The 57,150-nt window shown below is 58.1% G+C and carries 51 protein-coding genes and 4 pseudogenes (1 of these 55 only partly in view); 27 read left to right on the forward strand and 28 right to left on the reverse strand.

The window, feature by feature from the left end; all coding sequences use genetic code 11:
* The 9 genes from ASC96_RS15180 to ccoS form a co-directional block, all read left to right on the forward strand.
* On the forward strand, positions 1–524 hold a 524-nt coding region (locus ASC96_RS15180), incomplete at its 5' end, for a hypothetical protein (RefSeq protein WP_210171867.1).
* 163 nt (positions 525–687) lie between these two features.
* The gene (ccoN, locus tag ASC96_RS15185) at positions 688–2,340 is read left to right on the forward strand and encodes a cytochrome-c oxidase, cbb3-type subunit I (protein ID WP_060503932.1); all 1,653 of its coding nucleotides are present in this window, start codon (positions 688–690) and stop codon (positions 2,338–2,340) included.
* Positions 2,341–2,343: 3 nt separating this feature from the next.
* Positions 2,344–3,096, forward strand: a complete 753-nt coding sequence (gene ccoO, locus ASC96_RS15190; RefSeq protein WP_060503933.1) for a cytochrome-c oxidase, cbb3-type subunit II — start codon at positions 2,344–2,346, stop codon at positions 3,094–3,096.
* A gap of 17 nt (positions 3,097–3,113) precedes the next feature.
* Complete coding sequence (locus ASC96_RS15195) at positions 3,114–3,284, forward strand: CcoQ/FixQ family Cbb3-type cytochrome c oxidase assembly chaperone (RefSeq protein WP_060503935.1); 171 nt, start codon at positions 3,114–3,116, stop codon at positions 3,282–3,284.
* Positions 3,275–4,162 (forward strand): cytochrome-c oxidase, cbb3-type subunit III, encoded by an 888-nt coding sequence (ccoP, locus tag ASC96_RS15200; RefSeq protein ID WP_060503937.1) that lies wholly within the window; start codon positions 3,275–3,277, stop codon positions 4,160–4,162. The genes ASC96_RS15195 and ccoP overlap by 10 nt, the downstream gene beginning before the upstream one ends.
* On the forward strand, positions 4,159–4,350 hold the full coding sequence (locus ASC96_RS15205) for a hypothetical protein (RefSeq protein ID WP_060503938.1): 192 nt from the start codon (positions 4,159–4,161) through the stop codon (positions 4,348–4,350). The genes ccoP and ASC96_RS15205 overlap by 4 nt, the downstream gene beginning before the upstream one ends.
* 18 nt (positions 4,351–4,368) lie before the next feature.
* On the forward strand, positions 4,369–5,175 hold the full coding sequence (locus ASC96_RS15210; RefSeq protein WP_060503940.1) for a DUF2189 domain-containing protein: 807 nt from the start codon (positions 4,369–4,371) through the stop codon (positions 5,173–5,175).
* A 6-nt stretch (positions 5,176–5,181) separates the two neighbouring features.
* Positions 5,182–7,455 (forward strand): heavy metal translocating P-type ATPase, encoded by a 2,274-nt coding sequence (locus ASC96_RS15215; protein ID WP_060503942.1) that lies wholly within the window; start codon positions 5,182–5,184, stop codon positions 7,453–7,455.
* Entirely contained in the window at positions 7,452–7,610 is a 159-nt protein-coding gene (gene ccoS, locus ASC96_RS15220; RefSeq protein ID WP_060503943.1) for a cbb3-type cytochrome oxidase assembly protein CcoS, read from the forward strand. The genes ASC96_RS15215 and ccoS overlap by 4 nt, the downstream gene beginning before the upstream one ends.
* Before the next feature lie 826 nt (positions 7,611–8,436).
* Here ccoS and ASC96_RS33530 read toward each other — a convergent pair.
* Entirely contained in the window at positions 8,437–9,417 is a 981-nt protein-coding gene (locus ASC96_RS33530; RefSeq protein ID WP_210171868.1) for a hypothetical protein, read from the reverse strand.
* Positions 9,418–11,152: 1,735 nt separating this feature from the next.
* The gene (locus tag ASC96_RS15235) at positions 11,153–11,521 is read right to left on the reverse strand and encodes a hypothetical protein (protein ID WP_156397497.1); all 369 of its coding nucleotides are present in this window, start codon (positions 11,519–11,521) and stop codon (positions 11,153–11,155) included.
* 481 nt (positions 11,522–12,002) lie between these two features.
* Between ASC96_RS15235 and ASC96_RS15240 the strand changes: the two genes are divergently transcribed.
* Together ASC96_RS15240 and ASC96_RS15245 are read left to right on the forward strand one after the other, a co-directional pair.
* The gene (locus ASC96_RS15240) at positions 12,003–12,686 is read left to right on the forward strand and encodes a ParA family protein (protein WP_060503950.1); all 684 of its coding nucleotides are present in this window, start codon (positions 12,003–12,005) and stop codon (positions 12,684–12,686) included.
* Positions 12,683–13,063 (forward strand): hypothetical protein, encoded by a 381-nt coding sequence (locus ASC96_RS15245; protein WP_060503952.1) that lies wholly within the window; start codon positions 12,683–12,685, stop codon positions 13,061–13,063. The genes ASC96_RS15240 and ASC96_RS15245 overlap by 4 nt, the downstream gene beginning before the upstream one ends.
* 20 nt (positions 13,064–13,083) lie before the next feature.
* Here the strand turns inward: ASC96_RS15245 and repC are convergent, their stop codons facing one another.
* The 5 genes from repC to ASC96_RS15270 form a co-directional block, all read right to left on the reverse strand.
* Positions 13,084–14,298, reverse strand: coding sequence for a plasmid replication protein RepC (gene repC / locus ASC96_RS15250; RefSeq protein WP_060503954.1), 1,215 nt, complete (start codon positions 14,296–14,298; stop codon positions 13,084–13,086).
* Between the two features lie 199 nt (positions 14,299–14,497).
* Positions 14,498–15,502 (reverse strand): plasmid partitioning protein RepB, encoded by a 1,005-nt coding sequence (gene repB, locus ASC96_RS15255; RefSeq protein WP_060503956.1) that lies wholly within the window; start codon positions 15,500–15,502, stop codon positions 14,498–14,500.
* Positions 15,499–16,713, reverse strand: a complete 1,215-nt coding sequence (gene repA / locus ASC96_RS15260; protein ID WP_056319937.1) for a plasmid partitioning protein RepA — start codon at positions 16,711–16,713, stop codon at positions 15,499–15,501. Before repA ends, repB begins: the two co-directional genes overlap by 4 nt.
* A 295-nt stretch (positions 16,714–17,008) precedes the next feature.
* Entirely contained in the window at positions 17,009–17,326 is a 318-nt protein-coding gene (locus ASC96_RS15265; RefSeq protein ID WP_060503958.1) for a DUF736 family protein, read from the reverse strand.
* Between the two features lie 889 nt (positions 17,327–18,215).
* Entirely contained in the window at positions 18,216–20,135 is a 1,920-nt protein-coding gene (locus tag ASC96_RS15270) for a ParB/RepB/Spo0J family partition protein (protein WP_060503960.1), read from the reverse strand.
* 528 nt (positions 20,136–20,663) lie between these two features.
* Here ASC96_RS15270 and vapB point away from each other — a divergent pair.
* On the forward strand, positions 20,664–20,951 hold the full coding sequence (vapB, locus tag ASC96_RS15275; protein WP_244482066.1) for a type II toxin-antitoxin system VapB family antitoxin: 288 nt from the start codon (positions 20,664–20,666) through the stop codon (positions 20,949–20,951).
* Positions 20,951–21,352 carry a type II toxin-antitoxin system VapC family toxin gene (locus ASC96_RS15280; RefSeq protein ID WP_060503963.1) on the forward strand — a complete coding sequence of 134 codons (402 nt, stop codon included), beginning with the start codon at positions 20,951–20,953 and terminating at the stop codon, positions 21,350–21,352. Before vapB ends, ASC96_RS15280 begins: the two co-directional genes overlap by 1 nt.
* Before the next feature lie 911 nt (positions 21,353–22,263).
* Here ASC96_RS15280 and ASC96_RS15285 read toward each other — a convergent pair.
* The 5 genes from ASC96_RS15285 to ASC96_RS31715 form a co-directional block, all read right to left on the reverse strand.
* Positions 22,264–22,842 (reverse strand): PIN domain-containing protein, encoded by a 579-nt coding sequence (locus ASC96_RS15285; protein ID WP_060503964.1) that lies wholly within the window; start codon positions 22,840–22,842, stop codon positions 22,264–22,266.
* Positions 22,832–23,278, reverse strand: a complete 447-nt coding sequence (locus ASC96_RS15290) for a hypothetical protein (RefSeq protein ID WP_060503966.1) — start codon at positions 23,276–23,278, stop codon at positions 22,832–22,834. Before ASC96_RS15290 ends, ASC96_RS15285 begins: the two co-directional genes overlap by 11 nt.
* A gap of 256 nt (positions 23,279–23,534) precedes the next feature.
* Positions 23,535–24,383, reverse strand: a complete 849-nt coding sequence (locus ASC96_RS15295) for a DUF932 domain-containing protein (RefSeq protein ID WP_060503968.1) — start codon at positions 24,381–24,383, stop codon at positions 23,535–23,537.
* Positions 24,384–24,813: 430 nt separating this feature from the next.
* Positions 24,814–25,131 (reverse strand): single-stranded DNA-binding protein, encoded by a 318-nt coding sequence (locus ASC96_RS15300; RefSeq protein ID WP_056319921.1) that lies wholly within the window; start codon positions 25,129–25,131, stop codon positions 24,814–24,816.
* 33 nt (positions 25,132–25,164) lie between these two features.
* Positions 25,165–25,638 (reverse strand): hypothetical protein, encoded by a 474-nt coding sequence (locus tag ASC96_RS31715; protein WP_082512093.1) that lies wholly within the window; start codon positions 25,636–25,638, stop codon positions 25,165–25,167.
* Between the two features lie 47 nt (positions 25,639–25,685).
* On the opposite strand from ASC96_RS31715, the gene ASC96_RS15310 reads away from it, so the two are divergent.
* Positions 25,686–25,958, forward strand: a complete 273-nt coding sequence (locus ASC96_RS15310; protein ID WP_060503971.1) for a helix-turn-helix transcriptional regulator — start codon at positions 25,686–25,688, stop codon at positions 25,956–25,958.
* Positions 25,959–26,921: 963 nt separating this feature from the next.
* Here ASC96_RS15310 and ASC96_RS15320 read toward each other — a convergent pair.
* A complete protein-coding gene (locus tag ASC96_RS15320) occupies positions 26,922–27,254 on the reverse strand; it encodes a hypothetical protein (RefSeq protein WP_060503975.1) in 333 nt (110 codons plus the stop codon).
* 102 nt (positions 27,255–27,356) lie between these two features.
* On the opposite strand from ASC96_RS15320, the gene ASC96_RS15325 reads away from it, so the two are divergent.
* A complete protein-coding gene (locus tag ASC96_RS15325; protein WP_060503977.1) occupies positions 27,357–27,635 on the forward strand; it encodes a hypothetical protein in 279 nt (92 codons plus the stop codon).
* 228 nt (positions 27,636–27,863) lie between these two features.
* Here ASC96_RS15325 and ASC96_RS15330 read toward each other — a convergent pair whose 3' ends face one another.
* Positions 27,864–28,709, reverse strand: coding sequence for a hypothetical protein (locus ASC96_RS15330; protein ID WP_156397499.1), 846 nt, complete (start codon positions 28,707–28,709; stop codon positions 27,864–27,866).
* A gap of 213 nt (positions 28,710–28,922) precedes the next feature.
* Here ASC96_RS15330 and ASC96_RS15335 point away from each other — a divergent pair, with 213 nt between their 5' ends.
* Both ASC96_RS15335 and ASC96_RS15340 read left to right on the forward strand, forming a co-directional pair.
* A complete protein-coding gene (locus tag ASC96_RS15335) occupies positions 28,923–29,246 on the forward strand; it encodes a hypothetical protein (protein ID WP_060503981.1) in 324 nt (107 codons plus the stop codon).
* Between the two features lie 146 nt (positions 29,247–29,392).
* The gene (locus tag ASC96_RS15340) at positions 29,393–29,761 is read left to right on the forward strand and encodes a transposase (RefSeq protein WP_060503983.1); all 369 of its coding nucleotides are present in this window, start codon (positions 29,393–29,395) and stop codon (positions 29,759–29,761) included.
* 333 nt (positions 29,762–30,094) lie between these two features.
* Here the strand turns inward: ASC96_RS15340 and ASC96_RS15345 are convergent, their stop codons facing one another.
* The gene (locus tag ASC96_RS15345; protein ID WP_162246360.1) at positions 30,095–30,982 is read right to left on the reverse strand and encodes a LysR family transcriptional regulator; all 888 of its coding nucleotides are present in this window, start codon (positions 30,980–30,982) and stop codon (positions 30,095–30,097) included.
* 75 nt (positions 30,983–31,057) lie between these two features.
* Here ASC96_RS15345 and ASC96_RS15350 point away from each other — a divergent pair, with 75 nt between their 5' ends.
* On the forward strand, positions 31,058–31,948 hold the full coding sequence (locus ASC96_RS15350; RefSeq protein WP_060503987.1) for a DMT family transporter: 891 nt from the start codon (positions 31,058–31,060) through the stop codon (positions 31,946–31,948).
* Between the two features lie 127 nt (positions 31,949–32,075).
* Here the strand turns inward: ASC96_RS15350 and ASC96_RS15355 are convergent, their stop codons facing one another.
* Entirely contained in the window at positions 32,076–32,999 is a 924-nt protein-coding gene (locus ASC96_RS15355) for a LysR family transcriptional regulator (RefSeq protein WP_060503989.1), read from the reverse strand.
* 223 nt (positions 33,000–33,222) lie between these two features.
* Between ASC96_RS15355 and ASC96_RS15360 the strand changes: the two genes are divergently transcribed.
* The 8 genes and pseudogenes from ASC96_RS15360 to ASC96_RS15395 all read left to right on the forward strand — a co-directional run.
* Positions 33,223–35,646 carry a penicillin-binding protein 1A gene (locus ASC96_RS15360; RefSeq protein ID WP_060503990.1) on the forward strand — a complete coding sequence of 808 codons (2,424 nt, stop codon included), beginning with the start codon at positions 33,223–33,225 and terminating at the stop codon, positions 35,644–35,646.
* Between the two features lie 70 nt (positions 35,647–35,716).
* Entirely contained in the window at positions 35,717–37,306 is a 1,590-nt protein-coding gene (locus ASC96_RS15365) for a penicillin-binding protein 2 (protein ID WP_244482068.1), read from the forward strand.
* A gap of 60 nt (positions 37,307–37,366) precedes the next feature.
* On the forward strand, positions 37,367–37,765 hold the full coding sequence (locus ASC96_RS32670; protein ID WP_156393839.1) for a hypothetical protein: 399 nt from the start codon (positions 37,367–37,369) through the stop codon (positions 37,763–37,765).
* Positions 37,766–38,834: 1,069 nt separating this feature from the next.
* Complete coding sequence (blh, locus tag ASC96_RS15375) at positions 38,835–40,130, forward strand: bifunctional sulfur transferase/dioxygenase Blh (protein WP_060503996.1); 1,296 nt, start codon at positions 38,835–38,837, stop codon at positions 40,128–40,130.
* Positions 40,130–40,471: a sulfite-sensing transcriptional repressor BigR gene (gene bigR / locus ASC96_RS15380; RefSeq protein WP_060504061.1), complete on the forward strand. Its 342-nt coding sequence runs from the start codon at positions 40,130–40,132 to the stop codon at positions 40,469–40,471. The genes blh and bigR overlap by 1 nt, the downstream gene beginning before the upstream one ends.
* Positions 40,468–40,878 (forward strand): YeeE/YedE family protein, encoded by a 411-nt coding sequence (locus ASC96_RS15385; protein ID WP_060503997.1) that lies wholly within the window; start codon positions 40,468–40,470, stop codon positions 40,876–40,878. Before bigR ends, ASC96_RS15385 begins: the two co-directional genes overlap by 4 nt.
* Positions 40,875–41,306, forward strand: coding sequence for a YeeE/YedE family protein (locus tag ASC96_RS15390; protein ID WP_060503999.1), 432 nt, complete (start codon positions 40,875–40,877; stop codon positions 41,304–41,306). The genes ASC96_RS15385 and ASC96_RS15390 overlap by 4 nt, the downstream gene beginning before the upstream one ends.
* Positions 41,288–41,560 (forward strand): annotated as a pseudogene (locus tag ASC96_RS15395) (TSUP family transporter); the annotation flags it as partial. The gene ASC96_RS15390 and the pseudogene ASC96_RS15395, both read left to right, overlap by 19 nt.
* A 55-nt stretch (positions 41,561–41,615) precedes the next feature.
* On the opposite strand, the pseudogene ASC96_RS33195 reads toward ASC96_RS15395, so the two are convergent.
* A pseudogene (locus ASC96_RS33195) lies at positions 41,616–41,816 on the reverse strand (IS6 family transposase); the annotation flags it as partial.
* A gap of 12 nt (positions 41,817–41,828) precedes the next feature.
* Positions 41,829–42,653 carry a universal stress protein gene (locus ASC96_RS15405; protein WP_060504001.1) on the reverse strand — a complete coding sequence of 275 codons (825 nt, stop codon included), beginning with the start codon at positions 42,651–42,653 and terminating at the stop codon, positions 41,829–41,831.
* Between the two features lie 931 nt (positions 42,654–43,584).
* Between ASC96_RS15405 and ASC96_RS15415 the strand changes: the two genes are divergently transcribed.
* Positions 43,585–44,742, forward strand: coding sequence for a CHAD domain-containing protein (locus ASC96_RS15415; protein WP_060504004.1), 1,158 nt, complete (start codon positions 43,585–43,587; stop codon positions 44,740–44,742).
* A 226-nt stretch (positions 44,743–44,968) separates the two neighbouring features.
* Here the strand turns inward: ASC96_RS15415 and ASC96_RS15420 are convergent, their stop codons facing one another.
* The 10 genes and pseudogenes from ASC96_RS15420 to arcC all read right to left on the reverse strand — a co-directional run.
* Complete coding sequence (locus tag ASC96_RS15420; RefSeq protein WP_060504007.1) at positions 44,969–46,216, reverse strand: MgtC/SapB family protein; 1,248 nt, start codon at positions 46,214–46,216, stop codon at positions 44,969–44,971.
* Between the two features lie 231 nt (positions 46,217–46,447).
* The gene (locus ASC96_RS15425; protein WP_060504009.1) at positions 46,448–47,116 is read right to left on the reverse strand and encodes a CBS domain-containing protein; all 669 of its coding nucleotides are present in this window, start codon (positions 47,114–47,116) and stop codon (positions 46,448–46,450) included.
* A gap of 90 nt (positions 47,117–47,206) precedes the next feature.
* Positions 47,207–47,581 (reverse strand): annotated as a pseudogene (locus ASC96_RS15430) (cation transporting ATPase C-terminal domain-containing protein); the annotation flags it as partial.
* Between the two features lie 185 nt (positions 47,582–47,766).
* Complete coding sequence (locus ASC96_RS15435; RefSeq protein WP_060504013.1) at positions 47,767–50,157, reverse strand: phosphoketolase family protein; 2,391 nt, start codon at positions 50,155–50,157, stop codon at positions 47,767–47,769.
* 62 nt (positions 50,158–50,219) lie between these two features.
* A complete protein-coding gene (locus tag ASC96_RS15440; protein WP_060504014.1) occupies positions 50,220–51,422 on the reverse strand; it encodes an acetate/propionate family kinase in 1,203 nt (400 codons plus the stop codon).
* Positions 51,419–52,354, reverse strand: a pseudogene (locus ASC96_RS15445) (bifunctional enoyl-CoA hydratase/phosphate acetyltransferase); the annotation flags it as partial. The pseudogene ASC96_RS15445 and the gene ASC96_RS15440, both read right to left, overlap by 4 nt.
* A gap of 94 nt (positions 52,355–52,448) precedes the next feature.
* Positions 52,449–53,015: a GNAT family N-acetyltransferase gene (locus ASC96_RS15450; protein WP_060504018.1), complete on the reverse strand. Its 567-nt coding sequence runs from the start codon at positions 53,013–53,015 to the stop codon at positions 52,449–52,451.
* 261 nt (positions 53,016–53,276) lie between these two features.
* Positions 53,277–54,227 (reverse strand): ABC transporter ATP-binding protein, encoded by a 951-nt coding sequence (locus ASC96_RS15455; RefSeq protein ID WP_060504020.1) that lies wholly within the window; start codon positions 54,225–54,227, stop codon positions 53,277–53,279.
* A 98-nt stretch (positions 54,228–54,325) separates the two neighbouring features.
* Entirely contained in the window at positions 54,326–55,942 is a 1,617-nt protein-coding gene (locus ASC96_RS15460) for an MBL fold metallo-hydrolase (protein ID WP_060504022.1), read from the reverse strand.
* Positions 55,943–56,245: 303 nt separating this feature from the next.
* Positions 56,246–57,150, reverse strand: the 3' portion of a protein-coding gene (gene arcC / locus ASC96_RS15470) for a carbamate kinase (RefSeq protein WP_060504026.1). The gene runs 19 nt beyond the window's last position; only the last 905 of its 924 coding nucleotides appear in the window; the start codon falls outside the window, past its right edge; its stop codon occupies positions 56,246–56,248.

The raw sequence follows: 57,150 nt of genomic DNA on the forward strand, positions 1-57,150 counted from the left end.
AATCTGAAATCCCCATAACCATCGCCATAGCCTGTGGCCCGCGGGTTCCTTCCTCGGGGACTTTCGTACGCCTGCCGGCGCCCGAAACTCTTCACGTCTGCGGACCGGCAGCTCTTCGCAGAAGGGACGCGAAACCAGACCTTGAGATTGGAGTGGATCTGGACGACGCACTGCACACGAGCGCCAACCTGCAGCAAAAGCAGATCAAATACGGCCTGACCGATCCCTCAGCGATTGCGTGTCACGAGGCCGGGTTCGGGGATCGGCATGTCGCGAGTATTCTCAATCTCGTTTGGGGAAATGTCGTCGACCGGGTCGGCGTCCGCGCAGCTTGCCAGCAAGAGAAGATCGTACGCGCGGTGCTCGTGCACATTCCAAGCTATTCGCCGGGGTCGCTGCTGAACTTGGAGGATGGGCTTGGCGCGCGGCATGACCAGATACGTCGATCGGAACGCGAGTTATTTGTTTGCGACCGCGCCAGATGCACACTTGTCGCTGACGCATCTCAACAACGGCTCTTTTAGCATCATCATGGCCGACATCCAGTGACCGACGTTTCCACATTGTGGATCGTGCGTGCTCGTCAATGGCAAGTTGGATGCAAGACGTAAGTTACTAGAATAGGTTGCCTTTTCGAAACGTGTGCTGCACGATGCCCGCAGCGCTATCGGGAGGGGTAGAGAACGCATGGGTCAGCTTACGACAGGTGAACGCGAGTTCGCTTCCGCCATACTTCTCGTCCTGATGATCCTCGGCATCGCCATGGCGGCCGCCGGACGCTTTGATCCGATGGGCGTCCACGGGGGCATGGTCTTCCTATATTCGGGGGCGTTGTTCTGGTGGATATTGACCTCCTTCTTCGGCAAGGAGCCAGATGCCGCGCGGTTCTCCAGCTACTACGACGATCCGATCAAGGTCGGCGTCGCCCTCACGATGCTGTGGGCTATCTTCGGCATGTTCATCGGCGTCTGGGCGGCGGCCCAGCTCGCATGGCCCAGCCTCAATTTCGACATGGCCTGGTCGAGCTTCGGTCGCATACGCCCGGCCCACACGACAGGGGTGATCTTCGGCTTCGGTGGCAACGCGCTGATCGCGACATCCTTCCATGTGGTGCAACGGACATCGCGTGCCAGACTGGCCGATCAGTTGTCGCCCTGGTTCGTCATCTTCGGATACAATCTTTTCTGTCTGATCGCGGTGAGCGGCTATTTCATGGGGGTCACCCAGTCGAAGGAATACGCCGAAGCGGAATGGTATGCCGACATCTGGCTCGTGGTCGTGTGGGTCGCCTATTTCGTGCTTTTCGTGCGCACGTTGGCACGCCGCAAGGAACCGCACATCTACGTCGCCAACTGGTACTACCTCGCCTTTATCATCGTCGTGGCGATCCTCCACATCGTCAATAACCTCGCGGTGCCCGTCTCGTTCGGCCACGCGAAGAGCTATACGGTGTGGTCAGGCGTCCAGGATGCGATGGTACAGTGGTGGTACGGGCACAACGCGGTGGCGTTCTTCCTGACCGCAGGCTTCCTTGGAATGCTCTACTACTACCTGCCGATCCGCGCCCAGCGGCCGATCTTTTCCTACCGGCTGTCCATCATCAGCTTCTGGGGCATTACATTCTTCTATATGTGGGCAGGTTCCCACCATCTCCATTATACAGCGCTGCCTCTCTGGGTGCAGAACCTCGGGATGACCTTCTCGGTGATGCTGCTTGTTCCGTCCTGGGCGTCGGCCGGAAACGCATTGCTGACTTTGAACGGGGCATGGCACCGGGTCCGCGATGACGCCACGCTCCGCTTCATCATGATTGCAGCGTTCTTCTACGGATTGTCGACATTCGAAGGCTCCTTCATGGCGATCAGAGCGGTGAACTCGCTGTCCCATTATACCGACTGGACAGTGGGACACGTTCACGCCGGTGCCCTAGGCTGGGTCGCAATGATTATCTTCGGATCGTTCTACACGCTCGTTCCATCGATCTGGAAACGCGAACGGATGTATTCTTCCACCCTGGTGGAGGTTCACTTCTGGTTGGCGCTGATCGGCACGCTGATCTACGTCTTCGCCATGTGGAACTCAGGGATTATCCAAGGCCTGATGTGGCGCACGTATTCGCCCGACAACACCCTTGTCTACTCCTTCGTCGATAGCCTGCTGGCGATGTATCCCTACTACATCGCCCGCGCCTTTGGAGGGCTGCTGTTTCTCCTCGGCGCAATCGTGGCAAGCTTCAACATCTGGATGACGGTACGGACGGTTCCGGCCACCGTACCTGTAACTTCCGACGCACCGTTGCCCTCGGGCATCTACGGTGCGTCACCTTCTCCGGCGGAGTGAGACATGAGCGAGCGCCTGCACGGAAAACTGGAACGCACGGCTGTCGGTTTCATGCTTGCCATCGTTGTTGCCGGAAGCGTTGGCGGTATCGTCGAGATCGCCCCACTCTTCACCATCCACGAGACGGTTGAAGACGCGCCCGACATGAGGCTCTACACACCCCTCGAAACGGCGGGTCGCGACATCTACGTCCGGGAAGGCTGCTATGCCTGTCATAGCCAGATGATCAGGACGCTGCGCGACGAGGTGGAGCGATACGGACCATATTCGCTTGCCGTCGAATCCAAGTACGACCACCCGATGTTGTGGGGGTCGAAGCGAACGGGACCCGATCTGGCCCGTATCGGCGGCAAGTACTCCGACCTCTGGCACGTGGCCCATCTGATCAATCCGCGTGACGTTGTTCCCGAATCCAACATGCCGTCCTATCGCTGGCTGGCAACGACCCAGCTCGAGCTGTCCGATCTAGGGGGCCATCTCGCGGCACTGAGGACCGTCGGGGTTCCGTACACGGACGAGATGATCGCCAGTGCCGCCGGGGACGCATACGGCCAGTCCAATCCGGACAGCGACCAGTCCTCCGGCGTCACGGAACGCTATGGCGAGAAGACGCAGGTATCGGCGTTCGACGGCGTCAAGAATACCGTCACCGAAATGGACGCCCTGGTCGCGTATCTCCAGGTCGTAGGCCGCCTGACCAATGCGGCCTACGAGAACACCGCGGCACCCGAGCAGATGCCAGACCCCAACAACTGAGCGCGAAGGGGATTGAAATGGACTTTACCCACGAGACCATGTTGGAGCTCTCCAAGGTGTGGGGGCTGTTGTATCTCATCCTGTTTTCGATCGGCGTGGTCGTCTACGCGTTCTGGCCCTCCAACCGCACACGTTTCAAGCGGGCGGAAACGGAGATATTTGACAAGGACGACACCCCATGGCGATAGAGGAAACCGAAACCGACCAGATCACCGGACGCCGGACGACGGGACACATCTGGAACGGCATCAAGGAATTGGATACCCCGATCCCGCGCGGTGTCCTCATATTCCTTATCGTCACCCACCTGTTCGCCGCGCTCTGGTGGGTGCTTCATCCCGCCTGGCCGCTCGGAACGACCTATACCAAAGGCTTGATCGGCGGCGACCAGAAGCAGACAGTGGAGCGCAAGATCGTCGAAGCTGCGGCCTCGCGCGTACCGTGGACCGAACGGATCGAGAAAGACTCCTTTGATCAGATCAGGGCGGATGGGGAGCTGATGGCGAAGGTCGATTCAAGCGGCCATCAACTGTTCGGAGACAACTGTGCCGCCTGTCACGGCCGGGATGGAAAAGGCGGACAGAACTATCCTGATCTGACCGACGACGACTGGCTCTGGGGCGGCGAACCGGAACGGATCGTCGAGACGATGACGGTCGGCGTCAATTCGCGGCACTCGAACAGCCGTGTGTCGCAGATGCCTGCATTTGGGGCGGACGAAATGCTCGACCGCAAACAGGTGACCGATGTCGGTGCCTATGTCTATTCCCTGAGCAGCAAGGAGACTTCGGATGCTGAAGTCCTCGGTGACATCGAGGCCGGCCATCAGGTGTTCTTGGCAAGCTGTGTTTCCTGCCACGGGGAGGATGCCAAGGGCAAGGCGGACCTCGGCGCACCCAACTTGACGGATGGCCGCTGGATTTACGATGGAACCCTGAGCGGGATCATCGAGACTGTGCATGGCGGACGGCAGGGACATATGCCGACCTGGGACGAACGCCTGACACCCGCCGAAATCAAAATTCTCGCGCTTTATGTCAGCGGACTGGGCGGGAAACAGCCATGATCTCGGCGAGCAGGCCTTCGGCGAGAACCGTCATATGGCTTTTGGTCGGCCTAGTCTTCGCGACGTTCGTCGGGGCCAATGCGCATCTCGTCTACGTCGCGATCGCAAGCCAGCCCGCCTGCGTCGAGCATATCAAGGAAAAGGGCCAGCAGCCCACGGAATTCAGGGCCGCTGCGGCGGCTTGCTGAACGAAGGAGAAGGATCAGATGGCTCAGGACGACAACTCCGCCCGATATCTGAGCGAGGTATCCGGAATCGAAGAGACGATGAACCCGAAACGGCAGCGGCATCTACCCGTCACTGCTCCGTTCGACTGGCTCCGTCTAGGCTGGCGTGACCTGCTCACACAACCGTTTCCAAGTCTGTTCTATGGTTTCGTCGTCTTCGTTCTCTCGTCGGCCGCTGTCGTGACCCTGTTCCGATCCGGCCTCGACTATCTGATCTTTCCCGTGATGGCAGGACTGCTGATCGTCGCGCCGCTTTTTGCCTCCGGTCTCTATGTCAAGAGCCGGACCCTGGCGGCGGGCGGACGCATTACGCTACGAGGCATGTTAGGCGTGCGCCCGCTCGCCGGAAAGCAGGTCTTCTTTACGGGGATGGTGCTCTGCATGCTGATGCTCGTTTGGATGCGGGCCGCGGTGATCATCTACGCGCTGTTTTTCGGGGTGAACCCGTTTCCAGGTCTCGACGGCATAGTCAGCCTATTGCTGACCTCACCCGAGGGCTGGGGTATGCTCTTGGTTGGCTTTGCCGTGGGTGCGCTGTTTGCCGGGTTTGCCTTCGCCATCGGTGTCTTCTCGATACCGATGCTCCTCGATCAACGGGTGGACGCGTTCACGGCCATGGGAGTTAGCACCGCGATGGTCTGGAACAATCTGCCCCCGATGTTCGTCTGGGGAGCGATCGTCATGGTCCTATTCGCCGCCAGCGTGTTGACGGGTTTTATCGGCCTGATCGTCGTCTTTCCGCTGCTCGGGCACGCCACCTGGCATGCCTACACGGCGGTCAGGTAGCCGCCGATGACCTGCTGCGCCCCCACTGACCTGGCGCATGGCCACGACCCCGGACAGCGGACGCCGGGGATCGAGGAGGTCATGCTCGCCAGCCGGGACCTCGGCGATGGTCTTCGGCAGGTCGCCCTGTCGGTTCCCGACATGCGGTGCGGCGCGTGCATGGTTCAGTTGGAGATGACCCTCGCCAGATTACCCGACGTTCGCTCGGTGCGCGCCAACCTGACGACCAAGCGGGTGACCATCAACTGGCAGGCGGACAACGGCAATTCGCCGGACTTCGCCGGGTCGATCGGAGCGATCGGCTACACGGCCGTCCTGCCGACGGACGCTGTCGACCAATCCGGCGAGGAGATGTCTGGGCTGTTACGGGCTCTGGCGGTCGCTGGCTTCTGCTCGATGAACATCATGATCCTGTCTGTCTCTGTCTGGTCGGGCGCTGACCCGTCGACGCGGCAGGCACTTCATATGATGTCGGCCGCGCTCGCCCTTCCTGCCGTGATTTACTCGGGCGCGACATTCTACCGCTCCGCATGGCGGGCGCTCGTACACGGCCGGGTCAACATGGATGTGCCGATCAGCATCGGCGTGCTGCTTTCGTTCGGTCTGAGCCTGTACGATACGTTCGTCGAGGGGCGGCATGCCTATTTCGAGGCCAGCACGTCGCTCCTGTTCGTACTGCTTGTCGGCCGCACGCTCGATCACATGATGCGCAAGCGGGCGCGATCGGCGGCGGCGGCCTTGGCCGACATGATGCCAAAGGGCGCGAATGTCGTACGCGCGGACGGTCGGATCGACTATGTCCCGCTGAATGAGATCGGCCCCGGCACCCGCACTCTGATTGCCGCCGGCGACCGAATTCCGGCCGACGGCACCATTCTTTCCGGCATCTCCGAACTGGACCGCTCCATGCTCACCGGAGAGAGCCGCTGGGAAAGTGTCGCGCCAGGCGCACAGGTCCGCGCCGGCGATTTGAACGTCGGCCATCCACTGACAGTCGAAGCCACGGCTGCACCCGAGAATTCAACACTCGCCGAACTGCACAGGATGCTGGAGGCCGTCGAGGACGGCCGGTCCGCGTACCGGACGTTGATCGACAGGGCTGCGCGTCTCTACGCCCCCGTTGTCCACGGACTGTCGGTGTTCGCGTTCGTCATATGGTTCGTGTTCACACGAGACATTCACCTCTCCCTGACAATTGCGATCTCCGTACTGATCATCGCCTGCCCATGCGCGCTTGGGCTGGCTGTTCCCATGGTGCAGGTCGTTGCCGCCCGCCGGCTGTTCAAGCAGGGCATCGTCGCACGGGACGGATCGGCATTGGAACGTCTGGCGGAAATCGACACCGTCGTCTTCGACAAGACCGGGACGCTCACACAGTACGATCCGATGCTGGCGGCAGGGACCTGGAAAGGGCCTCTGGAGTTTTCCCTGGCGCTGTCGCTGGCAAAGTTCTCAAGCCATCCAATGTCAAAGGCCGTCGCCGACTACGCCTCGCGCGGCAACGCGGAGACCCTGTCGTTAGAGGATGTCCGGGAGACACCCGGAAATGGACTCGAGGCGACTTTCCGCGGTGAGCGCTACCGACTTGGCCGAAGCGGGTGGGAGACGGGCGGAGACGTGTTTGATCCTAATGCGCCCTCCACCGTTGTGCTGACGCGCCGAGGGGGTGAGGTGCTGGCTTCCTTCCAGTTCGGAGAACGGGTCCGGGCGGGTTCGGCAGAGGCGGTGCAATTCCTGGAGGATCGCGGCATCGCCGTCCGGATGCTGACAGGCGATGTCCCGCAGGCGGCCAACGCCGTGGCGCGTGAGCTCGGGATCGACGAGGTGAACGCAGCGGCGCTTCCCAAGGACAAGGCCGAGATCGTCGAAGCACTTCAACATCGTGGGCGCAAGGTGCTGATGATCGGTGACGGAATAAACGATGCCCTGGCACTGAAGACCGCACGTGTTTCCATGGCCCCGGCGTCGGGAAGCGACATCGGCCGCAGCGCCGCCGATTTCATCCTGCTCAATGGAGACATGGATGGAATCAGGATCGCGATGACGACGGCTGGGCGTGCTGCCGCGCTAATTCGTCAGAACTTCGCTCTCGCCATCGTCTACAACGTGGTCAGCATACCGCTTGCGCTCTCAGGCTACGCCAGTCCGCTCATCGCAGCGGTGGCGATGTCGACGTCGTCCATTTTGGTGGTCGCCAATGCGGTCAGGCTCGATATGGACGCCGATGTGCTATCCTGGCGGCGAAGCCCGACAGCCAAGCTCGCGGGAGCGGCCCAATGAGCACATTGTCGTTTTTGATACCCATCGCTGTATTGATGGGGATCGCGGGACTAGGGGCCTGCCTCTGGTCTCTTCGCAACGGCCAGTATGACGACCTGGACGGCGCGGCGGAACGCATACTCTACGAAAACGACGACAAGCCGCTGGGCGGCTGACACGCACTGATGGAGGTCCGAATGGAAAACAGAGAGCGACAGTCTGCAATGACAGAACATGACGCCAGCCCGTCCTCGCAGAAACGTACCCTCGATCCCTCGGAGTCTGTGACGGGAGTCGGGATCGTCTTTGGCATTCTCGGCGCTGTGGTCGGTCTCGTTGCCACACTGTTCGTCGCAGATGCGTCGGGTGTCGCGGAGTGGGTTGCGTGCTGCATTGTCGGAGCTTTCGCGGGAGGTTCCGCGGGCGTCGTCATCGGCGGGATGATCGGAGCTATCTTCGGAGTATTCAGAGGGGTGAAGGTGCCCACAACTCGTAACCTTCGTCGGTAGAAACGCAATGAGTTCGGGCGGCACATGGACTTAACCGCTTCCGGCATCCAGCCCGCACATATCTGATTTGACGACCCATGGCATCATCCTAGGATGCCGGTTGAAAATGCTATGGGTCATGCGATTTCGCTCCGCAGTCCGAGAGCCTCCTGTTTAGTGCTAGCGGATTTTTGGAGCAACAGGCAAAGGGGCATCGCGAATATCACATCGACACGCCAGCCAACTACGCAAACCTTCAACGGCACTCTGGTGCTTTCTGGATGTTATTATCCGAATTGCAGACTGACTGCTTCCAGGAGCTTGAGCGAGTCTTGCAAACGACCGAAATGAAGGCGCAAAGCTGCCGCATCTCATGCCGACCGCAGACGACGAAACTCCCTCGTCTCACCTCTGAGATGCGCAAAATGCGGGTGAACTCGCCCCCTCGACCGATTAGAGGTAGCTTGTGTGAGTGACGCAGATACCGCTGCGTGCTCTCACGTGTAGCATTTGCTTAACGCTCGGACTCATCGCGTCCATTGTCGCGGTGACGCTCTTGCTCGGCCTGGCGAATGCGCTCACGACGCTGTTCGTCCTGCACGCCTTTCGCGCCACCCGCCTGATCGCGTGCTGCCCGGGCCGCTCGACCCGCAGCAATAGCGTTTTGCTGGACCGCGATGGCAGGATCCACACTTGCCGGCGGCTTACGGTTTTGATCGTGGCCGTCGCCCGCTCGAGCAGCTGCAGACGTTCCCCCTCCCCCGGAAGCTCGCATGGCCGACGGTATCTGCTGCAACTCGATGTCACGGCGCTGCTCGGCAAAGAGTGCCGAAATTTCGCGCCGCATTTCCTCGACCGCCTGGCGCTCGCCACTACTGTCGACCATCGTTTCCAGGCGGTCCATGGATTTGTTGGCGCGTGCGACGCGCTCATCGAACTGTTCCAGCGAGAGTGGCATCATGTTTTCCTTTCGATGTTTGATGTCTGAAACCAAAGTCATGAGTTTCGCCAGTGGCGTGGCTGGATCCGAAGCCGTTCTCTGTGCCGATTTTGCAAAGCGGCTCTGCAGCCATGGCGTTGGCGCGCCATTCTGCGCAGCGCCGGCCGCCTTGATCGAAACGGCGGCACTGAGCCCCTGTTCGGACAACTGGCGCTCGATATTCTTGACCACCGCAAGGGTCTCCGCGCCTCGTCCAACCTCTTTCTGCTTCTTCAGCTCCCGCTCGAGCTTGCTGACGCTCGCATCGGTCGGCGCAAGAAGCAGTACAGTTCCACCTTTCATCGAGAAGAGTCGAGCATCACTGTTCAGCGCACGCTGAACAGTCTTCGGCACGGAGCCGCTGTCATGGGCACCGTGGATCTTGAGTTGCACAAGCACAAAGCCTCTCATCGCGCGTGGCGAAAGCTTCGGCACTTTTGCCGAAGCCGCAGCGGCAAACCGATCGGCAGCATCAATCACTGTGGATTTCGCCCCTACCTTTTTCAGCGCGTCCACGGTCGCCCGCCATTGTGGGGCCAGTGCAAGACTGCTGTTTGCGAGTGAGGAGCGGTCGGCGACACCGGACCGCTTTCGCTCGACGCGATTGTTAAGATCGCGGTTCTTGAGATAACGCGGATCGGAGAGACCACGTTGGTACGCGCCGGCCTGTGCCTGGCTGTACGGCCGCGTTGCGGCGACGTCGGCCCGGCGGGTCGCCACCATTGCGATCCCATGCTCACGCGCCTTTGCCGCGAACCGCTCTCGCCATTGATGAAGTTCGGGCTTGGTCAACCGCAGCGCTTTGCCAACATCATCGCGGGCGGAAATCATCGCATGGACGTGCNGAACGGGTTTTTCTTCAGGGCCGCATCGCCGACCGGGCGGAAAGCCGTCGAATGAACCGGAACCCCTTGCCGCGAACCGCTCTCGCCATTGATGAAGTTCGGGCTTGGTCAACCGCAGCGCTTTGCCAACATCATCGCGGGCGGAAATCATCGCATGGACGTGCACATGCCCGGTTTCCGGATGATGCGCCGTGACCCACCGGTGCCCTGCGACTTGCTCGCTCAGAAAATCGCGCACGGCGCGGTTCATCGCCTCGGAATCGGTCCCTGCGCGGGCTGAGAAAATAACGTGGAAAGCATTGCGTGGTTCAACGGTGCGAATATGCCCGGACCACTCCTGCCAAATTCCGTCTGCTGCTTTCTGAATTGAAGCGCCGCGTTCTACCCCGTCGCCGGCGCTAGTGATAATCCGCTTTTCATCACGAAGAAATTTTTCGAGGAAATAGCGGCTCGACTTTTCCGAAGTGGCAGCCCCAAGAACGCGAACCTCCGCCCGTCTGCCGGCATCCGCCAACCAAGCTGCAAGATCAGCTTCGGCAGATTCTGCCACGCGTACAGAGCCTTTGCCCGTCTCGCGGGATTTCAGAGCGCCGGCCAGTTTTCCCGCCGGCAGGTCCGTGACCGCATATACAGAAATCTCGCCGTTCGGGAGACGGGAACAAAGGAACGGCTTAGAGCCGAAGGCAGCGTTCAATGCCTCATGAAGATCGTCGTCTCCCACAGGTTCGGCGAACTTAATCGAGATGCTCGCCACCGCGTTTACGGAATAGGGCTCCCGGAACTCAGCGGTCCAGTCGGAGAGAACGGCCGCGCGCGCCTCCTTGCTTGCGATCGTGATCCCGTCTTGATCAATGACAGGAATGTCGACCTTTACCTTTCTGCCATTTTCGTTTTCGACCTCGCGCGTTCCAAGATAGGTGAGCAGGCCCGCGGCCGAAGTTCGGATGGAAACCGTTGATGTGACTTTGATCACAACCGGCTGGGCACCGGCAGCAAGCGCTGCCCGGCTGGCAACCTCTGACGACGCCTTGTCTTTCAACGAACGCCGCGTGGCGGTCGGCGGGTTGGCTTGACGTGCGGCGCTACCGCCGCCTCCCCCGCCCCTGCGCAATTCGTCGTCCTCTTCCGGTCCCATGCGTGAAGCTAACGCACCGACGAGCGCGATGACGTCCTGCTGAGAGGAGCGCGCTGGCTGCAGGATGGAGGCGATAGTCTGTTCCCCCGACGGGACGGAGATTGTCGCGGCCCTGGCTGCAATCCCTGTTGGCAGATACCGCTTCTCAGCACGATCACTGGTCACGGCGGGACCACTCGCCCGTCCGCGGCGCCGCTCCTCATCATCATCAAGGAGAGAAGCCGCCCGCCGCGCGGAGTAGCTATCGACTTCGCCGAGCAGACTTGCCCACTCATAGGCCATGGCCGCCCCCTCTCCGTTCACGCCGGCTGATCCGAAGCATCAAATCGACGTCGGCCCTCAGCCGAAACACAGCGTCGAGAAGCTTCCGCAGTGCTGCATCAAGATGCGGTTCATAGCCGACGCGGCCTTCATTCATGGCGCGTACAGCCTGGTTGAGGTTAATGCCGACGCGGCGTAATTCCTCGTTCGTGCCCCGCAGATGGTCTGCCTCGACCGGCCCGACGGGCAGCGGAAGACCGGCCTGATCGCGGAACAGCAGCCGAATGACGTCGCTTGCTGTGCGGTGTTCTCCGCACAGCGCGGCAAGCGCCTCGCGCTCCTCCAGCTTCATACGAACCCTGACCACCTCGCTTCGCATCGCTTCCTCTCCATTGCCATGGGTGCCGGAGGCGCTACAGAGCGCCATATGGCGCGAACCTCAGCCCTGCCGGAGGCGGGCGTCGTCGAGTTTGTACCACAAACTTGACTATCCTGCCACAGAGAATTAATTATAGTTTTCCATTCGCACTGTCAACTCACACTCGCAGGTGAGACGCACATGCCGTCTATGGACGGCGACCGACAAATGGGTAATTGAAACGCTGGCAATTGCCCATTGTTAATTGAAACAGTGCCCGTTAGTGCACGGGTAATGCTCAGATAACCGTTATTAATCATCAAGTAACGCGTCATTAACTGCTCAATGGCAATCACCAATGGGTCGTTCCCCGTTGATGATGAACAGCTGGCAATTGTCGATCATCAATCATCAGCGGCCAATCAGCAACGGGCAATTGAAGCGTTGCCAGAAGAGACGGAGACGGTTAATTATAGTTTCTTTCGGAACGAAAGGAGCTTCCATGATCGTCACCATCGCAAACCCAAAAGGCGGGACCGGAAAAACCACGCTCGTGCGGGCGCTGTCGGGAACAGCCGCCCATGCCGGAAACGACGTGTTTCTCATCGACGCCGACAGCCGTGCCAACACAATGCGATGGGTGACGATGTCGAAGCAGATGGAGGTCTGGCCCGACAGACTTGAGGCGGAAAGCTGCCTGGATCCGGATCGCATTTACAGAATGGCGTTGGATCGACAGCGCGAGGGTAAGATCGTCTTTGTCGACATTGAGGGGACGACGAATGAAAATCTCTTTGCGGGTCTTTATTGCGCCGATATCGTCCTCATTCCCCTCCAGACCACCCAGGACGATGTGGTCGCCGGCATGCAACTGGCGCTCAATCATATTCCCGTCGTCGAAGACGACCAAAAACGTAAACTACCCTCTCTGATCGTCATCACCCAGCACGATCTGGTCACCGGACGCGCCAAGGCGCATGCGCCGCTTCGCGAAATCTTGCGGGAAAGCGGCGTTGCGCTTGCCTCGCAGCCGATCGCCCGGCGCGCTTGCTATCAATCGATCGGCGCCGCCGGCACGCTCCAGACAGTTGCAACTCCCGACCCGAAAGCCATTGCCGAGATGGAAACGCTGCTCGGCGAAATTCTCGCCCTTTACAGATCGACCGCCGAGGGAGTTCAAGCATGAGCGACGGACCAGACAGCAAGAACCTTGTTCTCGGGCTGATTTCGACCAACCGGCAAAAGCCGTCCGTGCGGGAAAAGCAGATCGCCTCCCCTCCTCCGCAAACCGAGGGCGTCCATCAAGCCTCGACTAACAAGCCGCCGATTGGCCGTCAACAGCTTCGCGACATGGTCGCCAAAGGCGAGAGCCGCGATCCGATCGCCGGCAAGCGCTTCCGCGACACAGAAAAAGTGACCACCGGTATTCATATCCGCGCCGACGTTCACAAGACGCTGAAGATCCTTGCCGCAATAGAGCGCCGCAAGTTCAACGCCTATATCGAAGAGGCGATCGACGACTATCTCGAAAAGATCGCAGATCGTATCCCCGACATTTCCTGACCAGGTGGACGCGGGGCTCATCATGCGCTCCGCTTCTCATCTCCGGCGTTCGCCCTGATCGCCGCCATCAGCATCGGCCCGAGACCGAACTCGCCGCGCGCCGCCTTTCGGGTCAAGTCACGCAAGTAGCCGCCGGCCGAGGTGATATGCCCTGCCCGCTCAAGGATGCAGGCAATCGCAACCGCGGCATTCTCGGCCCCCATAATTTCGCAGGCCTCTTGGTAGGCCGAAGGACTGACGCCGAGCATCGACCGGACCACAATGGCAGCCGACATCAACTCACGCCAATGGTCAATTCGGCCGCCCGGCGCGTAATCCGCCATCTGCGGGCACGCCCTCAACACCATGCTCAACGGGAACGCCTTCAACGGCTCGGCAACCCGTTTCGGTTTTATCTCCGGCTTTTCGCCCTGCTCTTGTTCAGAGCGAGGTTCAAGTTCAGAAGTAGATTCGGGATTTGAATTCTGTATGTGGCATCCATCCTGGATAGCATTGCCGTCGGTTTTTTCTGCTTTTAGCTGAATTTCCAGGACGTTGACGATTTCCTCGCGAAGCATTCGCATGTCTTCGAGCACGGCATCGACATCGTGGCGCCTCGGCGCGCGCGGAAGGCGCGCAATAAGGCCAACATACATCGCCTCGATCTTTGCCCAATCGCCGTCAGCGCCCTCTTCCATGGCAGCGGAAATCAGCTTGCGCACATCGCGCCGGCAAAGCGTCAAAGCTTCCTTGGCACGCTTGAACTGCACGCGCTCTTCAGCAACTTGCTGGGCAAGACCAGCCAGCTCGGCAGCACGCGCACGTAGCGGTGCCAGGCTGAAGCCGAACGCGTCCTCGATTTCCCCTCCCCTGCTCCGATGCGCATAACGTTTACCGTTCGGGCTATCGCGGCGCTGGATCAGGCCAGCCTCAACGAGCACAACGAGATGGCGCCGCAGTGTTGTGCCGGCGATGCCGTGCGCCCGGATCGACAGCTGCGTGTTCGACGGGAATACGACAAGACCATTGTCGTCCGAGAGCTCAGTATCCGGATAGAAGCTCAGCAACGCGTGCAGCACTGCGAGAGATCGGTCCTGAAGGCCAAAGACGTCCTTCGCCTCACAGAGATCCCGGAAGACTTTCCACTTATCTACGGGCTTGCTCTCGCTACGCTCTGCTGTTTCCAGCTGACCTTTGACCAAGGCAAGCGTCATCGGCCGCCGCCCAAAGGGCGTCGTCACACTTCCACTCTGCATTTTCCTTCACCTCTCAAAAGGCAAAAGAAATCCGCTCACCAAAACGATGCCAAAGACTCTTGACTGTGATTCGTGAAAATGCGATTCTCAGATTGCTACATGTGAGGAAGGCTTCCACGACGGAAACGTTTGGGGGCCTTTTTCTTTTGCGGTTTGTCTCTCCTTCGACCTTGCTTAACTCTTGCTGTGACCCCCCGCCCTATTGCGCGGGGTCGGCCGATTGATATTCGCGCATCAGATCCGGCATTCGATCCGCCAGCCAGCGCGCAAATGCTGCTTCTTTTTTGGGAATGATTACGGTCGTCCCAGAAGACGTAGACTTCATACGCCCGAAAACTCTTTGGTTAACAGCGAAGTCGCGGATCTCATCCTGCGCTTTCCCTTCGCCGTGCTTAGATATCTCACTTGCAGCTCTGATTGCCTGCGCGATCCGCTCCGCTCCATCGGCTTGCTTAAACTCTGTTGTTTTAACAATCCGGCGCACAGCCTCGGCCTTGTTCAAACTCTTCAAGAGGTCCGCAAATGCAGTCCACTTGGGGCGGCCCACGCCCTTTGCACGACCAATAGCGTAGACAATATCTTCAGGAACGATGTCGGTGACCCGGAACAGGTGCGAAATAGCCGCCTCAGACAAACCAAGGATGGGGCATATCGCACGATGAGAGAGCCCTGCACTTTTTAGCTGCACGGCCCACATTGCATGCTCAATCCACGTGAGGTTCTCCCTAACGCCGTTTTCGAGAGACTGCTCCTCAATAAGCTGGCGATCTGTGAGATCACGGACGTATGCCTTGATCTTAACGGCCTCCGGTCTTTCGGCGTCCGCCATGATCGCCTTGACAGCCGCCCAGCGACGGTACCCGTAGGCCAACTGATAATGATCGCTCTTCGTGGGATGCGGTCGGACAAGAATGGGTATTTTCTGCCCTTCGCTTGCAATCGATAACTTCAGCGCTTCAAGTTCTTTGTCAGCCTCTTCGTCATTTTCGAAGCGATCCTTGTAAGGAGAGCGCTCCACTTTCGCGGGATCGAGGGAAATAATGCTGTCTTCGGTCAACTGCGAGAGCACTCTTCCCACGTTTGAAATGACCGGCGATGAGTGGCGTCGAGAAGGTAAAGCCTTGTCCAGCGCTTCAGGGACCTGGGCCGTATCACCGCGGTTTTCGGCATCCGCTGCCATTCTTTGAAGTATGCTCTTTTTCATACGCTACGCCCCCAAACCTTGTGGATCAGGTGAAGGATCTCGAAGTTAACACGATCCGCGCTTTCGATCGCTCGCTTCAGCGCCTCCCGACCAACCTCGCCGACTTCAAGCTCGTAAAGCGTTTTTTTAGCGACGGCTGCGCCAGCAATAGCAGTCGACTCCAGAGCCTCCGACACGAGTACGTCATCACCAAAAAGACGTCGCATGACTCCAGACATGTACTTCTGCGGTCCGTCGTTCGGATTCACACGTGTCAGAAGGAACCGGAAGAAATCATGCTCAAACTGGGCGCCGAACTGGCCCAGCGTCTCGGAAAGATCGGAAATCATGATGAGGAATTGATTGCAAGACGCCACGTCGAGCATGGCTGGATGAACCGTCACGATCAGCGACGTCGCAGCATACAGTGCTGCGAGCGTCGAGTAGCCAAGTGATGGCGGTGTGTCGAGAATGACAATGTCATAACGATCTTCCACACGAGCTAGCGCATTGCTGAGCCGCTCGAAAAAGAGACCGAGGTCGTCCCTATTCCTCTGTGTAAGGTAGGAAGGGGTGTCAAACTCGAAGTCCATGAGTTCGAGGTTTCCTGGCACCAGATCGACGCCTGGGAAATAAGTAGGTCGAATGACATCTGCCAAGGCTCGGCGCTCGTTGTCATAGCGTATCGCCGCATAGGCAGTCTCATTTTCGCCGAGATCAAATTCCGGTTGGATACCAAAAAGCGCCGTCATGGACGCTTGTGGATCCAGATCCATGCACAACACCCGGTACCCCTGCAAGCCGAGGAAATGGGCCAGATGCATCGAGGTCGTCGTCTTCGAACTTCCCCCTTTGAAATTCGCAGTGGCGATAACCTGCAGCTTCTCGCCCTCACGGCGGTACGGCAAAAGCTCACCGGCATCATCCGGACGAAGGGTAGCGAGAAATGAGCGCAGCTCTTTCACCTGGTCTACCGTATAAGTGCGCCGATTGTTCTCGGCGCGCTCCGGTACAGGTCCCTTCCCTTCGATCGTTAGTTGCCTGAGGGTGCTTTCAGGTACTCCCAGCAATCGTACCAGATCGAGGGTCGAGAATGTTCTCGCGAATGTTTTTCGTGCGGCTGGTGGATAGACTGCTTCGCGCATATCTTGAAGCTCCGCCGAAAGCTTCGACGTGTACGCCTGGATCTTCGATGCGGTATCTCTGACGTTATGAGAAGCCGAGTAAAGCATTAAATCCCCTTGACGGTTATGGTCACGATACGCGACCCTTACCGTCAGAAATGCCAGAGAGACTCCGATTCTTCAAGGAGTTTTTCGTTAATGAAAAGTTAACACCACCAATCACCGGCGCAGGACTTTACAGTTGTAAAGTTCAGCGCGACCTGTAGTTCCCACTTGGGCCGGCGAGAAGGTTTGCCACCTCGACCTCCACCCGCGCCACCACAAGCTTTCGACACCGAGGTCAGGTGGACGACTCAGCCGATCGTTCAGGTACGGCCCCGCACTGGGGCCGCACCTCGCTGAATCAATCCCAGGGAATGACGGCCATCAGATCATCGTCGTCTTGGCCCGGGAAGCGCCCGAGATTGGCATTGAGGCGTCCGTATCCGGTATTGACCGAGAGGGTGTAGTAGCCACTACCGTTCTGATTGATCTTCTTCCAGATGCCGCCGATTTCTACGGAGCGTCCCCTAGGGGTCTTGGCAAGGATGCGATAAACGGGCGCTTTCGGGTTGGTGCTGCTGATTTCTTCGCCGGTCAAATCGATGTCATAAGCCATGGATGCGATGTTGCCCGAGAGGCCGGTTTCAGTGAAGCGGATGAAGTTTACGAGGTCGGACATTGCTGTATCTCCTTTGTTTGCGTTGCCGATGGACACGACAAAAGGGCGGGAACAGGAACGGCCGCACCCGAAGGGTCGCAGCACCTGAGAGCGGGACGATTTTGCAGCGCGAGGAGATTTGTAGGATCGGGGAAAATCGTTCCGATCGAGGGTTGCGGGCGTGACGACCGGCCTTAGTGATCCATCTGAAGGCATCGCGTACAAAGGAGATCAGCGCAGATGTCTCCGGATATAACGCCGCCCGTTTCACCGAAACCCGCATCGCCACCCATCGACGCCAGACGCATCTACCTGAAATCGACCAAGCGACTAAACACCACTTACCGGAAGAACCATCGGCATCCTCGCAACGACATTCGCCGAGAGCTGGGGCTCGTACGGAACTGACTGCATCTGGGAAGAAGGCTGATCACGCAGCGAGCCCATCGAAACATCGAGATCGGCTTCACCACCATGCCATCCCGGGAGCCTCCCCTGACAAGATCGCCGGTCTTCAGGACAGGAACGCTGATTGCGCTAGCGATTTACAGCTGCGTGGGGTTGCGGGCACGATCACAGTACGCGGGATGAAGATTGTTCCTTTCGCATTTAAGAGAAAATCCGTTGCTGACGGGTCCGACAACAAGCCACATCATCAGCGCCCGATCACATGCGGCCTCATCCAGCCAATGTCGTACCGGATATAAACGCTCGCGCGAGACAGGCGCTCGCGTGATTCCAGCGCTGCGCGGATCCTGCTTGCGAAGCAAAGCGCGGGCCGGGGTTCGATGCCCTGGACCGCGCTCGCGGGCGGGAAAATGTCTAGGGTAGGTCAAATAGGTGGCTCTGTCTTAAACAGGGTGCCGACCGCGCGGAAGAAGCGCGACCGGCTGGATAGCATCGGCGGGGGTTATTCCGCTGCTATCGGCAGGGACTGGGCCTCGTCATCGTCGATCTCGACATTTGCCTCGGCGCTCGGGTCGGATGCAATCCGGATTGGAGCCGGAAGCCAGCCGGTTCCCACAACCAGCCTGTCCGCGATCAGCACGGCCTCTGTCTTCTTACCCGCTGCCTTCACGGATAGGCTTGCGTCTTCGCCCTTGGCTTCCGCCACAGCGAGAGCAATGCTTTGCCGATTGATGTGATTAAAATAGCTGTCGGCGGTCGTCTCGAACCAATCCGTCATCCGCACATTGAGCGCACGACCAAGCTGGTTTGCCTGCTCGATACCAGATCGGCGGTCAGTGAATTTCTTCTCCACGGCGTTGACGGAGTGGGCTGCCGCATAGGCCAGCAGGAGCAGCAGTTCTTCGCGGCTCTGTGCAAGGCACCACTCGAACAGGTCGGCAGGGTTTCCGGGGATTTTATGCCCGTAGTTTTCCTGTACGCTGTCGAAATCGGCAACGGCCCTGCACTTTTCCGGCGATTTTATCGACCCTTCGACGCGCTCATAAGTCAGCGACACTTGCAGGGCGCTTTGCTCGGACACATAGCCGGTGTAAGCAACACGCAGCAGCATGGCGTGAACGACGGCGGCAAGCGCCACATCGGGATTGTGGACCAGCTCGACGCGAAGCGCTGCGGTCTTCTGTGCCGTCAAATCCTCGATCAGGGTTGCCGGGTGAGTAAGCTTCGGGGTGTCATCCTTGGTTTTAACGCTTGCGGGGGCGTTCCCGTTTTCGCCGTCGTCCGCGTCTGCGGCCTCGTCCTCATTCCTGATGATGCCAATCGCCGCTTCCAGCTTGCCGTGATAGTTGACATACAGCACGATGCCGCTTCTCGCCTTGTCTTCGGCCAAATAGCTTTCCTTGCTTTCGGAAATCTCGTCCAGCCGCCGGTTGATCGCATCAACGCGCTCGTGTGCCCCCTCCTCCTCAGCCTCGTTGTTGATCATTTCTGCCAATTCGTCATGCTCTTGGCAAAGCGCGTCGTATTCAGCTTGAACTTCGTCAGAAAGCTCGACCTCCACCGGATAGACACGCGGTACATTGAACATCCATTCCGGGCGTTCGGAAGTCGCTTCCACCCATTTCCAGCCTTGCTGACGATATGGCACCGTGGCTTCTTCCAGCTTCTCGGATACGAGCCTGTCGAGCAATGCGACATCAAGCGCATAGCCTCCGCCGTCCGCGTCAAACAGATCGCGACGAATGGTTCCGCCTACCTGCTCATAGGCATCCAGCCCGCCGACGAATTTCACCCGCCGGTCAGTGCTGGCAACCTCGTCCGTCAACAGGTTCGACTTGATCCGGCTTGCATGACGATCCCATGTGGATAGGCCATTCCAAACCTGTTCCTGTCGCTCATGGTCGTCGGAAACCGTGAAGGCGGAAAGTTGCTCGAAGGTCATCTCCTCCTTGCGGTAGAGGTCCAACAGTTTGGGGGAGACCTTCGCTAACGCCAGACGGCGGCGCACGATGATTTCCGTGGTTCCAAAACGGGCGGCAATGTCAGGGATCGCCTTGCCCTGATCCGCCAAGGCGCTGAAGGCCTCGTAAGCATCCACCGGGTGCATATCTTCGCGCATGACATTTTCCGTTAGGCTGATCTCCGTGGCATCCTCGCTGTCGCGCACTTTGCACTCAACCGCGTGGTTCTTCTGAATTTCGCCCTGCTCCAACAGCAGCAACAATGCCCGTCTGCGGCGCTCACCGGCCGTGACGAAATACCGTCCCTTCTTTTCAGCGGTCCGCACGACAAGGTTTTGCAGAACGCCGTTGGCCTTGATCGATGCGGCAAGCGCCGCAATGCTGTCTGCGGAGTAGGTCTTGCGGACGTTCTTTGGGTCTGCATCCAGCTTGTTCAGTTCGATGATGATGGTCGTCGTCATGATAGGATCTCCTGATGTCCCGTTTCCTTTGGGTTTCGAACCCGCAGTGGGCGAAGCCTTCTTCCTTTGGTCCGAAGGACGTGCTCACACGTTCCTCGGAACGAAGGGAGGGGGCGTAAGCCCGCTCCCGGTAGGGCGGAGATCGGGTCATGGGTCGGACGGGAAGAAAAAACGGAAGGTTTGACGCCCTGGCGGTGAAAGCCGTTTTATCTTCACGGCCGACAGCGCCCTGGCGCGCTTGCCCATTGGCGCGAGCACCGGCCAATCGTAAGAGCGGCATGTCACGGAGAAGATGCGCATACGCGCCTCGCGGATGCTCCTTACAGATGTGAGCGCGGGTCGCGCTCTCAACTTCTCGCCCTTTTACACGAGAACGCGCCGTGTAAGAGATCGTAACCCCGAATGGATCGCACCCGTTTGCGGGTTCGGTCGAGCAGAACACGATGCGGCACAGTTGAGCCCGCCTCGTGCGTTATGCGCCATCACAGCCAAAAACACATCGTCAGTGTGCACACGAGGGATGTACATTTGATCAATAAAATGCTATTGTACATCCACGTACACACAAGGATGCGGGCTATGCACACCACGAGAGCTTTCAAAAACGGAAATTCGCAGGCCGTGCGTATCCCGGCCGAACTAGCGTTTGACCGGACCGATGTCGAGTTGGAAATCGAGCGCGTCGGCGACGAGCTTCGCATCCGTCCTGTGCATCGCTCCCTGGCCGGCGTTCTGGATGTATTCGCCCGCTTCTCTCCGGATTTTATGCGTGACGGAAGAGAGTCCCATGAGCAAGATGAACGGGATAAGATCTGATGGCGCGCTACATGCTCGATACGAACATGTGTATCTACCTGATGAAAAACCAGCCGGAGCAGGTCGCCCGCCGCTTTGCCAGTTGCTATGTGGGAGACGTGGTCATGTCCGCCATCACCTTCGCCGAACTCGAGTATGGTGTATCCGCATCCGATGATCCCGCACGGGAACTTGATAATCTCGCAGCCCTGGCCGAGCTGATCACGGTAGAGCCGTTTGGGATTGCAGCAGCGCGTGCCTATGGTCCGGTTCGAATGGCGACAAGAGACCGGAAGAAAGATCATCTCGACAAACTGATCGCATCACACGCAATCGCCCTGAATACGGTCCTGGTTACCAACAATACGCGAGACTTCCTGGCGTATCCCGGACTGAAGCTCGAAAACTGGCTGGACGCGTAACGCAGAGAAACCAATTAACCCGTCCCAGCGGCCATGCCGTGAGGGCGGGCAGGGAGGGGGACCTGGCGGGGCGTTCGTGCCGGTGCGAGTGCCAACGACCAAGGCACGATCAGCGAAAAATGAAGAGTATCGGAGAAATCAGCATAGCGCCGCTCGCAGGTGGGATTTCGGGAATTCTCGGCGCGCAGGGAGCGGAAGAAGGCAGCCGTAGGAGCTTCAACATAGTGGCCCGAAGGGGAGGCGGGACCGACTGCCGCCGCGCGCTGCGCACCGTTTAGAGGCGCAAAGACGGGAAAAACTCAAACGCCAAAAAAAAGGACCGTTTTCCACCAAGCTCCGGAAAACCCTACAGCGCAATGCGGAAGCGCGGGTTTCCTCCGCTTGGCTGCGCTCGCCTTTTCGGCTCGCTCCGGCCGCGGGCGCGCCGTCTGACGGCACTGCGGCTGGAAAACAGTCGAACAATACCGCAGAATGAACTCCACGATGGCTGTGAGTGCCCTCAGCCCTGGATCCAGGACAGGGGAGGGGGCCGGGCTCCCCTCGAACCGCGCGGCGCCCGGCATAGAGCGCGCCAACCCGTCGGTTGGTGTCGCCATCTCTCGCGTAAGCAAATCGGCAAAGCGCAACGCACTTACAAAGGGCTTTGCCTCAAATCCTCGGAGAAGACCGCGGAACTTGCATAGGGCAGATTGTGCGTTCCTAACATTTGTAGGCGGGACAGTCAGAAAAAATGCAGGGCAGGGGAACACACCTCGCTTGCAACGAGCGCCTATAATGACGAGCAAACCCGGTGGGCCGGAAGGAAATGCGAGAGTGTGGGACTTGGCCGTACCCCGCGAAGCTATCGGCGCTCAAAGCCCAGACAACCTGGTTTTTTATCCGTGCTGGCTGCGTCGCTGTGGAGCAGCCGATCAATCGATCCTTGTCGTATTCTGGCGGAGGATTTTGGCAAAAGCCGCCAGACCCTGGCGTTCCACGGCCCCAACAAAATCTTCGCTTGAAGGCAACGATTTGCGAAGATTGCCTCGGGCACGAGCGACACTGTCGATCAGTGCCTCGGGAAACTGGCCGTAAAGCTCGACCAGAAAAGCATCGGGCGTGATGCACGCCACGCCATGCGATCGGAGATTTTCGATAGGAAAATCCTTAATATTCCAACTGACGATCAGTGTTGCTTTTCCGGTTATGGCGGCCGCCAGGACGTGCCGGTCATCCGGATCGGGCAAATCCAGTTCGGGAATGAGAGATTGGTAACCACTGACATTTGCTTGCGGCAAAACATCCTTCATCCGGTCGCGCGTGACCTCAAGTCGATCCACCGTGACATGCGGAGCGTTTGCGGCGAGATTGCGTATCCACTCTGCGTGAATGTCGTCGGACCAGTGCGCATCGAAAAGACCGTCGAAAGCGGCCTGAACAAGGAGGTTGCGAAGATGGAAGGGATAGAGAACGCAGGCATCAAGGACCGCGACAAGCGGTTTAGAGGCCATGGGTGCCGATCAAGTCCTCTGTATCGTCTGCCAGCGCCTCAAGAGCCTTTTGACGGGTGTCCAGTTTGGATTTGAGCGTTAAGACGTCTCTCAGCAACGCGCGGCGGTGTTTGCCCACATAGCGAAAGGGTAGATCACCCCGGTCCATCCGCAGCACCACAAGAGGTCGGGAAATCCCGAGAATTTCGGATGCATCTGACGGGCTCAACTCCTGATCCTCAGTGAGGAGAGCGACATTTTCCCCTCGCGACAGCCGATTGATCAATGTCTCGATGGCAACGGCTGCAGCCAGTGGCAGCGCCAATGTTTGGTCCACACCGTCGCTGCGTCGGACATGCAGTTCAATGCGATCGCCCGCCGCCAGTTTCGGCAGGGTCGCAACTTGTCTCCGGTCACGGTCCGACAGACCGACAAATTTCACGACGTGGCTGGCCATGGCTTGATCTCCTGTGCGGTCAATATAGAGGTCGCAGCGATTAACTGCAATAACTGAAATTCAAGGCTTGGTTTAAAAGCAATTTGGCAAGCCATTTCGCGCCGACGGGCGGGAAGGGAGTGCGAGGGGTGGGCTTTGGGGCACCCCTCGAAGCTGACCCGCCGCTTCGATAGCGGCAAGGGACAGCTACCGCAGGCGGCTATGGGAGGGGAGGGCAAAGCGCCGCCGTTACCGACGACGCCTTACGCGGGAAGGTTCAAGCCTTCAGCGCTGCCATCCGTTCGCCGAGAAGCCACAACGCCTTGTTTAACTTGATATCCTGATCAATGCCATTAACGGCGCGGGACTTCACACGGCGCGGCCTGCCGAGATCGTCACGGCCGACGCCACGCAAACCGCCCTTGATGGCGTTTTCCTGAACGACGTTCCAAACCGTCCAAAGATCGTCAGTGCGGTCATCATGACGTCTGGGAAGAAGCAGCTGTTCGGCTTTGATCGGCGTCTTCGTTTCACCGTCACCATCTCCAAACCGTAGCACATGGGCGGCATCGGCAAGAATGTTGGATCCCTCCCGATTGAGCCGAAGGGTTGACCAGTCCTGTGGAGCGGCAAGCGTGCGTTCGGCCTCGCCCAGCACGCGGTAGGTGCCTTCGATAACCTTGTGCTGAACGTCGCCGGAATGGCGCATCTTGATGGCATCGATCGTGCCGGTCTGGGTGACCAGAGAATTGAGGCAGCGGACACGGAACAGACCGGCCATCAGTTCATAGGCACTGGTCCCGTCATTGGCGTTCTTCAGCAGGATTTCGCAGACGGTATCCCCGACATTATAGACCTTGCCATCGTCGACACGGCGCAGGCGAATGAGATGCTTGGTAAAATCGGCCTTTCCCTCGATGCGGCTGTTCGATTGCTTGGCGCCTACCGGCACAAAGCCCTCCCGCATCAGGCCGCGCAGAACCTCAATCGTCGGGATCGGCTTAAAACGTTCCGACCGGCTTTCATGGGCCCTGACAGCGAAGATGGACGGCGCGATCTGGCGCATCTCGGTTTCGGTCATGGCGCGGCCGGTATCGAAGCGGGCGGTCTGGGTGTAAATGCTCATGGGTCTGTCTCCTAAATTCCCGTTTCCCGAAGGGGAGCCCTATCGGGCGAAGCCTCCCCGGTCTTCCGGGGGAATGGCCTCTGACATTCCCCCGGACAGAGGGGGGAGGGCGATAGCCCGCCCCACGGCGGCAACCGGGACTGTCAAGTGGCGTGGCGCGGAAGGCGGGCATCTTCTCGGGCCCGACCACAGGACGGGCTGGTGCGGAAGATGACCTGACTTCACGGGCCGCTTGACCGGCCTGGGGGACGATGTCATGGGGCGCAAAAGACATGCGGCCCGTGACGGGCCTCGATTTCGGGTGCGGAGCGACCGACTGGACAAGCGATCGTTACCGGCATCGGCGAAGACGGCCACAGGCCGGCTTCGTGCCAACGGCATAGAGCGCGGCCGGCCGGAACGGGCGGTGACCTCAAAGGCTCACATCGGCTCAAGCGGCTTTCTTGGCAACCAGGTTGAACAGCTGCGCAATGATATCAGTGGTGTAGACCTGTTCGCCGTCGCGCTCGTAGCTGGAATTGGATATCCGGGACTCGACATAGACGAGATCGCCCGAAACGACGTTCTGTGTGATCCACTCCACCTGCTTCTTGTCGAGAATGGTGACCTGAACCCAATCGGTGGCCGTTTTCTTTTCCCCGTCGGCCTGCCACTCACGGTTCGCGGCAATGTTGACCTTCAGCACATTTTTGAGTTCCACCAGGTTCCCAACATGCCCGAGAATGGTGTGGCGATTCACGTGTCGCATCGATTTAAACCTTCCTTAACCGGTTAAAAGCGTTTATTTGTGGAGTTCGAACCAATGCCGCTCGGTTTGACCTGAGGTTTCATTCTTGATGTCAAAGAAATAGGGCTCTGACTTGAGCGGTCGGGATATGGAGACCGTTTGCCTGCCCTGGCACATATTCACTGTCTTTACGCAGAGGTTCTGCTCTCTGCCAAAACCGTTCCTGTCTTGCCGACTTCCCACCTGATATCCCTTCGGGCACGCAGCATAACGCTCAAAGCCGGGGGAACCTGTGCCTGCAGCCGGGCAGGTTGGCCAATCGAAGCCGGGCTTCTTCATCGCCGAGATCAGCCGCTTCATCGGCGGATGGCAGGAGGCAACACCGCGCCAAGAGGGATTGGACGACGCTGCGCACAGCAACACTTCACAGCCCCAGTCGCTCGCCGTTGCGGGAGCACTGGACACGGTGGCCGATACGGACAGAAGAATTCCAATGACGACGTTCATTCGTTTGACTTTGACCGACATGGACACCTCTCACATGACTCAATGGGAAATTAAATATAATTAATCAGATGGCAACGAGCAAGCGCAAGAAGACCGATACTGACCTGGGCACGATGATCCTGCGAAACATGGCGATGACCATGGAACGCGAGCGGGAGAAGCGCGGCCTCAACAAAAAGGAGATGGCGAGCCTGTGCGAGATCACATCGCCTTACTACCTTCAGATTCTCGACGGTTCCGCCAACCCTTCCCTGCAGGTCATCACCCGGATCAGCACTAACCTGAAAATTCCGTTGCAGGCGCTGATGATGGGGCAGAAATCCGAAGTCCGGGCAGACTAATCGATCGTCGTGCCTTGCGGTCTTAGAAAACTATAATTACTTCTTCCATCTGTACCCTTAGGATGTGGTTCATCCGGACTATGATGGGAGTGACCGTGGACCTGAAGCACCCTTTCCTCGCAGTCCTACTGCTGGCGACGAGCACTGCGAATGCCGCGGATAATCCTATGTGGCGCACCAGTCTGCTATGGACCTGCACATTCTCCACGCTCATTCGCTGTGAACGATCCACCGACTGCTCCTCGCACTCGGATCAGGGTACGATAAAACTGAACTACCCCGAGAACAGTTTCCTGGACCATACGGGGCGAAGCCATTCCATTAAGCGCCACTATGTCCAGACGGTGGCAGGCAGTCCGATCGGCAACGAGGTGAAAATTGAGCTGGCGACAAACGAAGTGATATGGCTTTCGGCCGCCGATGGGGGAGGGACCTTCTCCGACAACTGGACCGGCGCCATGGTGTCTCCGGGGGTAGGGGTGATCGTACAGGAGCTTCGGCCTTTGATATGTGCGCCAGCGCGTTAAAATCGGCGATGCGTTTCGCCCTCGACGCGGCGATACCGCTTTTTACACTGCTGACGAAACTCATTTAGAGTGCTGTGCGGACCCAATGCCGGATCAAGTCCGACCCCCTGATCCGAGATGGAGTAGGGTAGGTGCGCAAGCCTCTCAGGTCAAAGCTTGGGCGGACATTTGAGCGGGAAATCGCGGGTGACGAGCCACGCGCCAACGCGCGGGAAGTCCGGATCAATTGGCGTGCAGGCGGATGACATCAGCTTATCGTTAGTACGACCAGATGTCGTGACGCGCCTCTGGCCTCCAGATACGGTAAACCAGTTGACGTATGGTGGCCTGTCAAGTTGCTTGGGCTGTCCGCAGAATTCGAACGCTCCGGGCAGGAAAGGGCTTCTGTTTAGATTAGCAGCAGAAGCCCTTTCGTTTTTGCTCACGATTCACGTGCCTAGTCATCGATGCCCCATGCAGCATCGCCGGTTCGTGTCGAATTTGATCGGTTCACGGCTTGTCTGATTTGAAGGTCGGCAACCTCCGGGCGTTCATCCCTGACTTCCTCTATGGGCGCTGTCGCGACGTCATTGGCAGCTAACCCCGATTTCTCTCTCGACATCAGCAGAGCTGCATATCGCTCCTGCACCTCTTTGATACTGACGTCGCCGGCAATCCACTCTTCGATCCAAGCCAAGAAAACAGGATCGTTGTCCACACGAAGCCCATGGGCAGTTTTATGGTCCAGTGACTTTTGCCAGCGCGCCCTTCGTTCCTCAGGGGAGTTCATGTTCTGGATCCTTGCTTTTTATCGGGGCAATGAAGTTCGCTTTGGCAGCTGCACTTAACGCGCTATAATGAAACGTCAATTCCCGAAACGACGGCCACGTAAATGCACAACAAACATCCAGATCTCCCGATCATGTTATCTGTTTTCAAAGGCCGCTTTGTCGCGCACATTGTTAATTGTCATCCGGTCGACCAGGTCGCATATGGCAAGCGAGTCGGCGAGTACGCAACCGGCGTGGCTGCCGCCTATTGGGATGCATCGCAGGAAGACGGTTGGTCACCTGAGCAGTGCGCGGCCGACGACATGTCATACTGGGCAGCAGATCACGCCTCTCCTGCACTCACGGTGATTGGGCGAAGCGCCGGCAGGGGCGGGGCGTGACGGGCGCGTACATTCTGCCCCGTGCTGAGAGCCGGAGCAGCCTCCTGGAAACGGTATCTTTACGGTTCTGCGCGACGATACAGCCATCAACTCCGGGCGTGATAGTAAAGACCGATAAGCCAACATTATCGGTCTTAATTAGACGGCGGCGGGCGGTGCGGTTTTGGTGCACTACGTGACCGTAAAATGCACGTACCGGCTCGGTGATTTCGCGAGCCCGCGGTGCATTTAGTCGATTCGTTTGAGGTTTTCCGGCACCTGATAAGCAGTCCCCTCGAAGCGCAGACGACGGACAGTTGTGATCGCGTCTTTATCGTCCACACACTCTCCGTCCGGGCCCAACGTGCTGATAGTCTTTGTTTTCTTCTCCGAGACGAGGATATCGGAACGGCGGTTTGGTTGAAGGCGCCCCGTGGCGAGCGTGCGCTCGATGGTCTGGAATTCCCCAGCGCAATTGGTATCCCATTCGCCCTGGTGCCCTGCGACCACAATGTTATCGAGCACAGGTTTCAGTTCGTTGTTGTCTATGACAAAGAGCCACAGGACTGTCTCGCCAAACGGATTGGGGCTCGAACTTCCGCGCCGTTCAATGCGCAATCCGAAGGCAATCTCGCTCTCTGAAAGGCGATAGTATGCGGTGTCAAAAGCCACGCCTGAGACGAAGACGGCATCGTCGGTGAGAAGGTCTGGAAGGCGCAGCCGGTGCTTCAGCTTGAGATCGTCGCTTTCGACAACGAGCAGTTCGATATCTCCTTCGTTTCCGTCCTCGGATTGGCTCGTCATGAGAGGTACTGCGAAAAGCGTGAGCTCGGGGCGGGCGGGCCACGTCTTGCAGATCAGTTCATGAGGATTGTCGCCCAAATCTGCCGGTAGCCCGATGGTCTGGACTCCAAGCTTGATTTCCCGTTCGGAAACTTGTTTCGCCGCGGGGTAAGCTTGCCTGACGGTGTCGGCGCCTCGAGCGCTACACGCGCTGTCGGCCGCCTGAACACTCGGAACGGTGAAGGCAACAATGGCTGACGTAGCGGCAAGCAGAAAAAATACCCGGCGCTGGCGAACGAAACTTGACGACATGCTGGTCCCCAACGATTGAGTATCTTCGTCCATAGTGGTCCAACGAGTGCGGAGAAGCCAGTGCGGCTTGTTTGGCTGCGGGCTTAGAGTCCCTCCCGCTGTCGAAAGATAGCGCAGGAGCGATTGCTCGCCGGTCATTGACCCAACTTATCGCGTTGACACTCTCGTCTCCAAATGAGAACGATTAGTGAACATTATGGAGGCTCACAGCCGATGATTCGCTATTCCCGCTATGTCGAGCCCGACGTCCCGCTGCAACGGGCAGTCCCAAAATCCCCCAGCCCGAAACCACGGACTGTTGTCGTGTCAACGGAGCACGCCGTGACGGAGCCGGCGCCCACATCTCTTAACACCGACAGGGTGCAGTCGGCTGCCGAGACCTTGTCGCCGGGCGTCGAGCAACTCGAACTGACAGCGCCTGACGACCCGCCGTCGAAAGCGAGGAAGAGTAAGTCCTCCGTGCGCAGGCCCAAGACCCAGCCGGTCGATAGCGGCACGGCGCCGGCATTGCCTTTGCTCACCGGGATCGAAGTCTAGCGGCGGCCGCGTCATCCGACATCTAAAACACTGCCTGCCGCAATATCGTAACCGCCCGATTGGCACCGCCTGCCGCTTAACGCCCTGATAGCCTAAGACACGTGTGTAACGACGTCGTTAGCGACGTGTCTTATGCGGGGATTGCGATGCGGGTTGAAATTCTTGGGCAAGAGCGGCGGCGTCGATGGCGCGATGATGAGAAGCTCGCGATTGTCATGTCGGTTGGGGTTGCGGGAGCCACGATCACAGAGGTTGCTCACCGGTACGATGTAACGCGTCAGCAGATCTACACCTGGCGTGGCGAACTCAAAAAGAAGGGGCTGCTGTCGGCGTCTGCGAATGCATTGTTTGTTCCCATCGATATGAATTCTGTACAGACCGATGTTCAGGAATGCAGGGAGGGCCGCTCCGGGATGATCGAATTGCGATTGAGCCGCGGTCGCATCCTGCGCTTCGGCAGCGCGGTCGATACGGCCGCACTGACGCAGCTTATTCGGGCGGTGGAAGCAGCATGATCGGGCCTGGGACCGGCGTTCGGGTCTATCTTGCGTGTGAGATCACGGACATGCGCAAAGGAATAGAAGGCCTGGCAGCCCTTGCCCAGGATGACGCCGGCTCATCCTTTCCGAGAAAGCCAGTCGCACCTTCAGATAACGTTCCACGGTGTAGATCCCGGGCCCTCCTGCATTCGTCGCAGAAGGGTATATAGGTGGCTGGGTTTTATTCCAGCGCAGCAGGACTATCCCGCCTCTACCCTGGCAGACTTTCTCACCGCCGCTCTCAGAGCACAGATCACTCATAACTACATCCCTCATGAAAATCGGGTTTTGCACTCTGGCCAGGTGGATTCACCTGAACGTCGCCTCTCGAACACTGGCGTCGGCGGAAAACAATTTTTCGATGCGGTCGGCTAGTCTCTGAGTGGCTTTGGACAAGCGCCCATTGTGCACCACGATGTGAAACATCTTGGGATTCACGACCCTGCGTTCTGCGACGGGTAGAAGGCCAAGCCTTCTGCACGCGTGATCGCCGTAAGGTGCGCGCACCAAAGCAATACCCAATCCCTCGGCCGCAGCAAGCAATGTCAGATCGTAGCCGGGCAGGTGTCTGTCCAGAGGACGGACCGCCAGGCGCGGCAAATCCAGCCACATTGGCCAGCCGTCATCATACTGGTCATGGATCAAAGGGTAGGATAGGATGGTTTTGGGATTTAGATCTGCGGGTAACGTTGCGGCGAGACCCGCCGAGGCGTAGGGCCTGAACATCTCTCGCGCGAGTGGGATTGACCGGCTCGCGGGCCAGGGGCCAGCTCCGTAGCGGATTGCGATACGGTCGGTTGCCAAGGGCATCAGCCGTGAATCGATGTCGAGAAGGATGTGCAGGTCCTTGGGGTCGCCTTCGAGCCGCATCAAATTCGGTATCATCCAAAGCCGCGCGAAGGAGTTGATGACCCCAGTGCGCACAATTGGCATGTCTGCGCCGCGCGGCCCCGCAAGTCCGATGTCGCGAAACTGGAGAAGAAGGGTTTCCACCTGTGCGGCGATGTCTTGCCCCGCTTCCGTCAGCCGCACGCCGCGTCCGTGCCGCTCGAAGATCCGGAAGCCGGCCCAAGCCTCCACGAGGGCGATCCGGCGACTGATCGCCCCATGGGTGATGTCGAGCGCATTGGCAGCAGCGGAGAATGATCCCGTTTCGGCCGCGTGCAGTACGGCTGCGAAAGCGTCGAGGCTTGGCAAGCTGTGATCCATGCGCACAACAGAATATCGATGTGCGCCATATGTCAACAGCATCCGATGTGGCAAAACTCGGTCATGACCCAGACAATAAAGCTTCCCACCCAGACAACACTCTTACCCGCCCTCGCGGTCGCTGGAACGATTATCAGTTGGTCGGCCTCGTTCGCGGCCATCGGCATTTCGCTGCGCGAGTTGGAACCTCTCCCCATGGCGAGTGTCCGTTTTGCGCTCGCTTCGTTCCTCGCTCTCGGATGGCTGCTGTGGCAGCGCCAGTTCCGTTTTCCCACGCGCGACCTCTTTGTGATTCTGATATGCGGCGTGCTCGGCATTGCCGCATACAACATGCTCTTGAACCTGGGGCAGGCTTCGGTCTCTGCGGGGGCGGCCAGCTTTATCGTCAACACACAGCCCCTCTTCATGGTTGGGCTCGCGGTTGTTTTCCTGAAAGAGCGGTTCAGTGCCTGGGCCTGGTGCGGCGCACTCCTTGCACTCTCTGGTGTTGCCGTCATCGCTTCGGGCCAGCCCGGAGGTCTGGTGTTTGGCGCGGGAACGATACTGATTGTGGGGGCAGCGGCGAGTGCGGCAACCTATTCGGTTCTGCAACGGCCGCTCCTCGCTCGCCACAACCCTCTGTCCGTAACGGCTGCGGTTGTACTTGCTGGAACCGTTGCGCTGTGCCCATGGCTTCCCGCAGGGCTCGAGCAGCTTGCCGCCGCCTCACAGGCAACTGTTGGCGCGGTTGTTTTTCTTGCCGTCGCGCCGGCGGCCATCGGTCAGTCGTGCTGGACATATGCGCTCAAACATTTTGGTGCGGCGCGAGCCGGCCAGTTTCTCTATCTCATTCCGCCATGTGCCATGTTTTTCGCTTGGGCCGGCCTCGGCGAGACGCCTGAAACCAGAACGCTTCTCGGTGGCGCATTGGCTCTGGGCGGGGTCCTCGCTGTCAACACGCTCGGCCGACGATAGGGCTATGCAATAGAAGTCCCACAGTTCTGGTAACCTGAAAACGGCCCGTACTTCCGGTGCCGGAGAGGCCAGGTCGGAAAAAGGGGAGCCGACGTCCGCTGACGACAACCCCCAATTTTTTTAATGCCTAGCTCAAACCCGTTTTAGCGCGTTGCTTTCCGGTTGATTGCATCGCGAGGGGGATCGCCGCGTCCAGGAGCCACTTCCTGAACGCTGACATTGCAGGCGTTCCGCTCCGGGATTTTTGCGATGTGAGCCAATAGCTCCCACGCGACACGAAAACATCGAAAGGCTGCTGCAGCGAACCCATTGTCAGTTGCCGCTGGAACATCAGTGGCGGCGCGAGTGCGACGCCTGCGCCTTGCAGTGCCGCCTCGATCATGGCGAGGGACGAGTCGAACATTATGCCGCTTGCGATCGGCGGCTCTCCAGTCACGCCGGCCGCTGCAAACCATCCGGTCCACTCATCTGCGCGATAGGACCTCAGAAGAACATTCCTGAAAAGGTCTTCCGGGCGTTTCAGTTTCTTTGCCATTTCAGGAATGCAGATCGCAGAGAGCGGTGCATCAAACAGGTGTTCGGCTTCGATATTGTGCCAGGCGCCGCTCCCGAACCTGATCGCGAAATCCAAGCCCTCAGCTGCGATGTCCACGCGATTGTTGTTGGTGGATAGTCGCAGTTCGATCTGCGGGTGGTGTAGTTGAAAGTCAGCAAGACGTGGCAATAGCCAACCTACCGCGAATGTTCCGATGACGCCGACGGTGAGGACCTCCCGCACGTAACCGCCCTCGAAGCGCTCGAGCATATCGGCCATGCGGTCGAATGAATCGCGCACCACTGGCAGAAGCGCCTCGCCTTCTGCGGTTACCATCAGACCTCTCGAGATGCGCTTGAAGAGGCTGACTTTCAAGCGGTCTTCGAGAATCTTGACCTGATGGCTGACGGCAGCCTGCGTTACCGAGAGCTCAATCGCCGCCCGGGTAAAACTCAAATGCCTTGCGGATGCTTCGAAGGCGCGAAGCGCGTTGAGTGGCAGATGCGGACGGACCATGGTGACCCAAATTAAATTTGTATCTGATCCTAAATAACGTCGTTTGTGCGGAGGTATCAACCCCTATATCACACCATCATTGAAATAGCCGGTCGCAACAAGAACTCGGCGGAACGATCAGGTCGCCAAGAAAAATCGGGCTTCTCACGAGAAGAGAGGCTTGCTTTCGGCTGTCCCATGACTTGGCTCATGGAGAGCGGGCCGGATGTAGATGGAGTACGGAATGAAGCTTCTGGGAGGAATTTTGAGTGCCGCAATCAATCTCGGGCTCGTGCTTGCAGTGATGCTTTACGTCTTGATCGCGAATTTTAGCGCCGAGCTTCCCGACCATACGATGCTTGCCAACTGGCATCCCTCCGTCACCTCACGGCTCTACGCTGGGGATGGAACAATTCTGGCGGAATTTGCCCACCAGAAGCGTCTTTTCATGCCGATCGAGGCTGTGCCGCTGCGTGTGAGAGGCGCATTTCTCGCTGCCGAGGACAAGAACTTTTACAGTCATTCGGGTGTCGATCCGCTCAGCATTGGACAGGCCTTCCTGTCGAACATCGAAAATAGCTTGAGCGGTGATCGCCTCATCGGGGCCTCGACGATCACACAGCAGATAGCCAAGAACTTCCTGCTGACGAATGCCCGGACGCTTGAGCGCAAGCTGAAGGAAGTGCTGCTGGCTGTTCGCATGAGCCAAGCCTTCACCAAGGATCAACTGCTCGAACTCTACCTCAACGATATCTACTTGGGCGCCGGAAGCTATGGGGTGGCACAGGCGGCGTTGAGCTACTTCGGCAAGGGCGTGGCCGAACTCGACATCGCTGAGGCCGCTTATCTGGCGGCGCTCCCGAAGGGCCCGAACAACTACCATCCGGTCAAGGCCCGAGACCGAGCAATTGCACGTCGGAACTGGGTGATAGAGCAGATGTTGGCGAACAGCTTTATTACCAAAGCAGACGCGCTTCGGGCCATGGCGGAGCCGTTGGAGGTCGTTCTCAGCGAAAATCTCCCCACAGTTGAAAAAGCGGAATACTTCACAGAGGAGGTTCGCAGGTTCCTGCTGACCAAGTATGGTGAGGTTGAACTTTATCGTGCCGGATTCAGCATACGGACAAGCTTGAACCCTGTGTTTCAACGTGCGGCGATGAGCGCGTTACAGAGGGGGCTGGTTGAGTACGATCAGGCCAAAGGCTATCGCGGGCCGCTGACCCATCTGGCGAACAATGCCGAATGGCCATCCGCCTCAAGAAAGATTGCGCCTCTGGTTGATGTGCCCGAGTGGCGCCTGACCCTTGTGACACGGGTCGATGCGAATGGTGTGGTTCTAACTTCGGATGTCGTCAATGAAACTCCAATCGAGATGGATCTAAAATCGCTCGGTTGGGCTCTTTGCACCCCGCAGAAAGGCAAAAGACGATGTGCCAAGAACGCGTCCGACGTCTTTTCGGTGGGCGATGTCGTCTATGTCGAGAAGACTGAAGATGGGTATCGCGTACGCCAGCCGCCACAGGTTCAAGGTGCGCTGGTCTCTATGGAGGCAAGGACCGGTCGGATCGTGGCGATGGCCGGTGGTTTCTCTTATTCTCAATCACAATTCAACCGCGCGACCCAGGCTTTCCGTCAGCCAGGCTCATCGTTCAAACCGTTTGTCTACGCGGCTGCGCTTGACGCTGGTTACACCCCCGCGACCTTGGTGCTCGATGCACCCTTAGCCATTTCCGACGGCGCAGGCAGAGTGTGGCGTCCCAAAAATTATGACGGTCGTTCGGGCGGTGCATCTACGCTCAGGACAGGATTGGAAAACAGTCGCAATCAGATGACGGTACGACTTGCGCGCGCTGTGGGAATGGATGTCGTGGCGCACTACGGCGAGCGCTTTGGCCTCTATGATGATCTGAAAGAATATCTTCCGATGTCACTTGGCGCGGGTGAAACCACACTGATGCGGTTGGTAGCGGCTTATGCCGTCTTCGCCAACGGTGGCCGCGAGGTGCTTCCATCGTTCGTCGACCGTATTCAAAGTCGCGACGGACAGACGATTTTCAAGCAGGACGAAAGACGCTGCGATGGCTGCAACACTGCGCATTGGAATGGGCAGCCTGAACCCACTGTGGTTGACGACAAGGACTATGTGCTCGACCCGATGACTGCCTACCAGATCACCTCGATGCTGCAAGGCGTGGTCCAGCGTGGCACAGCGAGGAGTGTTAACGTCCTCGGGGTACCGCTCGCGGGAAAGACGGGGACGACAAACGATGAAAAGGACGTCTGGTTCGTCGGCTATACGCCGGATTTTGTGACCGGTGTCTTCATGGGCTACGATACGCCGACCCCTATGGGCTCGGGCGAGACTGGAGGGGGGCTGGCTGCGCCTGTATTCATCGACTATATGAAAACAGCGCTCGCTGACTGGAAGAGAGGCACGTTCCATCGGCCGGACGGTATGATCCTTCACCGTATCGACCGGCGAAACGGAACGGCGACAGAAGAGCAATCGGGCTCAGTTTTGGAAGTCTTCAAGCCGGGAACAGGCCCCTGCGTGGCCCCGTGCGACGTGATTGCTGATACGGCAGACCCCATAGTCGGTTCATCGTCAGGAAGATTTGACGATGAGTTGCTTGACCGGCTGATGCGCAGCACCGGCGGTCTGTATTGAGATGCGCCGCACCTTGCGATCAAGGCCGCAGTCGAGCGGCCAGAGCCGAAATCGCAGGCTCCTGCTGATCATGGCGGCGTTCCTGGGCCTCATTCCACTCATGCTCGCGCGTCTGACCTTCCTCGGGCTCCTGGAGCCTCCATTGTTAGCCAGTTTGCCGAAGGTCGTCGCAAACCGCCGTCCCGCAATTCTGGACAGAAATGGTGCGATCTTGGCGATGGATCTCCCCATCACCAGTGCTTTCGCGATACCGAGGCTGATTGTCGATATCGACGACGCAGTCGAGCGCATCACCTCCGTGTTTCCAGAGCTCGACCATCGTCAGCTCTATGACAAACTTGCCACAAGCGCGCACTTTGCTTGGATCAAGCGGCAGATAACGCCGTTCGAAGAACAGGCGCTGTGGGACGCCGGCGTTCCAGCGCTCAGCTTTCGGAGTGAGACAAAGCGGTTCTACCCCAACGGAGCACTGGCAGCACATGTGCTTGGCGCCGTGAATGTCGATAACATTGGCATCTCGGGGCTGGAGAAGTGGATGGAAACAGAAGGACTGGCGGACCTTCGTTCAAGCGGCATAGATACCACGGCTGACGCGTTGGAACCCGTTGTTACCACGATCGATATCCGCGTGCAGCATGCACTCGAGTCCGAATTGAAAAAGGCGATCGAGAAATATTCAGCCAAGGCGGCGGCGGGGCTCGTGCTTCAGGTCGAGACCGGAGAGGTCTTTGCCCTCGCATCGTTGCCCGACTTTGACCCGAACGCTCCCTCGGAGGCGCTTAAGCCTGATCGCATCAATCGAATTGCCGCGGCAAATTTCGAAATGGGTTCAACGTTCAAATCGCTGACCACCGCCATGGCGATCGACTCTGGCCGATACTCGATCCATTCGGTGATTGATGCAAGCAAGCCACTCGCTTTCGGTCGCGCGCGGATTCACGACTTCCAAGGCAAGTACAGGCCGTTGTCGCTTCCAGAGGCATTCATCTACTCGTCGAACATCTCGATGGCGAAGATGGCTCTGGACATCGGGAAAGAAACTCACCGGCGCTTTCTGCAGCAATTTGGACAGATGGAGGCCCTTCGGACGGAACTGCCCGAAACAGCCACTCCGATCCTTCCGAAGCGCTGGAACGACATTGAAACGGCGACCGCCTCTTTCGGTCACGGTATTGCGGTCACACCGCTACAGGCGAGTGTCGGGGTCGCTGCTCTGGTCAACGGTGGAAAGCTGATCCGACCCACTTTCATCAAGATGTCAGCTCTGGCTCCCCGTCTCCTCGGCACGGACCTTGTCAAGCCTGGAACGACGGAGGCCATGCGCTATCTTTTCGAGCTGAATGCCGACGTGGGATCTGCTCGAAACGGTGGTGTACCCGGATACCGGATAGGCGGTAAGACCGGCACGGCAGAAAAAGTCGTCGAAGGCAGGTATTCAAAGACACTGAACATCACCTCCTTTATGGGAGTGGTGCCTGCCGACGCCCCCAGATTTCTTGTGCTGACACTTCTGGACGAGCCAAAGGGGCTGCCGGAAACCTATGGATTTCGCACATCCGGGTGGAACGCCGTGCCAACTGGCAGCGCGGTTTTTAGCCGCATTCTTCCAATGCTCGGGGAGCTTCCCTCATTTAATGAGCCTCCCGACCAATCTTTCTAACGGCCCTGAACTCACGCGTTCACGGCCGATCTCACGTAATTGTCCATGAGAGGATAAAGTATGGAACGCCTGGTTTTACATGTCGTCGCCCTGTTGTCTTGCGCATCACTGGCCGTGGCCCAAGACGATCTTTACCCCGGTAGACCTGGTCTGACATATCCAGAAGGGACACCCCAGGAAATTGCGACTTGCGCGAATTTAAGCGGAACAATTCTGAATTTTCAGGCTGAAAGTTATCAACGGGTCGATCTGTGGGCAACCGGCCCTTTGACGATCGTGGATACAGACGGAGTGCTCTGGTATATCGGCATCTGCTCTTTGCCGGGCATCCGTGTGTTGTGTGTGACGTATTCTGACAACGGAATGCGTGTCGGCGAGGTCGTGACCGTCCGCGGTGGCATGGCGATTCAAGATAGCAAGCATGTTTTGCTTGACCCTTGCCTTGCCTCGCGCGATTGATGTCGCCTCTAAAAAGAAATGTTGGCACAACAGCTTCGAGCAATCCAGCATGGGGTGAAGCTCCATCGCAGCAATTCTCCCGAACCGTAACTTAGCGGATAAAGTGCAGGACCTGGCGGACACGACTACCAGCTCGCTAGCTATAGTTCCATAATTCAGTGCGGCGTACCGGTGTGGCGCAGGTGAAAAATCAAAGACTTAACCAAAGAATGGAGTCAATCGGTTTGATTCCGTTCAAGGCGATGCGGTACTTCGCTTTCATCTCTACGTGCCGAGATTACCCCGCCTACGCAGCCACGGTTCGCTCCAAGAGTGCATTCGCCAAACAAAAGTGGAGCTTCTTGGCGACACGTTGAGCGCGGAGGCAAACTGCAGAAGCGATACCCTTTAGTTGGGGAACATGTCGTTCAAGATGCCTGTGGACAAGAACTGCGCATCGGGCGGCATCATTGCCGCGCCGACCTTCATCATACTTTGCCCCAAAATACCTTGGCCGAGTTAAAAACCCTTGAGCAAACGGTAGCGCTGTTAGCACCTTGGGGGCGGAGCAAAAGCTGTTCCTCCAGACAGGTTGAGGTAACCTTCCGAAGATTGGTGTTTCCTCGGCGCGGAACTTTCCAGACGAGCGCTAAGCGCAAACGAACGAAATGCTGCCTTCCTCAAACACGTCGAAGCCATGAGCGCGTACCGCGACGCTCTCGATTTCAGAGGCGGAAGGGCTGAAATAAAACGGTCATTCGCCCGCGAGCGCGCGAAATACACGGTCTTCATAGGCTACCAAGATACCGCTGCGGAAGCACAAGGGTTGGGGAAGCCGTAAAGCTCGGCTTCAACTCGAACCGAGTGCATGTGTTTAATCCGACTACGCAACGTGCGTTCAACCGGTCGATATTGAGAAGGGGCTGTCAGTTCGATTCCCATTAAGGCGAAGGGAGCGGTAACCTTCACTGGTTCCGACGGTGGGCTTGCATCGGCGACGGTCAAGCAGCCTTTCAAAAACTCCAAGGCTTGAAATGATATCAATATATATTATGTATAATTGTATATTGGTAAATTAGAGATCTCTATCATGGCCCTTACAAAGATAAACGACAAACTCTCCGTCGTGCCGCAACCCGAGATCGCAGACTTTCGGTCGTTTGCGGAACTGGGGTTTAAGACACTGATCAACGCCCGTCCAGATTGGGAGGAGCCAGCGCAGCCGGGAACGAACGCCGAGAAAGAGGCTGCAAATCGGGCAGGGATGACTTACGCCTACGTGCCAGTCACGGTTGCGACAATCACCGAAGCCGACGTCCGCGCATTCCGGCAGGCCATGGATAAGGCGGACGGCCCAGCCATCGCTCACTGCAAGTCTGGCACCCGCGCATTGCTGCTGTACGCCATCGGCGAGGTTCTTGACGGGCGCATGGAGCGCGATCATGTTGTCGCCTTCGGCCAAGAGTACGGGATCGACCTGGCGGCCGCCGACGACTGGCTGAACAAACACTTTGCCCGCCGCCCGATTGTGAAGGGCTTCTTCGACGCACGGACCTGGAGCATCCAGTACGTGGTATCGGATCCGGATACGGGCAAGTGTGCCATTATCGATCCGGTCCGCGATTTCGATGAAAAGGCTGGTGCGACAGCGACGATCAATGCCGACGGGATCCTCGAATATATCCGAGAGAACAAACTCACGGTCGAATGGATCCTCGATACCCATCCCCACGCCGATCACTTCTCGGCCGCCCAATACTTGAAGGAGAAGACTGGCGCACTCACTGCTATCGGCGAGCGAGTCATCGACGTTCAAAAGCTCTGGAAGGACATCTACCACTGGCCAGAACTCGAGACAGACGGTTCGCAGTGGGACAAACTGTTCGTACATGGCGAGACCTTCAAGGTCGGCTCGATCGACGCGAAGGTGATGTTCTCGCCCGGCCACACGCTCGCTTCCATCACCTACGTTATCGGTGATGCCGCCTTCGTCCACGACACGATCTTCATGCCGGACAGCGGCACGGCACGGGCTGATTTTCCTGGCGGCGACGCACACACGCTATGGAAGTCGATCCAGGACATTCTGGCACTTCCGGAAGAGACGCGGATTTTCACTGGACACGACTATCAGCCCGATGGACGGCCCCCGCGCTGGGAAAGCACGGTCGAGGAACAGAAAAGGAGCAACTCTCACATCGCCGGCGTGTCGGAAGAGGAATTCGTGAAGATCCGAACGGCGCGGGACGAAACGCTTCCCATGCCAAAACTGATCCTGCATGCCCTGCAGGTGAACGTTCGCGCGGGGCGGCTTCCGGAGCCTGAGGCCAACGGCAGACGGTACCTCAAATTCCCACTGGACGCTCTGGAGGGGGCCGCATGGTGATGGCCTTGGATCAAGACGCTAGCAAACAATCCTCAGTGACGCCGCAGGATATGGCAGCGCGCGCAGCCGAAGTGTCCGGTCTTTTGAAGACATTGGCCCATCCCGCCCGGCTGATGCTCGTCTGCACTCTCGTCGAGGGTGAGCACTCCGTCAGCGAACTGGAGGCGAAGCTCGATCTTCACCAACCGCATCTTTCGCAGCAGCTGACGGTGCTGCGGGAGGCGAATATCGTCATCACCCGCCGAGAAGGCAAACAGATCTTCTACAGCCTGACGGAAGAAAAGGCGGCCCAGCTCGTGGCCGCTCTCTACACAATCTTCTGCAAGAAGGAAGAACAATGACACACTACCTTCCTTCACTCATCGGAGGCATGTTGATCGGCTTGTCGGCCGTTATTCTGCTTCTCTTTAACGGTCGTATCGCCGGGATCAGTGGAATCGTTGCACGTCTTGCCCAAGGAGCAAGGACCGCAACGAACCTTGCCTTCGTCGTCGGTCTGATCCTCGGTCCGGTTGCCTACCTATACAGCTTCGGGCAGTGGCCGACCGTCGAGATTTCTGCTGGCTGGCCGCTGATCATCGGCGCGGGCCTGCTGGTCGGTTTCGGATCACGGATGGGGTCTGGATGTACGAGCGGACATGGCGTGCTCGGGCTCGCCCGGCTTTCACCCCGGTCGATGGTGGCCGTCGCAACATTTCTGACCGCAGGCGTCGTTGCTGTGGCAGTTCTGAGAGGAGTCGGACAATGACCCGTTGGATCTGTCGGACGGCCGCTGCCCTAACATCCGGTGCAGTGTTCGGCTTCGGGCTTTCGCTCTCCGGCATGCTGAACCCGGCGCGTGTGCAGGGCTTCCTTGACGTCTTCGGGGCCTGGGATCCGAGCCTTGCCTTTGTTCTCGGCGGCGCGGTTCTTGTGGCGTTCGTCGGGTTCCGCATCATGTACCGCATGCGGCGCCCGGTTCTCGATGAGAGCTTCCATGTTCCGTCGAAAAATGCGATCGACGCCCCGTTGGTCATTGGCTCCGCGCTGTTCGGCGTTGGTTGGGGCCTCGGTGGCTTCTGCCCCGGCCCGGCGGTTGCATCATTGTCGGTCGGCTTCGTTGAATCCTTCGTCTTTGTGGTAGCCATGATCGTCGGTATGACGCTGCACGACCGTGTCTGGAGGAGCGGATCGTGACCTATTCGATCGTCTCAGCAGTTGGCTCCGGCGGCGTCGTCGGTTTCATGCTTGGTCTTCTCGGTGGCGGCGGCTCAATCCTCGCGACGCCGCTGCTGCTTTATGTCGTCGGCGTCGGCGAGCCGCATGTGGCCATAGGAACGGGCGCACTGGCCGTTTCAGCCAATGCCTTTGCCAATTTCGGGATCCATGCGGTCAAGGGTCACGTCTGGTGGCGCTGCGCCATCGTCTTCTCTCTCCTCGGGGCAATTGGAGGGCTCTGTTGCAAATTTCCATTTTGATCATAATGGCCGTTGGTTGGTACGTCGATTACCTGGCAGCCTCGCGGTTCTCGAGACTCTGAGCGAGCAGTGCTACCGCTTCCGTCAGCGCGCTTGGTCCGATGCCGAAGGGACGTTCAACAATGCGTGCTTCTCCACGGATGTCGCCCGTTAGGTTGAAAATCGCAGCCTGTCCTTTGCGCAAAGCGCGCATGACCTCGAAACCTTTGATCGTCGCATAGGCGATTGTCCTTCCGCCCGCTCAACGCCCCATCAGAATAGGGAGCCTTGCCTCCGCGAGCATCGATCTTGTTACACCGCCGACGATGAACTCGCGGAGCCGGGAATGGCCGTAGGCACCCATCACGATGACATCAGCAGCGACGTCGACGGCATGTTGCTGCAGAACCTGCGCGACCGATCGACCAGCGCTCGGCAATATGTCAACCGTCACGTTGATCCGATGACGGGCGAGATAAGCGGCGACGTCTGCGCCGGGTTCTTCGCCGCTCGCCCAGGGCGCCGCGTTTGGATCCACCATGGTAACGTGAACGGAACGAGCATTCACCATGAGTTCGAGTGCTTGTTGTGCGGCATGCGCGGATGATTGGCGCGAGTCCCAAGCCAACAGGATCGTTTTTGGTTGCAGCGTCGAGGTGCTACCAGGCGGCGCGATTAGCAGTGGCCGGCCGGCCTGGAAAAGACAACCATCCATGACCTGCTGCTTCAGATCGGAATCCCGAAAAACACTGGGACCAACCAGAACGAGATCGGCGTAGTGCGCACGCTCGCCAATGTCGAAATTCGGCCCGGCCACTTCCACGTAGAGGCTGCCGACGTCAAACGAGAGTTCGTTTCGCGCCAGCTTTTCGCGAACCCGCTTTGCGCACGCATCGAGCGCCTGCAGGTTCTGATCGCGTTCTTCCAGCCATCCCGGCGAAAGGGTGGCATATCTACCGGTTGGCGCCCGGGCTATAACAAGAGCACTTAAATGAGCGCCGACTTGACGGCAGAGATCGGTCGCCACGCGGAGATCGTCATCGATCGTCGTCGCGCCAGTCACACTGAGAATCGTCTTGAAGGGCATTTGCTCTCCTCCATCATTGGGTCCGGCGGCCGCCGCGTTAGTGAACGTCCCGCTCCGCGACGATCCTTCGGGCGTCCCATTCGTTTGGTTTGCTCGGTAATTTTATTAAACCAGTGCAACGGAACATCCGCATTGATCCGCATCAAAGCGGAAGGATGGTTGGTTAAGCGATTTCCAGGGCGCCCAGCTTGGCAAAGCCGACATATCCAATGTCAATGTGACGCATTGTTCCCCGGACCGCGCGTAATGGCCACGATTGTGCATATTTCGCCGGTCGATGGGTCGGCATGCAAAATTTGACGAAAAGCAATGTGTCCTGGCGAAAACCATGGGAGTTTTAAGAGTCCGAGGTCAAGGCGACATCGGGGAGCAGATGCCTGGGCTTGAAGGACCGGGCTCGAACGATGCAGGCCCTGACAGGGTCAGCGCAGAACAAACTCCGCTTGATTCAAGCAGTCATCCTAAAATGGCTGCTTCTGATTATCATTATTCTTATGATCGCGTCGGTTTTCAGCGTTCTTTTGATAAAGGCTTTTGCTCTGACAGCTCCGCTTGGAGTTGAAACGGGTGCCGTTAAAAATGATCGGTACCAACATCATAGCGTTGAGTCCCGACCCCGATAGCATGAGCGATTTTAAGACTAACCAATGTGTAGGTCTTTTGCGGCGGGGTCCGAGCTCGAACCGCACGAAGAAAGTCCGATGAGCGGGTTCCGCAGAGCGTCGCGCTGCTATCCACTGAAATTCCGCGATGATGGGCGCCGTCGAATGCGGGAACGTCATGAAGCGCCGTCTCTCAGCATATCCGGACGAACATCAAGACCGTCGCAGCCTCGAACTTTGAGGTACATCAATGAGAGCAAGCCCGCACAGGTCTAGATTGTCTAGACCAAAGGCTGGAAGCGGGTACAACCGCAAATGAGGAAAATTTCATGCGTGACCGTCAATCACTAGCTTTGCCGGGTGATCGCGGCGAGACGCCGAATGACGCCGAGAAGGTGATCGAAAAGGGCACGGAGGGTGTTCTCAGCGTTTGCGTACCCGTCAACCGAGCAATGGCCAAAAGACTTCCCTTAGGACCTAGTTGGAACGACCAGGCCCGGGTTTCATCGAAGGAGCTGGAAATGAATGAGGTTGTAAGGAAGTTCGAAGTGATTGAAATCGCTGACAACGACTGGACAAAGAGTGTCAAGCCGAAAAGCAATGAAACGCTTGGAGACGTTTTGCGCACGAGTTTCTCTGCCACAAGCGCACGCCTCCTGAAGGTCCATCCGATCGCTGAAATCGGTTACAATACCGAGGGAGTCCATCAGTATCGCGTGGCGTTGCGTCGTATGAGATTGCTCTTGGGAATTGTTCGTGCAATCGCGCCGTATTCCGAGGCAAAATCGTTATCGGCTGAGGCTAAGTGGTTACTGAACGAGTTGAACGATGCGCGCGCCTGGGATGTCTTCCTTACCGAGACATTGCCGGAGGTTGAGAGAGGATGCTCTAGGTTAAACGCATTCGATTCAATCCGGGATGGCGCGGAGGAGATAAGGACGCTTGCATATCAACGCGCACATTCCGCCCTTACCGATCCGAGAAGCGCCCGATTCCTTGTCGGAATCTCGCTTTTATTGAAGGGGGAGAAATGGCGTAAAGAGGCATCCCCACAGGGCATCCAAGCGCTATTGGCGCCGTCTGAAAAATTTAGAGACAAACTCCTAAAGCGCCGCCGCCGCCGCGTCCTCAAGCTCGGGCGGGGCTTCCAAAGCCTTGGAAATGAGGAGCGCCATCAGGTTCGTCTCGCTGCCAAGAAATTGCGATATGCCTTGGAATGCTTCGAGCAGAAGCGCTGCAGACATGGGCATCAACACAAGCTCCTCGATCGAATTTCAGCCTTACTGGACGGCCTTGGGGAACTGAACGATGCCGTCGTGACCTGTCAGTTGATCGCAAAGTTGGCGAATGAACCAAGCAATCAAACCCTTCAGTACGCCGCAGGCTTTATCGAGGGATGGCACACTGCATGCATCGAGCGCCGCAATGCCGCCCTCGTGAAGGCGTGGAAGCTTTTCAAGAAGGCACCTGTCTCCTGGCGCGGGTAACTGCATGAGCGTGGCCAAGCGATATCAGCCGGACCCATGACAGAGGGCTGTAGTATCCCACCGAGGTGATGAGCTCCTCACCAGGCTTCCGTCCGCCGCGGCATCGTTCGATGCACAACCCAAGCTCGAAGCTGATCCAGACCTACAACGCTACAGCGAATGTGCCTGAAACCAATCATTTGCTAAAATTTACAGTATCATTTCGAGCGATTTTGGTGCTCCACCGCTACCGCGTCACCAGATAGACGGCGAGGCCTGCGCTCATCGCCAGAATGGAGGCGATTGCTATCGGCAGCCAATAGAAGAGCGTTCGTGATGCGATTGCGACGATCAGCCGCCCGACGGCATTGGCGGCAACAGCCGCAAGCACTGCCTGGCCGATGACCGGCGGCGGCGGACCGTGCTGGCCTGTGCGCAAGGCGCTGAGGACCGCAACGTCGACATCGAATGTCCCGGAGATGGCCGAGAGGGCGACAAGTCCGCTGTCGCCAATACGGGACACCAGCGCGGCACTCAGGGTCGTGGTCAGCGCGAAAAGACTGGCAAAAATGACAATGGGGCCGAGTTCGAACGGATTTCGCGCGGTAACAGTCTCTTCCTGTCGCGCGGCCCGCAACGTCATCAAGGAGCTGCCGGCAACGGCCAGGACCGTTGCCGCGGTGAGAGCAGCAGGGGCGATCAAGGGAAAGACCGCTGGCGCGATAACAAGAACGATCGCCATGACGCGAAGGACTGATACAACGGCCGCTAGGATCGCGGCCCCAGCCAACGGCAAAGGAGCCTCGCCGCTTCTGGCCTTCTGTCCGAAACTGGCTGTGACGGCGGTTGAGGAAACCAACGCTCCTGCCAGGCTACTGACGAGCAGACCCTTCGTCGAGCCAAGCAGCCGGACTGCGATATAGCCGGTGTAAGAGATCGCTGCGCTCAGCACGGTGAAAAGCCAAACTTCCCAAGGATTCAATCCGCCCCACGGATCGATTGTGCGATTAGGAATGAGGGGAAGGATGATTGCGGTCATCACGGCGAGAACGAGGGCCGAGCGCAACTCGATCCAGGATAGGCGCTGCAGGAGGCCATGGAGCGCTTCCCTGCTTGCCAGCAGAGCTGCAAGGGCGGCGCCTGCCGCGGCGGCAGCTTGATAATCTCCGGCAACAGCGATCCCGCCAAGCGCGAAAACGCAGAGCGCTGCGCAAACTCCGGTGACACTGAAATCGTCGTCACGTCGGGCTTCGCGCAGCTTGAACCAGCTGAAACTCAGTGCGAAACCAAGGAACCCTAAACCGAAGATCACTCCGCCGTTCTGTTCCTGCACCAATGCGCCGAATGCACCGCCAAGCAAGCCCGCAATACCATATGTCCGGATGCCGGCGGTGCGACTGCCGGCAGGGGCATCACGATCCCGCCAACCACGTTCAAGCCCAACCAGAAGGCCAATAGCAAGGGCGAGGCCAAGACGTGGAATAATCGAGTCCATCTTACTCTTACCGGGTTTCCTGGAAGCAGGCCTGAAAGCCCGCTTGCCAACTCAACGGACATAATCTTCAAGGGTGCCCGCTGGGTCACACCTACGGTAGCACAGCATGGCGAGTACCTAGACTGGCTTGCGCATGCGGCTTTGCGTGATTATTCGGCATGGCCGGGAATCAAGCCGGCGCACGCGAAGATGCGAAATCGTACCCGAGGGGGCCGGCCATATTCTGCATTGCTATTGCGCTGCAGTTGGCCGAGGCCGAGTCTTTCGGGTGACAACGCAACTGGCGCCGGCGATGGCTTCGGTTACGATCCTTACGGCTTCGCACGCCGCATCGGATTCGAATTCGCCAATTACCTCCACCACTGAATCCCGGACATTGACCTCCACTTTCTCCCGGCCAAGTCCCAATTCCGCTTGAAGCCGCGTCGAAACTGCCAGCCGTAGTGCATCATCACCGAGAGCGACGGGCTCTGGTGTTGCAGAGATGGCCTTGAGAACGTCGCGCCGACTGACGATCCCCGAGAGCCTGCCGTTCGTGAGGATGGGAATCCGTTTGATATTGTGACGGCGCATCAGTGCGACGATTTCGGCAAGCGTAGCTTGCGGCGAAGTGGCGACAACGTTGGCCGTCATGCAATCTTCGACCGCTCGCCCGTGTTGTTTGGAATATCTTTCGAAAAACGCCACGTCCGGCTGAAGGTGTCCGATTTCATGGCTGCCGTTGAACTCGTGGCGCTTCAATAAGTCTCCCTCGGTCAACATCCCACACACGCCCCCAGCATCGTCGATCACCGGTAGGCCACTTACATCTCGGTCGATCATAATTTGTATCGCCCGCTTGAGGCTCGTGCCCACCGTCACATAAGCCACGTTTGTTGTCATCAGGTCCCTGGCAAGCATCGTCGTCTCCTAAGGCTGCTATCCTTTAGCGTGTCGCCACCTTGGCGGATTACGCCGTTCAGCGCTTTGATACAGCGCAATTCAGGGCATTCAGATCACGGTCGATCTGCGCATCAGCCATTTGTCGAGTTCACTGACGAAAAGGATCGAGGAAGCGGCGACGCAGATCCAGGCCCATTGTGCGAGCGAAATCGGCGTGAGCTGAAGTGTCTCGCGCAACCAAGGAATACACATCGCGGACAGGTGCAGTGCCTGGGACGCGACAATGCTCAAGAGCAGCAGCGGGTTACCGAGGAAGGCCAATGCAACGATCGACTTGCGTTCTGAGCGACTGAGGAACGTCTGGAAGTTTTCAAATATCACGAAAAGCAGGAGCAGCATGTTTCGTGCTTGCGAAACCTCGTATCCCTGCTGTAGCAGCCACCAGAAAATAGCAAAACCTCCAACGCCGATGGTCAAAGTCGACAGAACGATCCCAAGGCCACCTCCACATGGGCACCCGTTGGAATTCTATCTGGCTGGCACTGATCCGTCGCCTTGGATGAGCCATACAACTGCGATTGCCTTGCTCGCCCGCTTAGAACCGGCGCTGTCCCAGCCGGGTCCGCCTGCACTTCTGTCCCAGCAAGGTTTCGATCCGGCCATGCGCATCACCGGTCCCATTTCCAATCGCGAATTTCCGGCATGTCCTCGCCATGTTCGCGCACATAGAGGGTATGTTCCACGAGTTTGCTCTCAAGAGCGGCGATGGCCGCATCGGCATTCTCCTTCAGGCCAGGCACGCGCTTGATCGCCTCTATCGCCAGGTGAAAGCGGTCGAGCTCGTTCAAAACAGTCATATCGAATGGCGTCGTCGTGGTGCCTTCCTCGATGAAGCCGCGAACGTGGATGTTCCCGTGGTTGGTGCGTTTGTAGGTCAGCCGGTGGATGAGGGCGGGGTAGCCGTGATAGGCAAAGATGATCGGCCGGTCTTTTGTGAACAGGCGGTCGAACGCGTCGTCAGAGAGGCCGTGCGGATGATGCTCTTGCGACTGAAGGGAAAGCAGGTCGACCACGTTGATGACCCGGATGCTGAGTTCAGGGATTGCCTCGCGCAGCAGCTTCACGGCCGCCAGCGCCTCCAGGCTCGGTACATCGCCCGCGCAGGCCATCACGACGTCTGGCTCAACCGAGCCCTCCTCATTGCTGGCCCAGTCCCATATGCCGATACCGGCTTCGCAGTGCTGTGCCGCCTCGTCGATTGTCAGCCACTGAGGCTCCGGTTGCTTGCCCGCGACAATGACATTGATCCGGTCCCAGGTTCTCAGGCAGTGATCGCCGACCCAAAGGAGAGTATTGGCATCCGGGGGCAGATAGATTCGGACCGTGTCGGCTCTCTTGTTAGCAACAAGGTCCAAGAAGCCGGGATCCTGATGGCTGAAGCCATTATGATCCTGCCGCCAGACATGCGATGTCAGCAGGTAGTTGAGCGACGATACCGGTTTGCGCCATGGAAGCTCCCGCGACACCTTCAACCATTTGGCATGCTGGTTGAACATCGAATCGATGATGTGGATGAAAGCTTCGTAGCAGGAAAACAACCCGTGGCGGCCGGTGAGCAGGTAGCCTTCCAGCCAACCCTGGCACAGATGCTCACTCAGGACTTCCATCACTCGGCCATCACGCGAGAGTTGGACGTCGTATGGTTCGATCGCCTCCATCCAGACACGATTGGTAACTTCGAATACGCTCCCAAGGCGGTTCGATTCCGTTTCGTCGGGGCCGAAAATCCGGAAGTTGGCGTTATCGTCATTGAGTTTGAAGACGTCACGCAGATAGTGTCCGAGAATTTCAGTCGTCTGCACCATGGAGCCGCCGCGGGCGGTCACGGGCACGGCGTAGTCCCGGATCGAAGGCACAACGAGTTCCTTGCGCAGCAGCCCGCCATTGGCATGGGGATTGGTGCCCATACGCCGCTCACCCATCGGCGCCAGTGCCTGCAGCTCGGGCTTAAGCCGTCCGCCGACATCGAAAAGGTCTTGCGGATCGTAGCTGCGCATCCAGTCTTCGAGAATCTTGCGGTGGTCGGCATTTCCCCGGCAATTGGCGACCGGCACCTGATGTGCCCGCCAGAAGCCCTCGACCTTCTTGCCGTCGACTTCCTTGGGACCGGTCCAGCCCTTTGGGCTGCGCAGCACGATCATCGGCCAGCGCGGGCAGCCTTCCTGAGAGGCACTTTCGCGCGCATCTTGCTGAATGATGCGAATGCGATCGAAAACCGTGTCGAGGGTGGCAGCCATCTGCCGATGCATATCTCCCGGTTCATGTCCTTCAACGAAAAAGGGCTCGTAGCCAAGGCCACGAAACAGATTGTCGAGATCTTCGTCGCTCGTGCGGGCCAGCAGCGTCGGATTGGCGATCTTGTAGCCGTTCAAATGCAGGATAGGTAAAACGGCGCCGTCGCGGGCCGGATTGAGGAACTTGTTTGACTGCCAACTCGCGGCAAGCGGCCCGGTCTCAGCCTCGCCGTCGCCGACAACACAGGCTACGATGAGATCCGGATTGTCGAACGCCGCGCCATAGGCGTGCACCAGCGCGTAACCGAGTTCGCCGCCTTCGTGGATGGAGCCGGGCGTTTCCGGCGCGGCATGGCTGGGGATTCCACCTGGGAAGGAAAACTGCCGGAAAAGCTTCTGCATGCCGGCGGCGTCCTGCGATATATCCGGATAAATTTCGCTGTAGCTGCCTTCGAGATAAGTGCTTGCAACCATACCCGGCCCGCCATGACCCGGCCCGCAGACGTAGATCATGCTGAGATCGCGATTTCGAATGATGCGATTGAGGTGGGTATAGATGAAGTTGAGACCGGGCGTCGTCCCCCAGTGACCGAGCAGACGGGGCTTGATATGCTCCGCCTGTAGCGGTTCACGCAGCAGCGGGTTGTCGAGAAGATAGATCTGTCCAACGGACAGATAGTTGGCCGCGTGCCAGTAGCGGTCGATCAGTGTCAGTTCTTCCGAAGTTATCGCAGGACTTGGGGCCAGGGAGATATCTGACTGCATCGGTTTGTTCCTTTGGTACATCGGGAGCGTCGCGCCAGAGACGGACCGTATCCACGATCGACTTATGAATGCGGTGGAAAATCTCGCGAACTGAGGACGGCGAGGCATTCTTCTGCGATCACCATTTCCTCGTCCGTTGGAATAACGTAAACAGCGATCCGGCTCGCGGCAGTGCTGATCTTGAATGCGTTCATGTCATTCGCGCGCCTATCCAACTCGACGCCAAGCCAAAAAAGTCTTTCGGTGACGAGTTCGCGAACCCTCGGTTGGTTCTCACCGATGCCTGCCGTGAACACTAGGGCGTCAAGTCCCTTGAGCGTCGACGCGAGCCGACCGATTTCACCGGCGATCCGTAGCGTAAAGAGGTCAATTGCTTCCTTTGCAACCGCCCCATCATCGTCGAAGAGCTCACGTATATCGCCACTCAATCCACCAGAGACGCCGAGCAGGCCGGACTGGTGGTAGAGCATTTCCTCCACCTCCCCGACGGTCTTTCCGAGCGGTCCCAGGAAATGCAGGAGCACACCGGGATCGAGCCAGCCGGGACGCGTAGCCATCGGGATACCGTCGAGCGTTGAAAAGCCCATGCTGGAATCGCGACTGGTCCCGTTATCCATCGCGCACAGGCTGGCGCCGCTGCCAAGATGAGCCATAATGACCTTGCCATGGGCGACTTCCGGCGACTTCAAGGCCAAGGTACTGGAAACGGATTGGTAGGAAAGACCGTGGAACCCGTATCGCTTGATACCTCGCTCGTGATAGACGCGCGGAATTGCGAACCGGCGGACGAGATCCGGCTGCGTGGCGTGAAACGTGGTATCGAATGAAGCGGTCTGGAAAAGATCCGGCCGCAGGTGTTTGACCGCTCTGACAAGTCGCAGCGCCTGTGGCTGGTGAAGTGGCGCAAGATCCGTCAGCGACGTGATCTGCTCGAGGGTCCTGGCAGTCACCTCGGCTGGACCGGAGAAGAGATCGCCGCCATGAACGACCCTGTGGCCTGCAGCCGTTACCGAATCAAGATCAAAATGCCCGCCCAGCGCCCTGAAGACCTCTTCCATCAGCCCCGACAAATCGTCGCCTCTTTCACTCTGTCGAGCAAGGTCGAGGTGCGTCGTAGCTTCCTTCACAGTCAGCTGCAGCGAATGGGAGCCGAAATCAACAACCGCCTTGCCGCACCGCTCTAGCCCTTTGTCACCCAACTCGAAGATGCCAATCTTGACCGTGGATGAGCCGGCATTGAACGTCAGGAGGAGTTTGCCCGTCATGCGATCGCCTTTGGTTCATGGCGTTTTGCGGCGGTCAGCACAGCGAGGGCTGCCGAGGCCATGCGAACCTTGGCCGAATCCGCGCGGCTTGTCAGGATAATGGGAACGCGCGCGCCAAGGACAAGTCCTGCGGCATCCGCGCCTGCGAAATAGATGAGTTGCTTGGCCAGCATGTTTCCGGCTTCGAGATCGGGAACCAGAAGGATGTCTGCTTGCCCTGCCACCTGCGAATTGATGCATTTGGCCCGCGCGGCCTTGATGCTGATCGCGTTGTCGAAGGCAAGCGGACCATCGACAATCGCGCCTTCGATCTGGCCGCGCGCAGCCATCACTGTTAAGGCGGCGGCGTCCAGCGTTGCAGGCATCTTGCTGTTGACAGTTTCGACGGCTGCGAGCGCTGCAACGAGCGGCCTTTCAACGCCGAGAAGCCGCATGAGATCGATGGCGTTCTGGCAAATGTCCTTTTTTTGATCGAGGTTCGGCCGAATATTGATTGCAGCATCGGTGATAACCAGCAGCTTTCTGTAAGCCGGCACATCCATCACGTAGACGTGGCTGATGCGGCGTTCTGTTCGAAGCTTGGAGGTGGGTGACAAGACGGCGGAAAGCAGTTCGTCGCTGTGGAGGCTGCCCTTCATCAATGCCGCGACCTTGCCGGTCGAGGCGAGTACGACGGCGTGGTTGGCTGCAGCATGACTGTGCTCGACCGGCTCGATGTCGATACCGGCGAGAGAAAGTTCCGCCGCCTCGGCAATCGCCCTGATTTTGTGCTCTGGCCCGATCAACAACGGGTCGAGAAGTCCTTGGGTTTTCAGATCAATCGCGGAGCGGAGGGTTTCCTCCGAGCAGGGATGGACCACTGCCGTCCGCATTGGTGAAATGGCGATGGCTCTACGGACGAAGGAATCGTAACGGCTGTGTCCCGGCATCGTCTCCATTGGCCAATCGGTTCCTTTTCAGAGTTGCACGATGAACGCCTGCTTCGGTCTCTGCGACGCTCCGAACGGAGGGATTGCCCTGAATGGATCATCGCAATATATGCGAAACCTCGCTGCCGTCGATTGAGGCCGCGTCGGGCTGTAGTTTGAGATCTCGGCGCAGCACGACTACGGTCGGATCGTCTTCGTCGTCGAAGACCTGAAACTCCATATCGCGCTCCAGATCGATCGCCGCATGGTTTGCACGGCTTTCCAAGGATTCAATGCTTTTGAAATTGTGCCGTTCCGCATAGCGGCAGATATGCTCAAGCATTTCCCAGCTTATCCCCTGATGCTTAAAGTCATCGCGGATCGTGAGCGCGACTTCTCCGCGCTCAGGATCGTCTCCAGCCGCGAGCATTGCCACGGCAAGTAGCGTTTCATTCGGAGAAAACGCCAGGAAATTCACAACCCGAGGATCATCGACGCGCGTCAATGCGACGAGCCGTTCGTGAGATACGGTCTTCATGCCGGAGAGGAAACGAAATCGGATGTCCTCCGGCGTCACGTGTGTGAAAAACCCGGCAACCATCGCTTCGTCTTGCGGCGTGGCTTGGCGCACATGGAAGCGGAAACCCGTGCGTGTAGTCAGGTCGTCATCGGTATCTTCGAGCATTTGATGTCTCCTTCGGATCGGCCGAACAGACGCGGGTTGGCGCCGTTGAACGGGATCAACTGCTGTCTGCTTTGGTCAAGGATAATAGCGGTCCAATCCGGCTACTCTTTGATCTAGCGCAACACCCATAAAATTTGCCTCAAGCGTTCGAGTTTTACGCTTTCAGCTGGGTAACCTTAAAGACGGAGGCAAAAGACGTTGCTGCAAGGACGATGCTTTCAACTGCCAATGCCAGGGTACCGGTTCAGCGGCCCAGCCGCCTCAAGTGCTCTGCATAACGCTCTTCACCAGATCGTACTTTACCTGTGTGACACGCAGGTTGCGATACCAGTCGACCAACTCTCCCCATGGGTCGTTGATCTTGCCCAGGCCGGATAAAAACGCGATGACTGTGCCGATTTCAGTCTTCTTCGTCACGACGAAATATCCTCCGACGGCTAAGATCCCTATATAGCCCATCTGGGTCATCAGGTTCATAACGAAGTTCATGGAGAACTTGATCTTGTAGATACCCATGTTGATTTCGAACACCGTCTGTATACGCGACCGCTGCGTGCCATCTGCGTCGAAGACACCCCCGACTTCGACGATGGAGACGCTCACCTGGCGCATGATCGAGGTCTTCTCACCGACCCGCCGGTTGATTGCATTTTGCAGAATTGGCACGAAGGCAACTTGTGGAAGAAACACGAGGGCGATCACCAGGGCCATGAGTGGCTGCAGAAAAATGAGATAGGATGTTACCGTCGTCAAAATTCCGATCTGTAGCAACGGTTGGGAGAAGCTGTCACCAACGAAACCGCCGATGGATTCTGCCTCAGCAATCACAATGGACAGTTGGACGCCCTCGCTGACATCAGGAGTTTTCGTTTGCGGCTGCGCGGCCATTTCAAAGACAGTCAGTCTGAGCCAACGAATGGCCGATTCGCCGATCCAGTTTCTATAGATGTTCAGGCCGAGCTTGATGAGGCCTTCGAGAAGTGACAGCCCTGCGTATAGACACGCGAGAACCAAAATCGTCCGGAAAGGTCCTCCGTCGGTTGCCGTATTCACAATCCTCCGTTGAAGCTCCAGCGGAACTGCGCCAATTGCAAAAAGGACGACAGAAATAATCGCTACACCCACCTGATGGGCGCCACTCACGCGCCATATGAAGCGGAACAACGAGTTGTCAAACAGTGGGGATTGCCACTCCTGCGAAGACGGTTTCAACGACTATTTTCCATTTCAATGTTGCGTCTGTCTCGGCGTCCAGGCGGTGAATGGTCGCATCGTTGCGCCTAACGCACATTGATAAAATTAACCGGGCATTACCGTTCCCCAACTTGGTCCAATTGGTCGCTTAAAGCCCGTCGTATCCTGCGGATGATCACGCCTCGTACCTTTTCGTCAGCGGCCGATGCCAATTGCTCCTGAAGATCAAGAATAAGAGCTTGAACGTCATTATGCCAGTCGCGATGACCCGCCTGCACCGGATCGATACGCGGAGGAGGCGCTGCTTGAGAGATGTCCACGACGCCTTTAGCGTCAAGACGATAGGCGGCGTCCAGCCGGGGCTCAACGATCTGGTCCGGCCGAAGGTAACCCGACAGTCGCTGGCGCAGCCCCGCAAGCGCTTCCAATTCGCCATGAACCAGGAAGACGGCCTTTCTGACAGGTAGCCGCGCCTTAACCCAGGATTCAAGTTCCGTGCCGTCCGCATGACCGCTGTAGACGTCCAGTTTGCGAATTCTGGCGCGCACCATGATATCGTCGCCCTGAATTTTTACGATCGTGGCCCCATCCGACAGGATACGTCCCAGTGTTCCTGCAGCCTGATAACCGACAAGCAGGACTGTTCCCTCTTCGCGCCAGAGCCAGTTCCTAAGTCGATGTCGAATGCGGCCAGCCTCGCACATTCCGCTTGCTGCAATCACAATGTGAAATCCGTGAAGGGAATCGATGGCTTTTGACTGTTCCGCACTTTCGGTGAACCGGACATTCCTCGACCTCATGGCCCGCACCAATGCATCGCCGTTCTGGAGAACCCGCGCGTATTTTTGAAAAATCTGGCTGGCGCGAGCGGCCAGCGGCGAATCGATAATGACCGGGCATGATGCAATCTCGTGTCTTTCCATCAGGATGATCAGATCGGCCAGAAGTTCCTGCGTCCTTTCCACCGCAAAGGAAGGGATGATGAGAGCCCCGTCGCGATGGCGCGCAGCTTCCCTGACTTCGTCACGCAGCCTACTTCGCCGTATCTCCTCTGACATCTCGGATCGCGTGGTGTCGCCATAGGTGCTTTCGCAGACAATGTAGTCCCATCCTGTTGGTGCTTCCGGATCGAATTGCAGGAGTTTGTTGGACGGGCCGAGATCGCCGGAAAACAGGATGCGCTGGCGGTTACCACCGTCCCCAACCTCGAGTTCGACAGACGCGGACCCGAGAAGGTGGCCAGCGTTCCAGAAACGGAACCGAATCCCGGGCACCACCTCATGCCACGCCTGGAATGCAATGGCCTGAAACTGCGTCATACACACCGCGGCGTCTGTGGTCGTGTAAATCGGTGTTACCGGCTCCCTCGCCCGTCTTTGGTTGCGCCGGTTCAGGTGCTCGACTTCCATTTCCTGGATATGTGCGGAATCGGCAAGCATGATGGTACACAGATCGAGGGTCGCCGCGGTTGCATAGATCGGCCCGTCAAACCCGTCTTTGACAAGCTTCGGCATTAATCCGGAGTGATCGATGTGAGCGTGGGTCAGGACAACAGCGTTGATCTGCGACGCGGCAAAGGGGAAGGGGCGATAGTTCAGCTCCTTTTCCGTTTTCGATCCCTGGAACATGCCGCAGTCGATGAGAACCCGGTTTCCGTCGTGCTCCAGGAGGAAACAAGAGCCCGTGACGGTCCCTGCGGCGCCGTGGAAGTGGATGATTGGCTGGGCGATCATGTGGGTCTCCTCGCTTGGGTTCAGTGTGCCAGCCTAGATCTGTACGCAATACGGGCAATGATCCGCATCAAAGGTCGGCGAAATGGACGAAAATCGATCTGTGCGGAGGCTCTTCTCCAACCAGGTTTCAGTCTGAACGGTCCGATATTTCCTATCCTGAGAATGTTTGACGAACAGGATGCTTAAGACGAGCGCGATCATAATGAGGAGCACAAACAACAGGAGCTTTTGCATCACGGTTGCCACTCCTTTCAAAACTGTTGCACTTGCCAGAGCGAGCGACGGTGGAATCTTGGCTTGCAGTTACGACGGATCCCGTGGCATCGTGCCGTCGATCCATGTCCCCCGTTTGCCGGAAACAATATCGATGGCTTCTTCGAGGTTGCCGATTGCCGCTATCTTGCCTGTGAGGGTGGTAAATTCGACTGCCGCGGCGACTTTCGGCCCCATCGATCCAGACGGGAATGCACTCACCTGGAGCGAAGCCGGGTTTACATGCCCCAGGGCGCAAGCGGCCGGTGTGCCGAAATCGCGATAGACCGCATCGACGTCAGTCAGCAAAAGCAGCATGTCCGCTTTCAGGTCTCTTGCAAGCATGGCACTCGCCAGGTCCTTGTCGATAACCGCTTCTACGCCGACCAGAATTCCGTCCTCTCGTTCCACGACTGGAATACCTCCACCCCCTGCGCAGATAACGATAACGCCTTGTTGAACGAGACTGGCAATGACTGGAACCTCCAGGATCGCCAGTGGCCGGGGCGAGGCAACCACCCGGCGCCACTTGTCTCCGTCGGCAGCGATCTTCCATCCCCGCTGGTCGGCCAAAGACCGAGCCGTTGCCAGATCATAGCCTGGTCCAATAAACTTGGTTGGATAGTCAAAAGCCGGATCAGATGGATCGACCTTGATTTGGGTTAGTAGTGTCGCAAACCGGCGGTTGTCGACGACGTTTGCCAGTTCTTGTTCAAGGACATAACCGATCATTCCAGCGCTTTCGGCATCCAGAACGTCGAGGGGAAACGGCGAACCCGGAGGGGTCATAGACTGGAGTGCAAGAAGCCCCACCTGAGGACCGTTCCCGTGCGTAACGACAAGATCATGGCCGGCAGAGATCAATGTTGCCAACGCCGATGCAGCCCGCTTGATATTGGCACGCTGGTTTTCAGCCGTCATACTCTCCCCTCGTTTGAGAAGCGCATTTCCTCCCA

It is taken from the genome of Rhizobium sp. Root1204 (assembly GCF_001424965.1).
GTDB lineage: Bacteria > Pseudomonadota > Alphaproteobacteria > Rhizobiales > Rhizobiaceae > Pararhizobium.

Excerpts from the sequence above, each read along its gene's own strand:
- ASC96_RS15290 (WP_060503966.1), bottom strand. The coding sequence starts at position 23,278 with ATGGCCAGCCACGTCGTGAAATTTGTCGGTCTGTCGGACCGTGACCGG.
- ASC96_RS15205 (WP_060503938.1), top strand. The coding sequence starts at position 4,159 with ATGATCTCGGCGAGCAGGCCTTCGGCGAGAACCGTCATATGGCTTTTG.
- ASC96_RS15330 (WP_156397499.1), bottom strand. The coding sequence starts at position 28,709 with ATGTCGTCAAGTTTCGTTCGCCAGCGCCGGGTATTTTTTCTGCTTGCC.
- ASC96_RS15300 (WP_056319921.1), bottom strand. The coding sequence starts at position 25,131 with ATGCGACACGTGAATCGCCACACCATTCTCGGGCATGTTGGGAACCTG.
- ASC96_RS31715 (WP_082512093.1), bottom strand. The coding sequence starts at position 25,638 with ATGTCGGTCAAAGTCAAACGAATGAACGTCGTCATTGGAATTCTTCTG.
- ccoN (WP_060503932.1), top strand. The coding sequence starts at position 688 with ATGGGTCAGCTTACGACAGGTGAACGCGAGTTCGCTTCCGCCATACTT.
- ASC96_RS15420 (WP_060504007.1), bottom strand. The coding sequence starts at position 46,216 with ATGGACTCGATTATTCCACGTCTTGGCCTCGCCCTTGCTATTGGCCTT.
- ASC96_RS15450 (WP_060504018.1), bottom strand. The coding sequence starts at position 53,015 with ATGCTCGAAGATACCGATGACGACCTGACTACACGCACGGGTTTCCGC.
- ASC96_RS15285 (WP_060503964.1), bottom strand. The coding sequence starts at position 22,842 with ATGGCCTCTAAACCGCTTGTCGCGGTCCTTGATGCCTGCGTTCTCTAT.
- ASC96_RS15320 (WP_060503975.1), bottom strand. The coding sequence starts at position 27,254 with ATGAACTCCCCTGAGGAACGAAGGGCGCGCTGGCAAAAGTCACTGGAC.
- ASC96_RS15350 (WP_060503987.1), top strand. The coding sequence starts at position 31,058 with ATGACCCAGACAATAAAGCTTCCCACCCAGACAACACTCTTACCCGCC.
- ASC96_RS15435 (WP_060504013.1), bottom strand. The coding sequence starts at position 50,157 with ATGCAGTCAGATATCTCCCTGGCCCCAAGTCCTGCGATAACTTCGGAA.
- ASC96_RS15365 (WP_244482068.1), top strand. The coding sequence starts at position 35,717 with ATGGCGGCGTTCCTGGGCCTCATTCCACTCATGCTCGCGCGTCTGACC.
- ASC96_RS15415 (WP_060504004.1), top strand. The coding sequence starts at position 43,585 with ATGCGTGACCGTCAATCACTAGCTTTGCCGGGTGATCGCGGCGAGACG.
- ASC96_RS15355 (WP_060503989.1), bottom strand. The coding sequence starts at position 32,999 with ATGGTCCGTCCGCATCTGCCACTCAACGCGCTTCGCGCCTTCGAAGCA.
- ASC96_RS32670 (WP_156393839.1), top strand. The coding sequence starts at position 37,367 with ATGGAACGCCTGGTTTTACATGTCGTCGCCCTGTTGTCTTGCGCATCA.
- ccoP (WP_060503937.1), top strand. The coding sequence starts at position 3,275 with ATGGCGATAGAGGAAACCGAAACCGACCAGATCACCGGACGCCGGACG.
- repB (WP_060503956.1), bottom strand. The coding sequence starts at position 15,502 with ATGAAAAAGAGCATACTTCAAAGAATGGCAGCGGATGCCGAAAACCGC.
- ASC96_RS15440 (WP_060504014.1), bottom strand. The coding sequence starts at position 51,422 with ATGACGGGCAAACTCCTCCTGACGTTCAATGCCGGCTCATCCACGGTC.
- ASC96_RS15240 (WP_060503950.1), top strand. The coding sequence starts at position 12,003 with ATGATCGTCACCATCGCAAACCCAAAAGGCGGGACCGGAAAAACCACG.
- ccoS (WP_060503943.1), top strand. The coding sequence starts at position 7,452 with ATGAGCACATTGTCGTTTTTGATACCCATCGCTGTATTGATGGGGATC.
- ASC96_RS15245 (WP_060503952.1), top strand. The coding sequence starts at position 12,683 with ATGAGCGACGGACCAGACAGCAAGAACCTTGTTCTCGGGCTGATTTCG.
- repC (WP_060503954.1), bottom strand. The coding sequence starts at position 14,298 with ATGCAGAGTGGAAGTGTGACGACGCCCTTTGGGCGGCGGCCGATGACG.
- repA (WP_056319937.1), bottom strand. The coding sequence starts at position 16,713 with ATGCTTTACTCGGCTTCTCATAACGTCAGAGATACCGCATCGAAGATC.
- ASC96_RS15325 (WP_060503977.1), top strand. The coding sequence starts at position 27,357 with ATGCACAACAAACATCCAGATCTCCCGATCATGTTATCTGTTTTCAAA.
- ASC96_RS15405 (WP_060504001.1), bottom strand. The coding sequence starts at position 42,653 with ATGCCCTTCAAGACGATTCTCAGTGTGACTGGCGCGACGACGATCGAT.
- ASC96_RS15295 (WP_060503968.1), bottom strand. The coding sequence starts at position 24,383 with ATGAGCATTTACACCCAGACCGCCCGCTTCGATACCGGCCGCGCCATG.
- blh (WP_060503996.1), top strand. The coding sequence starts at position 38,835 with ATGGCCCTTACAAAGATAAACGACAAACTCTCCGTCGTGCCGCAACCC.
- ccoO (WP_060503933.1), top strand. The coding sequence starts at position 2,344 with ATGAGCGAGCGCCTGCACGGAAAACTGGAACGCACGGCTGTCGGTTTC.
- ASC96_RS15460 (WP_060504022.1), bottom strand. The coding sequence starts at position 55,942 with ATGATCGCCCAGCCAATCATCCACTTCCACGGCGCCGCAGGGACCGTC.
- ASC96_RS15235 (WP_156397497.1), bottom strand. The coding sequence starts at position 11,521 with ATGCGAAGCGAGGTGGTCAGGGTTCGTATGAAGCTGGAGGAGCGCGAG.
- ASC96_RS15280 (WP_060503963.1), top strand. The coding sequence starts at position 20,951 with ATGGCGCGCTACATGCTCGATACGAACATGTGTATCTACCTGATGAAA.
- ASC96_RS15215 (WP_060503942.1), top strand. The coding sequence starts at position 5,182 with ATGACCTGCTGCGCCCCCACTGACCTGGCGCATGGCCACGACCCCGGA.
- ASC96_RS15310 (WP_060503971.1), top strand. The coding sequence starts at position 25,686 with ATGGCAACGAGCAAGCGCAAGAAGACCGATACTGACCTGGGCACGATG.
- ASC96_RS15270 (WP_060503960.1), bottom strand. The coding sequence starts at position 20,135 with ATGACGACGACCATCATCATCGAACTGAACAAGCTGGATGCAGACCCA.
- ASC96_RS15340 (WP_060503983.1), top strand. The coding sequence starts at position 29,393 with ATGCGGGTTGAAATTCTTGGGCAAGAGCGGCGGCGTCGATGGCGCGAT.
- ASC96_RS15265 (WP_060503958.1), bottom strand. The coding sequence starts at position 17,326 with ATGTCCGACCTCGTAAACTTCATCCGCTTCACTGAAACCGGCCTCTCG.
- ASC96_RS15390 (WP_060503999.1), top strand. The coding sequence starts at position 40,875 with ATGACCCGTTGGATCTGTCGGACGGCCGCTGCCCTAACATCCGGTGCA.
- ASC96_RS15210 (WP_060503940.1), top strand. The coding sequence starts at position 4,369 with ATGGCTCAGGACGACAACTCCGCCCGATATCTGAGCGAGGTATCCGGA.
- ASC96_RS15385 (WP_060503997.1), top strand. The coding sequence starts at position 40,468 with ATGACACACTACCTTCCTTCACTCATCGGAGGCATGTTGATCGGCTTG.
- ASC96_RS15195 (WP_060503935.1), top strand. The coding sequence starts at position 3,114 with ATGGACTTTACCCACGAGACCATGTTGGAGCTCTCCAAGGTGTGGGGG.
- bigR (WP_060504061.1), top strand. The coding sequence starts at position 40,130 with ATGGCCTTGGATCAAGACGCTAGCAAACAATCCTCAGTGACGCCGCAG.
- ASC96_RS15425 (WP_060504009.1), bottom strand. The coding sequence starts at position 47,116 with ATGCTTGCCAGGGACCTGATGACAACAAACGTGGCTTATGTGACGGTG.
- ASC96_RS15360 (WP_060503990.1), top strand. The coding sequence starts at position 33,223 with ATGAAGCTTCTGGGAGGAATTTTGAGTGCCGCAATCAATCTCGGGCTC.
- ASC96_RS15335 (WP_060503981.1), top strand. The coding sequence starts at position 28,923 with ATGATTCGCTATTCCCGCTATGTCGAGCCCGACGTCCCGCTGCAACGG.